This window comes from Reyranella sp. (assembly GCF_004297265.1).
GTDB lineage: Bacteria > Pseudomonadota > Alphaproteobacteria > Reyranellales > Reyranellaceae > Reyranella.
In genome coordinates this window covers 55,168-111,433 of record NZ_SCUT01000027.1, presented here as the reverse complement: position 1 = coordinate 111,433, position 56,266 = coordinate 55,168, and the positions used below count along the sequence as shown (strand labels likewise).

Below are 56,266 nucleotides of genomic sequence, written 5' to 3'. Positions count from 1 at the left end.
CACGATGATGGCGATGGCCGAGACGCTCGGCATGTCGCTGCCCGGCGCCTCGTCGATCCCAGCCGCCGACGCCAACCACATCCGCATGGCCTCGGAATGCGGCCGTCGCATCGTCGGCATGGTCTGGGAGGACATGACCCCCAACAAGATCCTGACGCACGAGGCGTTCCTCAACGCCATCACCGTGGCGATGGCGATGGGCTGCTCGACCAATGCCATCATCCACCTGATCGCGCTGGCGCGGCGCGCCGGCCAGAAGATCGGCCTCGACGATTTCGAGCGCGCCAGCCGCAAGGTGCCGGTGATCGCCAACATCCGGCCTAGCGGCGACAAATACCTGATGGAAGATTTCTTCTATGCCGGCGGCCTGCCGGGCCTGATCGAACAGATCCGCGACCACCTGCATCTCGACGCGCTGACTGTCACCGGCCGGACCCTCGGCGAGAACGTGAAGGGCGCGGAGATCTACAACGACGACGTGATCCGTTCCGTCGCCAATCCGATCTACAAGGAAGGCGCGCTGGCCGTGCTCAAGGGCAACCTCGCGCCCGACGGCTGCGTCATCAAGCCGAGCGCCTGTGCACCGAAGTTCCTGAAGCACACCGGCCCGGCCCTGGTGTTCGACGATTATCCCTCGATGAAGGCGGCGATCGACCGCGAGGATCTCGACGTCACCGAGGACACGGTGCTGATCCTGCGCAACGCCGGGCCGCAGGGCGGGCCGGGCATGCCGGAATGGGGGATGCTGCCGATCCCGACCAAGCTGGTGAAGCAGGGCGTGCGCGACATGGTGCGGATCTCCGACAGCCGCATGAGCGGCACCAGCTACGGCGCCTGCATCCTGCACGTCTCGCCGGAATCCCATATCGGCGGGCCGCTCGCCCTGGTGAAGACCGGCGACATGATCTCGCTCGATGTCGACAAGCGCACGATCGACATGAATGTCTCCGACGAGGAGCTGGCGAAGCGCAAGGCGTCGTGGAAGCGACCCGAACCGCGCTACGAGCGCGGCTATGGCTGGATGTTCACCAGGCACATCAAGCAGGCCAACGAGGGCTGCGATTTCGACTTCCTCGAAACCGGGTTCGGCAAGCCCGTCGCGGAGCCCTCGATCTACTGACCCGCTGACTCGCATTCACGAAACCGAAAGCCTACCGTCTTAGAACGACCCCGACGGGTAGGGCGGGGGCGCCGTACCTCCGAGGTTTTTCGGGAACATGCAGATGCTCGCATCCAAACCTGACCAGGGTCGCCAGGTCATCAAGCCGCTCGGCGTCGGAGGTGGCGCCTTCCGGCCCAATCTCTACGATGCGGTCATCTTCCTGCTGGTCGTCGGCGTCTTCGTGCTGGTGGCCCACGGCTTCCGCGAGATGAACGCGCCGGCCATCCGGCTCTCGACCGAGCCCGTCACGCTCGATGTCGCGCGCCTCCCGGAATATGCGTTGCGGACGACCCTGCGCATGTTCGCCGCGATCATCTGCTCGCTCGTCTTCACCTTCGTGGTGGCGACCCTGGCGGCGCGCAGCCGCAAGGCCGAGCTGGTCATCATACCGGCGCTCGACATCCTGCAGTCGGTACCGGTGCTGGGCTTCCTCACCTTCACCGTGACGTTCTTCCTGCGGCTCTTCCCCGGCAGCGTGCTGGGCGCGGAGTGTGCGGCGATCTTCGCCATCTTCACCGCCCAGGCCTGGAACATGGCCTTCAGCTTCTACCAGTCGCTGCGCACGGTGCCGCGCGACCTCGACGAGGTGGCGCGGCACTACCGGTTTTCGCCGTGGCTGCGCTTCTGGCGGCTCGACGTGCCGTTCGCCGCGCCCGGCCTCATCTGGAACACGATGATGTCGATGTCGGGTGGCTGGTTCTTCGTCGTCGCCTCCGAGGCGATCACGGTCGGCGACACCACGGTGATGCTGCCGGGCATCGGCTCGTGGCTGGCGCTGGCGATCCAGGCGCGCGACCTCCAGGCGGTGCTGCTGGCCATTGCCATGATGGCCGCCGTCATCCTGGCCTATGACCAGCTTGTCTTCCGCCCCATCGTCGCCTGGGCCGACAAGTTCCGGTTCGAGCAACAGGCGGCCGATTCGCAGCCGCATTCATGGCTCTACGATTTCTGGCGCCGCAGCCGCGTGCGCCCCCATGTCATCCGCGCCGCCGGCTCGGTGGCGGACCGCATCTCGCTGCTGCCGACGCCGCTCACCAGCCCGCCGGTCAGGCCGAAGTTCGGGACCCCGTCGCGCACCGGCGAGAGGATCTGGATCGCGGTGCTGCTGGTGCTGGCAGGCTATGCCCTGTGGCACATCGTGCTGTATACCCGCACGACCCTGGGCGTGGCCGACCTGCGCATTGCCCTGTTCGACGGGGTTCTGACGCTGATCCGGGTGCTGGTGCTGATCGCCCTCGCCAGCCTCATCTGGGTTCCGATCGGCGTGTGGATCGGGCTGCGCCCGCGTCTCGCGACGAGCCTGCAGCCGGTCGCGCAGTTCCTGGCGGCCTTCCCGGCGAACGTCGTGTTTCCGGTCGCCGTGGTGGCGATCGTGAGCCTGCGGCTCGATCCGAACATCTGGCTGAGCCCGCTCATGATCCTGGGTACCCAATGGTACATCCTGTTCAACGTCATTGCGGGCGCGAGCGCGATCCCGACCGACCTGCGCGACGCCGCGGCGCTCTTTCGCATCCGCTCCTGGTCGTGGTGGCGCAAGGTCGGCATTCCGGCGATTCTCCCCTACTACGTGACCGGCGCGCTGACGGCGGCCGGCGGGTCGTGGAACGCCAGCATCGTCGCCGAGGTGGTGAGCTGGGGTGACACCCACCTGCGCGCCGAGGGCCTCGGCGCCTATATCGCCGACGCCACGACCGCCGGCGACTTTCCGCGCGTCGTGCTGGGCATCGTGGTCATGGCGACGATGGTGACGGCGTGCAACCGCATCCTCTGGCGGCCGCTGTACCGCCTCGCCGAGAACCGCTTCAGGCTCGAGTAGGAGAGACCGAATGGACACGATGATTTCCGTGGCCGACCGCACGCTGGTCAGCGTCGACCACCTGCGCAAGGTCTATCCCAAGGGGAGCGGCGAGGATCTGCTGGTCCTCGACGATGTCTGCCTGACGCTGGGCAAGAACGAGATCGTCTCGTTCCTCGGCCGCTCAGGCTGCGGGAAGACGACCTTGCTGCGCATCCTCGCCGGGCTGATGCCGGCGACCGGTGGCGAGGTGAGGATCGCGGGCAAGGGCGTGGTCGGGCCGTCGCCCGAGGTCGCGATGGTGTTTCAGTCCTTCGCGCTCTTCCCCTGGCTCACCGTACTGCAGAACGTCGAGATCGGCCTCGAGGCGCAGGGCGTCGGCCCGGCCGAGCGCCACCGCCGCGCGCTTGCCGCCATCGACCTGATCGGCCTCGACGGCTACGAGAGCGCCTATCCGAAGGAACTGTCGGGCGGCATGCGCCAGAGGGTCGGCATCGCGCGGGCGATCGTGGTCCAGCCCACCGTGCTGCTGATGGACGAGGCTTTCTCGGCCCTCGACGTGCTGACCGCGGAGACGCTGCGCACCGACCTCCTGGACTTGTGGATCGAGGGCCGCCTGCCGATCTCCGCGATCGCCGTCGTAACGCACAATATCGAGGAGGCGGTGCTGCTGTCGGACCGTGTGCTGGTCTTCGCGTCCAATCCCGGCCGCGTCGCGGCCGAGATCAAGATCGACCTGCCGCATCCGCGCAACCGGCTCGACCCTGCCTTCCGGGCGCTCGTCGAGAGCCTCTATGCCACGATGACGGCGCGGCCCGAGGGCAAGGCGAGCCAGGGCCACTTCTTCGGCACCGGCATCGCCATGCTGCTGCCGCGCGTGTCCCCCAACATGATCGCAGGCCTGATGGAGGCGGTGGCCGCCGCACCGCATGATGGGCATGCCGGTCTCCCTGAACTCGCCGGGGATCTGCACATGGAGGTCGACGACCTGTTTCCGGTCGCCGAGGTCCTGCAGCTCCTGCGCTTTGCCGAGCTGGGGGAGGGCGACATCAAGCTTACCGAACCGGGACGGCTGTTCGTCGGCTTCGAGCCCGATGCTCGCAAGAAACTCTTCGGCCAGCATCTCCTGAACTACGTTCCGCTGGCGGCCCATGTCCGCCGCGTTCTCGACGAGCGTCCCACGCATCGTGCGCCGGCGAGCCGCTTCCGCGACGAGCTCGAGGACCACATGTCCGCCAGCTTCGCCGAACAGACGATGCGGACGGCGACCTCATGGGCGCGCTTCGGCGAGATCTTTGCCTATGACGAAGTGAGCGGGATCTTCAGCCTCGACAATCCGGGCTGACGCCGCGCGAGAAGGACGAGCGATGCATTTCGACCTGCTGGAACTCGGCGAGACCGCCCTGCGTCTCGGCGTGGCGCTGCTGCTGGGCTCAGCCATCGGCTTCGAGCGCCAGTGGAACCAGAAGATGGCGGGCCTGCGCACCAACGCTCTGGTCGCGCTGGGTGCCGCGGGCTTCGTCACCTTCTCGGGGCTGGTGGGCGCCGGCGATCCGACACGCGTGGCCGCACAGGTCGTGACCGGCATCGGCTTCCTGGGTGCGGGCGTCATCCTGCGCGAGGGCGTGAACGTGCACGGTCTCAACACGGCGGCGACGCTGTGGTGCTCGGCCATGGTGGGCACGATGGCGGGGGCGGGCCATGGCGGTCCGGCGCTGCTGGCGGCCGGCATGGTGATCGCCACCAACCTCATCCTGCGGCCCCTGATCCGGCGCGTGAACAGTCGCCTCGTGACCAGCAGCAACGCCGAAACGCATTACACCGTCGAAGTGGTCTGTCGTGGCGCCGAGGAGGCGCAGATGCGCTCGCTGCTGCTGAACGCACTAGCCCAGGCGGGTCTCGGCCTGCGACGACTCGACAGCGAAGACATCGCCGGCACGTCCAAGGTCACGGTGACGGCGCAGGCCGTCGCCGCCAAGCGCAACGACGCGGCGCTGGAGCAGATCGTGGGCCGCCTCAGCCTCGATCCCACCGTCTCCGGCGCCACCTGGCAGATCGACCGCACGATCCCGGAGTCGTGACCGTTGTGCTCGCCTTAGCCGAAAGCGCCCGCCGCTCTCAGCTTGTCGAGTTCGGCGTCGCCGTAGCCCAGTTCGCGCAGCACCTCGTCGGTGTGGGCGCCGTGGTCCGGGCCTGCACCGGGTATCGCAGGCTCGGGCGCGAACGACAGGCGGATCGGGGCGGAGATCGAACGCGGCATGTCGTCCTGGCGGGTCGGCACGACCGCGCCGTTGGCCACGGCCTGCTCGTCGTCGGGTACGTCGCGCAGGATGCCGAGCAGGCCGAAGGTGATCTCGTGCCGGCGCAGGCGCTCCTTCCATTCCGGCCAGGGGCGGCCCGCGAAGACGGGATCGAGGATCGCCGCCAGGTCGGTGGCGTGGGCGCGCCGTTTTTCGGTCGTCTCGAAGCGCGGATCGTCCATCAGGTCGGTGCGTTCGAGCGCCTGGCAGAGTTCGGGCCAGAGCTTGTCCTCGCGCACGATCGTGAGCTGGATCCAGCGGCCGTCGGAGGTGCGGTACTGGTTGGCCAGCGCGCTGCGCGGCTTGGTGCGCGGCGGGCGCGGCGCCACGAACGAGCCCAGCAGCGCGCCCTGGGCCAGGATGGCGTTCGACCACAGGCCGCTCGCATGCAGCGACGTGCCGACCTCGCTGCCTTCGCCCGTGCGCTCGCGATGGAGCAGCGCCATGGCGATGGCGGCGAACAGGTTCATGCCGGCCATCTGGTCGCCCTGGGCTGGCAGCGAGAAGGCCGGCGGCCCGCCCTCGTAGGTCAAGGCGTCGAGCAGGCCGGAGCGGGCGAAGAAGGCCGTCGAGTCGAAGCCCGGCTGCTCGGCGTCCGGACCCTGCTCGCCGTAGCCGGTCATGGAGGCGTAGATCAGGCGCGGGTTGGCGGGCTTCACGTCGGCGTAACGCATGCGTAGCCGCTCGCGGACCCTGAGCGGGAAGTTCACCACCATCACGTCGGCCGTCGCGACGAGCTTGTCGAACGCCTCGCGACCCAGCGGGTTCTTGAGGTCGAGCACCACCGAGCGCTTGTTGCGGTTGGTCATGTGCCAGCAGAAGTTGACCGGATGCTGCGGGATAGAATGGGCCTGGCCGAGCTTGCGCTGCGGATCGCCCTCGCCGGGCGGTTCGATCTTGATGACCTCGGCGCCGTAGTCTCCCATCACCGTCGTGGCGACGGGGGCGGCGATGAAGCTGGCCAGGTCGAGGACCCGCAGGCCCTGCAGGGGCAATGGTCCGCTCATTGAGTTTTTCCTTTCGAACGCCTACACCCAGCCTATCCGGGGAGAAGGCTTTCAGGTCAATGGCCGGCAGGTTTCGCAATTTCTGGCTGGTGGGCGCCTTCCTGCTCGTGATCCTGGCGGTCGGGCTCGTCCTGCGGTCGGCTCTGTGGGCCTGCGTCGCCGCCGCCCTGCTCGGCGTCGTGGGTGTCGTCACCCTGCGGGGCAATCGCTGGCGCTCGGGCGCTCTGCTCGCCACGGCGCTGGCCCTCAGTCTTGTGGCGCTCGATGTTTTTGCAGGCTTCCTGTCGCCCAAGGCCGTGAACATGGGAGTCGTGACGCGGACGATCCCGAAATGGTGGCCGCCGCCCGATCCGATCCTGGGTTTCCGGCCCGCGCCCGACAGCGAAGTCATCGCCACCGCCACCTGGGGCGCCGAAACCGTCTATCGTCAGATCTATCATTTCGATGCCGAGACGGCCCGCGTGACACCACCGGCGCCGGCGGCGGTGGAGACCTATCTCTTCATCGGCGACTCTTTCATCTTCGGGCAGGGTTTGCCCGACGACGAGACGATGCCGTCGCAATTCGCGAAACAGAACGCGCCACAGGCTCGCAGCATCAATCTCGGCGTTCCCGGCTACGGGCCCAATCATCTCGTCCGTGCTTTCGAGGCGGGCCTTTACGATCGCTACAAGGACAAGAACGTGAAGGCCGTGGTGACCTGGATCATCCCGGCTCATCTCCAGCGCGTGACCGGCGACGGCTCGTGGCTCGGCTCCTCGCCGCGCTTCGTCCTGGACGAGGGCGTGCTGCGCTACACCGGCTCGTTCAACGAACATCGCTGGCGCGATCCGCTCGCCGGTCTCCATTACCTGTTCGGCGAGCAGTTCGCTTTCATCGAGGCGATCGGCCAGCGGCAGCGTCAGGAAGAACAGATCGAGCTTTTCCTCGCCATGATGGCGAAGCTGCAGGTCTATGCTCGCGAGAAGTTCGGGGCTCCGCTCGTCATCGTCTATTCCTGGCCCGACGAGCAGACGAAGCACCGCTATGGGGATTCGAAGATTGCCCAGCCGATGCTCGTCGACACGCTTGTGCGCCTGCGCAAGCTCGGCGCACCGATGGTGGGCGAGTCCGCCACGACCTGGGGGAGGGATTCCACGAAACTGATGATTCCGCACGACGGACATCCCTCGGCCCTTACCACCGAGCTGATCGCCGCCGCCGTGAAGAAGCTGTTGAACGGTCCCTGAAAGGGCAGCGGAGCGTCGCCCGCTTACGTTGCCCGTTTTCGTTGACAGTCCGCCTGCAATCCCGGCAGCTTGTCGGCAACAGGATCGCCCGCATGAACGGGCGGCCGAGGAAACGTCTTTGCGGGAGGGGACAGGGTGAGCCTTTTCACACCCATGCACGCGGTTGATGTGCCCGCGCCGGTTGTTTCCGGCGGGCAGCGCTGATGCAGGCCTACATCGTGCGCCGCGTTCTGGCGCTCATTCCCACGCTCTTCTTCGCCAGTCTCATCGTCTTCGTGACGGTGCGCATGATCCCGGGCGACGTCATCGACCTGATGCTGAGCCAGAACGACATCGGGGCCTCGAAGATGGGCCGCGAGCAGCTCGAGAAGGCGCTGGGCCTCGACCAGCCGATGTGGGTCCAGTACGGCCGCTGGATGGGCGCCATCCTGTTCCATGGCGATTTCGGCCGCTCGCTGTGGCAGAGCACGCCGGTCAGCGAACAACTTCTGCAGCGCCTGCCCGTCACCTTCGAACTCGGCCTGATGGCGCTGATCGTGGGCCTGTCGGTCGCCATTCCCATCGGCGTCTATTCGGCGATCCGCCAGGACACGCCCGGTGACTACGTCGCGCGTTCCTTCTCCATCCTCATGCTGGCGGTGCCGAGCTTCTGGCTGGGCACCATGGTGATGGTGTTCCCGTCGATCTGGTGGGGATGGTCGCCGCCCATCCAGTTCGTGCCCTTCGCCAAGGATCCATGGGGCAATCTCAGCCAGATGATCATCCCGTCGATCATCCTGGGATGCGCCCTGTCTGCCATCACCATGCGCCTGACGCGGACCATGATGCTCGAGGTGTTGCGCCAGGACTTCATCCGCACCGCCTGGGCCAAGGGCCTCGGCGAGAGGCTCGTGGTGGCGCGCCATGCGCTGCGCAACGCGCTGATCCCGGTGGTGACCCTGATCGGCCTGCAGGCCCCGCTGCTGATCGGCGGCGCGGTGATCATGGAACAGATCTTCGTCATTCCCGGCATGGGCCTGCTGCTGCTCGATGCGGTCAGCCAGCGCGACTATCCGGTCATCACCGGCGTGTTCCTGATCGTGGGCGTCGCGGTGATGGTCATCAACCTGATCGTCGATCTCAGTTACGGTCTGCTCGATCCCAAGGTGAGGTACCGCTGATGGCGTCCGTCGCGGAAACCACCGTCGCCGTCCCGCCGCGCCGCAAGCGCGGCCCGGTACTGCACTTTCTTGGCCGTCTCTTTCGCGAGAAGCCGCTGGGTGCCGCCGGCGCCGTCGTGTTCATGCTGTTCCTGTTCTGCGGGATCTTTGCCGATGCGCTCGCGCCCTACGGCATGAACCAGATCGCACCGCTCAACCGGCTGAAGCCGCCGTCCTGGGCGTTTCCGTTCGGCACGGACAATCTCGGCCGCGACATGCTTTCGCGCTGCCTCTACGGTGCCCAGCTCTCGGTCATCATCGGCTTCTGCGCCGCCGGCATCGCCACGGTCATCTCGGTCTTCCTCGGCATCGTCTCGGGCTATCTCGGCGGCAAGTTCGACCTGGTGCTGCAGCGCTTCGTCGACGCCTGGATGAGCTTCCCCGATCTCATCATCCTGATCGTGGTCGTGTCGGTGGTCGGTCCCGGCATGCCGCAGATCATCGTGACGCTCGGCCTGCTGCTGGGTATCGCCGGCTCGCGCATCATCCGCGGCGCCGTCGTCTCGGTGCGCGAGAACATGTATGTCCATGCCGCGCAGTCGACCGGCGCCTCGACCTTCCGCATCCTCTGGCGCCACATCCTGCCCAACGTCATGGCACCGGTGATCGTGCTGTTCACCACCCGCGTCGGCACGGTGATCCTGGCCGAATCGGGCCTGTCCTTCCTCGGCCTCGGCGTGCCGCCGCCGGCGCCGACCTGGGGCGGCCTGCTGTCGGGCAGCGGGCGCACCTTCATGCTGCAGGGGCCGTGGCTGGCGCTGGCGCCCGGCCTCTGCCTCACGATCGTGGTCTACGCCACCAACATGTTCGGCGACGCCCTGCGCGATCTTCTCGATCCGCGTATGCGGGGCTCACGCTGACAAGCAACAAGACAGAAAAGAAACATGAGGAGGAAACGATGAAGATGAAGAGGTGGGCGAAGGGACTCCTGTCCGGCGCGCTGGGACTGGCGCTCGCGGGAACCGCTCAGGCGCAGGCGGAGAAGCCGCAGTACGGCGGCACGCTGGAAGTCGGCACGGTGTACGTGACCTTGTCGGCACTGTCCTTCGATCCGGCGGACTGGAACTGGAAGCTGAACCACGATACCGGCCAGTTCTACGAGCAGCTCTTCGCCGCCGACCTCTCCAAGAGCAAGCGCAACGGCGGCAAGTATCCCTTCTATGCCGATGCCTGGCTGCCCTCTGACGCAATCCGCGGCGAGCTCGCCGAGAAGTGGGTGTGGAGCGACAATCCGCTCAGGCTCACGATCGAGCTGCGCAAGGGCGTGATGTTCCCCGAGAAGCCCGGCGTCATGAAGGAGCGCGAACTGACCGCCGAGGACGTGGCCTTCGCCTTCAATCGGCTGGCCAACAGCCCCAAGAAGATCGCGGGCTACTTCGACCATGTCGAGAAGGTCGAGGCGACCGGCAAGTATACGGTGGTCTTCACCTTCAAGTACTTCAACGCCGAATGGGATTACCGCTTCGGCTGGGGCTACTACTCGACCATCACGCCGAAGGAAGTGGCCGACGCCGGCGCCACCAACTGGAAGAACGTGAATGGCACCGGCCCGTTCACCCTGAGCGACTTCGTCCAGGGCAGCTCCAACACCTACTCCAAGAACCCGATCTACTGGGACAAGGAGAAGATCGACGGTGTCGAGTACAAGTTGCCGTTCCTCGACAAGGTCGTCTATCGCACGATCAAGGACGAGGCGACCTACCTGACGGCGCTGCGGACGGCCAAGCTCGACCTGCTGGAGAACATCCGCTGGAGCGCCGCCGACGATCTCAAGAAGACGACGCCGCAGCTAAAATGGTCGCGCTGGCTCGGCATGAGCGGCCAGTTCCTGGCGATGAGGGTCGACACCAAGCCGTTCGACGACATCCGGGTTCGCCGCGCACTGAACATGGCGGTGAACAAGCAGGAGATCGTGAAGGCCTATTACGGCGGCAACGCCGAGCTGTTCGCCTATCCGCAGCATCCCGACTATCTCGGTTACTACGAGCCGCTGGAGGCGATGCCGGAATCGGTGCGGGAGCTCTACACCTTCAACCCCGACAAGGCGAAGAAGCTGCTGGCCGAGGCGGGCTATCCCAAGGGCTTCAGCTTCAAGGTCCAGGTCTGCTCCTGCAACCCCGACCACATGGACCTGCTGCCGCTGGTCGCCGCCTATCTCGAGGCGGTCGGCGTCAAGCTCGAGATCCAGCCGATGGAATATGCGGCCTTCCTCTCGGCGATGACGACCAAGACCAACGCCCCCGGCTACTTCATGAACAACGGCCACACCAACCCGACGACGACGATCCGCAAGAGCTTCGTCACCAAGGAAGTGTGGAACCCGTCGCAATATTCGGACCCGGCCTTCGACAAGAAGGTGGCCGACATGTACCTCGAGCGGGACGAGGCCAAGCGCCAGGTCATGATCAAGGAACTCACGAAGGAGATCCTCGAGAAGACGCCCTACATCTGGCTGCCGACGCCCTACATCTATACGGCGTGGTGGCCGTGGGTGAAGGGCTACAACGGCGAGCTGCGCGCCGGCGCGGTCCGTCCCGGCCCGATCTACGCCCGCATGTGGGTGGACCAGGATCTCAAGAAGAAGATGGGCAAGTGATGCTCAAGGGAGCGCGCCACTCCAGTGGCGCTCATGAGAAGATGCGCCACTGGAGTGGCGCGCTCCCATGAGTCCGCTTCTCAGCGTCCGTAACCTGTCGACGCGCTTCCGCACCGAACGCGGCACGGTGCGGGCGGTCGACGGCGTGTCGTTCGACGTCGCCGCCGGCGAGACGTTGGCGATCGTGGGGGAATCGGGCTCGGGCAAGAGCGTGACCGCGCTCTCGATCCTGCGCCTGATCCCCGATCCGCCCGGCCGCATTGAGGAGGGCGAGATCCTCTTCGAGGGCAAGGATCTCCTGAAGCTCGACGATGCCGGCATCCGCGCGATCCGCGGCGACCGCATCGCCATGATCTTCCAGGAGCCGATGAGCTCGCTCAATCCGGCTCTGACGGTCGGCATGCAGGTCGGCGAGCCGATCAACCTGCACCGCAAGACGGTGTGGGCCAAGGCGCTGGATAAGGCCGCCGAGCTTCTGGGCAAGGTGCGCATCCCCGACGGGCGCAGCCGGCTCTCGTCCTATCCGCACCAGTATTCCGGCGGCATGCGCCAGCGGGTCATGATCGCCATGGCGCTGGCCTGCCAGCCGCAGCTCATCATCGCCGACGAGCCGACGACGGCGCTCGACGTCACGGTGCAGGCGCAGATCCTGGCGCTGCTCAAGGAACTGACGCGCGAGGCCAACTCCGCGATGATCCTGATCACCCACGATCTCGGCGTCGTGGCACGCTATGCCGACCGGGTCGTGGTGATGTATGGCGGCCGCATCGTCGAAACGGCGCCGGCGCGCCTTCTCTACAAGACACCGCGCCATCCCTATACGCGCGGCCTCATGGCGTCGGTGCCACGGCTCGACGGTGACACCGACCGGCCGCTGGTGCCGATCGAGGGCCAGCCGCCCGATCTTGCGACCCTGCCGCCGGGCTGCGCCTTCGCGCCGCGCTGCAAGGAGGCGACCGATCGCTGCCGCAGCGAACGGCCGCCGCTGGTCGAGAGCGCCCCCCATCATTTCTCAGCGTGCTTCTTCCATGACCGCCTCGCCGCCTGACTCGGCCCCTAGCGACACCGTCCTCAAGGTAGAGGGCCTGAAGATCCACTTTCCGATCACGGCGGGCGCGATCCTGCGCAAGCAGGTCGGCACGGTGAAGGCCGTCGATGGCGTGAGCTTCAGCGTGGCGCGCGGCGAGACGCTGGGCCTGGTGGGCGAGTCGGGCTGCGGCAAGTCCACCACTGGCCTCGCCATCCTGCGCATGCTCGACGTGACCGAGGGGAAGATCGAGTTCGAGGGCGAGGACATCACGCGCCACGACCGCAAGCGCATGCGCCCGATCCGGCGGCGCATGCAGATGGTCTATCAGGATCCCTACGGCTCGCTGAACCCGCGCATGAAGGTGGCCGACATCGTGGGCGAGCCGCTGGTCGTCCATGGGCTGGCATCCGACCAGGACAAGTATCGCGCCCGCGTCGCCGATCTTCTGCGGATGGTCGGCCTGCTGCCCGACATGGCGGAGCGCTATCCGCACGAATTCTCCGGCGGCCAGCGCCAGCGCATCGGCATTGCCCGCGCGCTTGCCCTGGAGCCCACCTTGCTGATTTGCGACGAGCCCGTCTCCGCACTCGACGTGTCGATCCAGGCGCAGGTCGTGAACCTGTTCATGGAGCTGCAGGAGCGGCTGGGCCTCACCTACATCTTCATCGCCCACGATCTCAGCGTGGTCCGCCACATCAGCGACCGAATCGCCGTCATGTATCTCGGCCGCGTCGCCGAGATCGCCACGCGCGAGCAGCTCTACAAGGACCCGCTGCATCCCTATACGCAGGCGCTGCTCGCCGCCGTGCCGATCGCCGATCCCGAACTGGAGGCGGCGCGCGGCGCCGACATCATCGCCGGCGAAATCCCCAGCGCCATGCGCCCGCCTCCCGGCTGCCGCTTCCACACGCGTTGTCCCAAGGCGATGGACGTCTGCAGGGCCGTCGATCCGCCGCTCAAAGAGATGGACGACGGACGCGCTGTGGCGTGTCATCTGCACGCCTAGCGCAAGTCACGTCATGTCGGCGGTTGAAACCTCCCGAGCAAGAATGTATAAACGTGTATACAGTCTGCATCGTGGAGGTTTCCATGAGCATCACGACTCTGACCAGTAGAGAATTCAACCAGGACACCAGCCGGGCCAAGAAGGCCGCTGATGCTGGCCCCGTTTTCATCACCGACAGAGGCCGTCCGGCTCACGTGTTGCTGTCGATCGAAGAGTATCGCCGGCTTGCCGGCAGCGGCCGGAGCATCGTCGACGCGCTGGCCATGGATGAGGATGTGGAATTCGACCCGCCGCGAAGCAGCATCGCGCTCACGCCTCCTGACTTCGACTGATGTTCTTGCTCGATACCAACGTCGTATCGGAGCTTAGAAAAGTTCGCGCGGGCAGGGCCGACGCCAATGTCTCGCGGTGGGCCGCCTCCATTGAACCTTCCACGGCCTACATCTCTGTCATCACCGCGATGGAACTTGAGCTCGGCGTGCTGATGGCCGAGCGCCGCGACCCATCACAGGGAGCAATCCTGCGACGGTGGCTGCAGGGTCAGGTCCTAGCCGAGTTCGAAGGCCGAGTCCTGCCGATCGATCTTCCAGTCGCCCAGCAATGCGCTCGCTTGCACATACCGAATCCAAAGAGCGAGAGGGATGCTTTGATCGCTGCAACCGGCCTGATCCATGGTCTGACGGTGGTGTCGCGTAATGTCCGCGACTTCGCCGCGACGGGCGTCGGCCTGATTGATCCTTGGGGAAGTATCTTACCGTGAGCGCTGCAGTGCCGCGCACTGTTCGAGGACCCAGGCCTTCCGTTCCTCGAACACCGCGGACGGGCGATTGACTTCCGGGCGCTGGTGGAACCAGCCGATCGTGGCCATCCAGCGGATCAGGCGGAACTGCGGGATCAGGCTCAGCGTTTCGTCGGGGACGAGGCGGTTGGCGCGATAGCCGGTCAGGAAGGCGCGCTCGATCTCGTCGGCGTTGGGCTTGGTCTGCCAGTGCGTAAGCGCCGTGGCGATATCGTACTGATGCCAGCCGTAGCCCGCATCGTCGAAATCGATGACGGTCAGCCGGTCGCCATCGACCACGATGTTTCCCGGGTGCATGTCGGCGTGGATCACGCTGTAGGCGGATGGGTCTTGGCTCAGGCGGCTCAGCAGGGCGTGCATGCGCTGCCGGGTATCGAGCAACAGGCGGCGTTCGCTGGCCGAGAGTGAGCGATGTTCCCAGAACTCGCCCCAGTGAGGCGCCATGCCCATCAGCCCGTCGCTGTCGAGCGCGTGCCGCTTGAAGCCCGGCGGCGGCCGCCAGGCGCTGGCCTGGTTGTGCATGGCCGCTGTGATGGCGCCGAGCTGCTTGAAGGAGTCTTCGATCCGCCTCTGGTCGGCCGTTTCCGCGAGTACGTCGGAGAGCAGGCGGCCTTCGGTCCAGCTCGCCAGGCCGGCGTATCGTTGCTCGCCGGTGGCGGGGATGGTCACCGGGACATAGTCCCGGCCGTCGCGCGTCATCACGGCCTCGGGCACGTCGATGCCGGCCGCGGCGAGCGCCCGGATCCAGGCGCGCTCGGAGACCAGCTCCTCGAGCGTGTGATAGCCCGGCCGGTGCAGGCGAAAGACGTAAGCCCTGCCGTCGCGGCCGTCGGTCACCCGGAAGGTGACGTTCTCGGAGAGCGACACCAGGGTCAGGTCCTGCGCATCGATGGGAAAGGCCGCGAGCGCCGCGCGCGCGGCCGGTCCGTAGGTTCGATCGACGGTCTCGTCGTCCATCGAGGGGTCAGCCGTCGATTTCCGCCATCGTCGCGTCGAAGGCTGTCAGGAATTCCTCGGCGTGACTCTTCTGGAAGACCAGCGGCGGCCGGATCTTCACGACGTTCTTGTAGGCGCCGGCATTGCTCGTGAGGAAGCCGCGATCCTTGAGGCGATTGATGATGTCGACCGCCTTGTCCATGTCGGGCTCGCGCTCCGCGTCGGTCGTCGCGATTTCGACGCCGATGAACAGGCCATGGCCGCGTACGTCGATGATCGAAGCGAAGCGACCCTTGCGCTCGGCCAGCGCCGACTTCAGGAAGGCGCCCACGGCGGCGACGTTCGCGGCGAGGCCCTCGCGTTCGATGACGTCGATCACCGCCATGCCGACCGCGGCCTGCAGCGGGCTCGACGCGAAGGTGTTGAAGTAGCGCGTCGCGCTCCGGAAGGTCTCGACCAGCTTGCGGCTCGCCGCGGTGGCGGCCAGCGGCAGGCCGTTGCCCATCGGCTTGCCGGTGACGACGATGTCGGGCTTGAAGCCCAGAACGTCGTAGCCCCACCAGCGGCCGCTGCGGCAGTAGCCGGCCTGGACCTCGTCGGCGATCACCAGGCCGCCCGCCTCGTGCACGATCTCGGTGGCGCGTGCCATGAAACCGCGCGGCACGTCGGGCAGGCCCTCGTTGGCGAAGATCGAGCACACGATCAGCCCCGCGAAGCCCGTGCCGTCCTCCTCGAAGCTGCGGATGACCTGGCGCAGCCGGTCGAGATAGGCCTCGCAGAGTTCGTCCTCGCTGGCGCCGGGCACCAGCGGGCGCAGCATCTCGGGAAACGGGATCGCACGCACGTCGCCGGCCGTGTTCTGGCCGCTGCCGATGCGCGTCATCTTCCCGACCGCCTCGCTGTTGCCGTGATAGGTCGCGTTGGTGCAGACGATCCCGGCCTTGCCCGTGGCCATCCGCGCCATGCGCAGTGCCACCTCGTTGGCCTCCGTGCCGGAGCAGGAGAAGATCACGCTCTCGATCTCGGGTCCGTGCAGCGCCGCCAGCCGCTCGGCGAAGACCACGATGCCCTCGTGCAGGTAGCGGCTGTGGACGTTGAGCGTCGACTGCTGCCGCGCCATCGCCTCGGCGACATGGCTGTTGGCGTGACCGACGCACGGCACGTTGTTGTACATGTCGACGTAGCGCCGCCCCTCGGGGTCGAACAGCTCCACGCCCTGGCCCCGCACGATGTGCAGCGGCGTGCTGTAGAAGAGCGGCGCACCGGCGCCCAGGGCTTGGTCTCGGCGGGCCGCCAGTGTCGCAGCGTTCATGATCTCCGTCCTACATCTTCCCCGAAACGATCCGTGCGCCCAGCGCCCAGCGATGAACCTCGGACGGGCCATCGTAGATGCGGAAGGCGCGCGAGTCGCGGAAGAAGCGCTCGACCACCGTGTCGCGCGTGATGCCGAGCCCGCCCAGGATCTGCATGCAGCGGTCGGCGACGCGGAAATAGGCTTCCGAGCAGATCACCTTGGACATCGAGCTCTCGTTCGAGGCGCGCTCGCCCTGGTCGAGCAGCCACGCGGTGTGCCAGATCGACAGCCGCGCCTGGTTCATGTCCATCAGATTGTCGGCCAGCATGAACGACACGCCCTGATGCTCACCCAACGTCTTGCCGAAAGCCATGCGATGACGGGCATAGTCCGTCGCGATGTCCTGCGCGCGCATCGCCGCGCCCAGCCAGCGCATGCAGTGGCTGAGGCGGGCCGGGGCGAGGCGGACCTGGGCGTAGCGGAAACCTTTGCCGATCTCGCCCAGCACGGCGTCGGCCGGCAGGCGCAGGTTCTTGATCTCGATCACGCCGTGGCCGCCGGTGAAGGAGGAATCCATCGTGTCGAGCGTGCGCTCGAGGCGGATGGCGGGGTCGGGCAGGTCGGCCAGGAACATGGTGGCGTGGCCGTCCATCGGCCCGCCCTCGTTCTTGGCCATGATGATCGCGCAGCCCGCGCCCTCGGCGCCGGTGATCAGCCACTTGCGGCCGTTGATCACCCACTCGTTGCCTTCCAGCCTGGCCGTCGTCGTCATCAGGCTGGGGTCGGAGCCGGCGCCGCCAGGCTCGGTCATGCAAAAGATCGAGCGGATCTGGCCCGTCGCCATGCGCTTCAGGAAGTGCTCGCGCTGGTCGGGCCGGGCCACCACGTCGAGCAGGTGGATGTTGCCCTCGTCGGGCGAGGCGCAATGGATCGCTGTCGGCCCCAGGATCGAATAGCCCGCCGCCTCGAAGACATGGGCGCGGCCGACCTGGCTCAGCGCCTGGCCGCCATATTCCTTCGGCACCTGCGGCGCGAACACGCCGGCCGCCTTCGCCAGCTCGTTCATCTCGATCCGCAATTCGTCGGTCGGACCATGAGACGTCCAGCGCGGATCGGTCTCGTATGGGATGATCTTGTCCTTGATGAACTCCTTCACCTTGGCGGCCAGGTCGGTGATCGCCGCCGGCGGCGTGAAGTTGAGGTCGTCGATCTTCTGCTTGGCCGTCACGAAACTCTCCCGCGTTTGCGGGCGGCAACCTAGCACGGGTGGCGGCCAACCGGGTGCTTGAGGGTCGCAGTGCAATATGCAACTATGGCGTGCTTTACTATTGGCCTGCTCGTTCTTTAATTGTTCCCAGGACGGAACGGGAGCGGGACATGCAGGCGACGGTTCGGACGGTGGCGTTCCAGGGCATCGATGTCCTGCCGGTCGACGTTCAGGTGCTGGTGGCGCCGGGGACCATCGCCTTCGCGGTGGTCGGGCTGGCGGACAAGGCGGTGGGCGAGAGCCGGGAGCGGGTGCGGGCCTGCTTCCGAGCGCTGGGGCTGGCGCTGCCGCCGCAGCGCATCACCGTCAACCTGTCGCCGGCCGACCTGGCCAAGGAGGGCAGCCACTACGACCTGCCGATCGCGCTGGGCCTGCTGGCGGCGCTGGGCGTGCTGCCGCGCGAGAGCGTCGAGGGCTTCGTGGTGCTTGGGGAACTGGCCCTCGACGGCTCGCTCTGCCGCGTGCCGGGCGTCCTGCCGGCGGCGATCGCCGCCCAGGCGGCGGGGCGCGGCGTGATCTGCCCGGCGGTGTGCGGGGGCGAGGCCGCGTGGGGTGGCTTCGATTCCCTGCCCGACACCGACCGGCCACCGATCATCGCCGCGCCTTCGCTGCTGGCGCTGATCAACCATCTGCGCGGCCAGCAGACCCTGCCGGCGCCCGAGGCGCTGATGGCGGATGACCGCGCGACTTATCCCGACCTCAGCGAGATCAAGGGCCAGGAGAGCGCCAAGCGGGTGCTCGAGATCGCGGCCGCCGGCGGCCATAACCTGCTGATGATCGGCCCGCCGGGCTCGGGAAAGTCGATGCTGGCGGCGCGCCTTCCCGGGTTGCTGCCGCCGCTCGATGCCGAGGAGGCGCTGGAAGCCTCGATGGTGCGCTCGCTGGCCGGCGACCTGGGCGAGGGCCGGCTCAGCCGCCGCCGCACCTTCCGCGACCCGCATCATTCCGCAACGCTGCAGGCGCTGGTCGGCGGCGGGGCGCGGCCCAAGCCGGGCGAGGTCTCGCTCGCCCACCATGGCGTGCTGTTCCTCGACGAGCTGCCGGAGTTCAACCGCGCGACGCTCGAAGCCCTGCGCCAGCCGCTGGAGAGCGGCCGGGTGACGGTGGCGCGCGCCAACGCGCATGTCACCTATCCGGCGCGCTTCCAGCTCGTCGCCGCCATGAACCCGTGCCGCTGCGGCCATCTGATGGACCCGACGCGCGCCTGTGCTCGCGGCCCGCGCTGCGGCGCCGACTACCAGGCCAAGCTCTCCGGCCCGCTGCTCGACCGCATCGACCTCACCATCGACGTCCCCGCCGTCGCCGCTGCCGATCTCGCTCTGCCGCCGCCGGCCGAAAACTCGGCCGACATCGCCGCCCGCGTCGCCGCGGCCCGCACCGTCCAGCGCGAGCGGCTGGCCGAACTCGACGCCAGGGGCAAGCTGTCCGCCGTCGAAGCCGACCCGGCCGCGGGGCTCCTGGCCGACCGCGCCCGCAACTGGTCGAAGCCGCGCTGCAACGCCGATACCGACGGCGCGCTGCTGACTGCCATCGCCGAACCCGATGCCGAGGGCCGCGCGCTGCTCGCCCGCGCCGCCGAACGCCTCGGCCTCTCCGCCCGCGCCTGGCACCGCACGCTCAGGGTCGCCCGCACACTCGCCGATCTCGACGGCTCGGACGCGGTGCGCCGCCTGCACATCGCCGAAGCGCTGAGCTACCGCCGCCCGCAAACGCGCTCGATGCTGGCCGCGTGATCGCTACCGGTCCCGGTTCTCCATCAGGACGATCGCCCGTCGAAGCGGATCGGCATCCACGGCGGTCTGGCCCTTGAAGGGCTGGTCCATGATGAACACGAAGCCGATGAAGGCGCCCATCACCGCCATCTGGGCGGAGAGCACGTAGGCGCGGAAGGTGCTGCGCTGCATCGTGCTGGTGATGAACAGCAGCATGAGGACCGCGAACAGGACGACCTGCCAGTAGGGTTTGGGCAGCGCGAGCGTCACGGCGTTGAGCCTTGCGTCGCGCGACTCGACGATCGAGTCGAACGACCTCAGGATTTCGGCATAGATCGTCGTCTCGCGGCCGGGCCGGGGTTCGATGGCGAAGATCCCCCGGGACAGGGGCCCAAGGGTGGCGCGTATCTTGCTGCTCCGCTCGTCGCGCAGCATCGCCGGCCATTCGTCGTCGACGATCGCCTTCGCGTAGGCCAGCAGGTGCTGCCGGAGCTCCGCCGTTGAATCATCGCCGTAGCGGCTGAGCAGCCGGTCGAGCCGGTTGATCTGCGAGGCCTCGGTCGCGATCAGCGAATCGACCTTGCGGAAGTTGCTTTCCGCCTCGACCAGGGTGAAGGCCAGCACCAGGCTCGTCATGGTGAAGAGTGTGGCCTGCATGCGCAGCACGAAGTCGTTGTTCTCGTTGCTCGTGCGCAGGTAGGGCAGCCGATGGACCAGCGAGGGCAGGGCGAGAATCGCGCCGGCCATGATGACGGCGCCCATCACCAGGACGAGGGTTTCGGGGAGTGAGTACAGCCAGTCGATCATGGTCCGGTGCCGGCGTTCGAGGACGTTCGTTTCAGTGCGACCGCAGTATCAGAGATTGCTCCCGAAGGAACCGGTCGACTAGGGTTCTATCGTCACGGTCGATACCTGGCCGGAGATCTCTGCAAAGGCCAGCCCATGATTCGTACGCTTATGCTTGTCCTGACGTCGCGATACACGATCGGAATCGTCTCGCTCCTGATCTGCATCCCGATGTTCATCACCCTGATCGAGGTCTCGAAGGTACTCTGGGTCAAGCCGGACATGAAGGAGGAGATGGATATCGTCACCGGCATCGGCATCATCATGATCGGCTGGGGCGTTCTCCTGGAAGAACGGCGGACCCTGCGCGAGATCTTCGGCCTGCTGGACGGACCCGACGAGGCATGGCAGGCGGCGATCGACCATGCCTGTCACAATTACGGCGTCGGCCAGCTCTCCATCGGCCTGATGGCCGAGATCTGCATCGAGCTGATCAAGATTCCCAACACCATCATCTACACCGGCGAGGTCGACGACTATCTCGTCGCCGCCGGCCTCTTCTTCGTGGGCGTGGGGGCGCTCCTGCTCATCCGTCACGTCCTCGTCATGCTGTTCTTCCTGCCGCGATCGGTTCCAGCCACCCACTGACACCGATCCGTCACGGATCGATCAGTACGCCGGGATTCATCATCCCCTTCGGGTCCAGCTCGCGCTTGGCGCCGCGCAGGGCGCGGGCGAAGAGCTCGGGCCGTTGTTTGTCGTAGAACGGCCGGTGGAAGCGGCCCACCGCGTGGTGATGCGTGGTCGTGCCGCCATGCTCGACGGTCGCCGCGGTGCAGGTGGAGAGGATCTCCATGAACTGCTGAAGCGCGTCCTTCCTGGGGTCGAACAGGCCGCCGAAGGTGAAGTAGAGGCAGGGCCCGTCGGGATAGACGTGGGTGAAGCGGCAGGTGACCGTACCTTCGCGGCCCGTCACCGCCTTGATCGTGTCCTTGGTGATCCTGGTGATCTTCGCGTGGAAGTCGCGCGTGCGCTCCCAGGTCATCGAGGTCTCGAAGGTCGAGGAGAGAATGCCGCGCGCCACCGCGTGCTCGCCATAATGCGGCGCGCGGATGAACTTGTTGCGCCAGGCGCCGGCGGCGCCGGAGCGGTGCGCGTTCTCGTCGTCGTCGCTGCGGTCGGCTGTGCCGCCGCGGGCCGCACAGATCTCCAGCGCGCGCTTCATCCAGGCGTCGAGCGGATGGTCGGGCGATTCGAAGGCCAGCACCAGCACGGCCTCCTCGTTGTCCCACGGGATACCGGGCAGTGCCTCGCGCGCCTCGAGCAGGCGGCAGTTGGCGGGATAGAGCCCCGCCTGGGTGATGTCGCGCACCGCATCGGCGCCGGCGTAAAAGTCGCGGAAGCGCACGCTGGCGGAGGCGCGGAAGGTCGGCTTCTTGCGCAACCGTACCCAGGCCTCGGTGATGATGCCCAATATGCCCTCGGAGCCGATGAACATCCGGTCCGGGCTGGGACCGGCGCCGGAGCCCGGCAGCCGGCGCGTTTCCAGGGTGCCGGCCGGCGTGACAACCCGCGTGCTCTCGACGAAATCGTCGATGTGCGTATAGAGCGTGGCGTAATGCCCGCCCGAGCGCGTGGCGATCCAGCCGCCCAGGGTCGAGCAGCGATAGGCCTGCATGTAGTGGCGCATCGTGAAGGGCGTGTCGCGCAGCGCGTCCTCGATCGCGGGTCCGTAGATACCGCCCTGGATGCGCGCGGCCTGGCTCACCGCGTCGACCTCCAGCACCTTGTCCATGTGGCGCGTCGAGATGGTCACGACCTTGTCGAAGGCGGCCGAGGGCTCGATGCCCTTCACCACCGACGAGCCGCCGCCATAGGGGATCGCCTTGGCGCCGATGCGGTCGCACCAGTCGAGGACCTTCACGATGTCCTCTTCGTTTTCAGGGAACGCCACCGCGTCGGGCGGATTGGGCACGGACCGCATGAACATGCGCAGCGTGTCGAAGCCCGCCTTGCCGTAGCTGTGCTCGAGCCGCGTCAGGTGATCGGTGCGGACCATCGCCTGCAGCGCAGCGGGGACATCGACCCGGCTCTTGCGCAAGGTGATCTCGTCGGCTTTGGGCGGCGGCTTCACGTCGAAACCGGAGAGGCCGTAACGCTGGGCGATCTCGGTCTCCCACGGCCGAATCTCGTCTTGGGTCAGGTCCTCGTCGGCGTAACCCCAGGCATAGAACTTCTTCTGCCGCCGCATGTTTCCTCCAGCTTCTTTTTCATTTTGTCAGGCCGCGAAGGCGATCGGCTTCGTCGTCCCCTTGATCTGCGTGCGATGCATGATGCGACGCGCCGATTTGTCGAACGGATCGCGGCGATGCATGGTCGAGCGATTGTCCCACATCACGAGATCGCCCACCTTCCAGGCATGCTGGTAGATGAAGCGCGGCTGCGTGACGTGCGCCCACAGCTCTTCCAGCAGCGCGTCGGATTCGGCCTTCGTGTAGCCCTCGACGTAGGAGTTGCGCCGGCGCCCGAGATAGAGCGTGGCGCGGCCGTTGACCGGGTGGCGCAGGATCGCCGGATGCCAGGCGCCCGGCGCGACCATCGGATCGTCGGTCGGCGTGACGCCTTTTCGCAGGAAGCCGCCGGAATTATAGGTGCCGTCGTGCTTCACCCTGCGGCCTTCGATCTTTGCGCGCAAGGCAGCGGGCAGGGCGTCGCACGCCGCCTGCATGCTGGTGAACCAGGTGTTGCCGCCGGTCGGCGGAATCTCCAGCGAGTAGAGCATCGAGGCGTCGGGCGGCACGTCGAGATAGCTCATGTCGGTGTGCCAGACCGCCTCGCCATCGCCCAGCGCGCCGATCGGGTCGCCCTTGGTGTCGAGCACGTTCGACACGACATAGATGTCGGGATAGCCCGGCGGGCTGATGCGGCCGCGCTCCTGGTTGGGCGGCGGGTCGAGTTCGCCGAAGCGGCGGCTGAAGGCCAGGAGGTCGTCGTCGCTGAGCTGCTGGCCGCGCAGCAGGATCATCGAATGCGCGTACCAGGCGCGCTCGATCGCGGCGAATTCCTCGTCGCTGAACTTGTGAAGGTCGACGCCGAGAATCTCCGCTCCGACGGCATCGGTCACCGGGCGCACTGTTACGGCCATGTTGCTCTCCATCCTTGCCGCAATGATCGGCCGGTCGCGGAATGCGATCAAGCACCCAGCGCCGGCACCAGCCACTTCAGCAGGGCCGCAGCGACCGCGGGCGAGAGCGGCCCGGCGAATCCCGGATCGAGCGGACCGGTCACGGCCTTCAGATTGTGACTGACCTGCGGAATCACCACGGCCTCGCCGGAGACGCCGCGCGTCCGCAGGGCGTCGATCAGCGGCTGGACATCTTCCATCGGGACGACCTGCCGGTCGGCGCCGCCCTGCACGAGCAGGCAGGGCATGCGGCTTTCGGCGAGCACGGCAGCGGGATCGAAGGACAGAAGCTTCTGCAGGAACGGGCCGGCATAGAGCGGAAACAGCAGTTGCAGCTCGGGCGGCAGGTTGCCCGGCACGCGGCCGGTTTCGAGGATGGCGGCGATCGCGCGGTCGGTCGGCAGGCGCAACGCCGGCGGCGCGTCGCGCGCGATCTGCGCGCGCAGGATCGCGTCGAGCCGGCGGCCCGGCGTGGCGGCCAGCACCAGCGCGTGCAGCTTCTTCGCGGCCAGGGCCCTGCTCGCAGCCAGCGCCAGCAATCCGCCCTCGCTGTGGCCCAGCAATGCGGTCGCGTAGGGCTTGATTTCGTCGTGGCGCAGCAGCTCGGCATGCGCGGCCTCGACGTCGCCGACGAAATTGTCCCAGGCGAAGAAGGCTTCCTGCTCTTCCAGCGAGCCGCGCGGCCGCGGCGTCGACTGGCCGATGCCGCGCTTGTCGTAGCGCAGCGAGGCGATGCCGTTGCGCGCCAGCAGCTCGGCGATGTCCTTCAGCAGGTCGATGCGATCCGGGGCCAGCGGATTGTTGCCGTTGCGATCGGTCGGGCCGCTGCCGGCGACCAGCACCATGCCCGGCACGTACTGGATCTCGCTGAACAGCGGCAACAGCAGGGTGCCGGCCAGGGTGACGCCGCCCTTGCCCGCGAAGCGCACCGGCTGTTCCTTGGTCTTGCCCCTGGCGTACCAGCCGCCGTCCGCCGGAGACCGCTGCGGCGGCTTCTGCGCCCAGGCCGCGCCGGGCGTGAGAATGCCGCCGGCCAGCAGGGCGCGGCGCCGGATCAACCGGCGTCGTCCGGCTTGGGCATGCTGCCCATCGCATGGCTCATCGTGCGGCCGCCGAAGATATGGACGTGGAAGTGAAAGACGAGCTGGCCGCCATTGGGTCCGTGGTTGGCGACGATGCGGTAGCCTTCGGGATCGAGGCCGAGATCGTGCGCCACCCTCGACACGGCGCGCCAGAAGCCGACCATCATCTCGGGCGGCGCCTTGGCGCCGAAATCGGCCTGGCTGATGTATTCGCCTTTCGGGATCACCAGCACATGCACCGGCGCCAGCGGCGCGATGTCGTGGAAGGCCAGCGAGAACTCGTCCTCGTGGACTTTCTTGCACGGCAACTCGCCGCGCAGGATGCGGGCGAAGACGTTGCTGCGGTCGTAGGCGGCGGTCATGGGGGTGGACGCGGACATGGCATGCTCCGGGAGAGGCGGTGGCCCTCTATATAGGCAAGCTTTGCGGACAGGCGGAATTCGAATGGCATGCCGGCCCGCGCGCCGGGACTCAACCCTTCAGTAGCCTGGGCCGGCCCGGCGCTTCAGCGGTGGCAGGCCGGGCTCGGGAGCGCAGGGCGCCGACGAGCACATCGCGCGCTTCGTCGATCTTGGCCGCGAGATAGGGAGAGCCGCCGGCATCGGGGTCGGCGCCGCGCATCAGGCGACGATGCGCGGTGTGGACGCTGGCGAGATCGGCCCCTTCGGTAAGACCGAGCACGTCCAGTGCCTCCTTGATCGTCATGCTCTCGTCTTCGCCTGCATCCGACGCGGCAGGTATGTGCCGTTGTGCTGAAGCAATCGGCGCCGTGCGCCGGAGATAGGCTTCGAGAAGTGCGGCCGCGTGTTGCAGGGCGCGCGGATCGGGGGGTATCGGGTCCTGCCACATGGGCGGCATTTCAAAAGGCGCGGGCTTCGGTCGAAGCTGCGCGAACGCGGCACGCAGCGGGACCAGGATCGCCCGCCACTTCAGGAACGTCGGTATGAGAATCATCGCCGCTCCCAGCAGCATCGCGCCCGCGTACTGCTCGCGCATGATCATCATCACGAGAAGAGGAATCGCCACGATCACGAGCAGCAGCGCCATCCAGCGCAGCGTGCGCACCATCGTCTTGGGATCGGAATGGAGAAACCAGTCGAGGAACTTCGCCGCCGTGGCGAGCACGGAAAGGCCGAGCACGATGGCGCTGATGATGACGGCATAGTCCATCAACGAACTCCTTCTCCGCGAGCCTACTCGCAACGCCCGTTGAAATCAGCGACCTCGACTGCAAATTTACCAATGCGTTTTGCAAGGAGTCGTGCTTAGACTCCGCGCATCAAAAAAAGGGGAGTGCAGCCGATGACTGAGCCCACCCGAGAAACACCGACCACTACGGTGCCGCAAGACGCAAGCGTCCCGCCTCTCATCACCCCGCTCGAACAAGGTGCGGAATCGAACCTTCCGACGGCGAAGAATCCGATCGACGAATTCCTGAAGCGCAACGAAGAGGTCCTCGCGAAGGACCGCGAGGAGTTCCAGGCCTATCTCGTCGCCAAGCACGAGCAGGCGACTCGCAAGGCGCGCGAAGAGGCGGCCAAACCCAAGGTCAAGACGAAGGTGAGCCGGCGCACGATGCTGAACGTCGCCGTCGGTACCGCGGCTGCCGCCGAGGTCGCCGTGCTGGGTTACAACGCGATGAACGGCGGTTCCTCGCCGGACAACGGCATCATCCGGGCCGTCGGCAACGGTGCGCAGCAATCGCCGATCACCCGCGAAGTCGTCGACTCGCGCGCCGACATCAGGGGCCAGAGCCTCGGCAACTGGGTGGCGCTGCTGCCGACCAAGATGGGCGGCGGCACCTACGCGATCGATCTCAACTCCAACCGCGTGCTGGCCTCGATCTGGTACTGGAACTACGGTGACTACAATCCGATCAGCCATCATCTCTGCGCCTTCCCGAGCTCCGATCCCACGCACGGATTCGAGTTCGTGAACTCGACGCAGGGCGGCATGAACTCACTGATCTACGGCATCAACACCAATGTGACGGCGGAGACTGTGCCGGCCGGCACCAACATCTACCGCGTGCGCTACGACGGCACGCAGATGCAGATGATCGAGAACGTGTCGGAGACGACCGGGCTCGGGCTCGGGGTGCACGTCACCGTCAACCCGAAGGACGCGCAGTCCTATTTCGTGACCGACGGGCAGAAGGACATCGCCGCCTGCTTCGATCGTACCACCTCGAAGGTGAAGGCCGCGCTTCGCTTCGACTGGACGCCGAACGTGCCCGAGCTGCGTGAAGCCTGGATCAAGGGCGGCACGCTCACCATCAAGAAGATCTATCCGGACGAGAAAACCGGCCTCTACGATTATCGCGGCACAAAGGGCAACAAGATCGACTGGGAAATGATCCCAATGGGCGAGCTGTTCGTTGAGGAGGGCTCGACCTCTGGCGAAGCGCCACTGACCTTGACCGGCGCCGACGGCACGATCTGGCATCCGGAAGGCCGCTGGGCCGCCACCGTCGTTCGCTTGTGCGGCGGCATCTGCATCCTCGATCCCGAGAAGAATTTCGAGCCGGCCGCCTTCCTGCAGTTCAACAAGGATTCGCAGGACCAGTACAAGGTCGAGCAGCTCGACAAGGACACGTGGCAGGTCGTCTTCGACAAGATCCATTCGCCGGGCCATGAGATCGGCTTCTCGCCCGACGGCAGGTTCCTCGTCATGATGAACAACCTGCGGGAAAACAACTGCTCGATCTTTTCCTGCAGCGATCCCGATCCGACCCAGTGGCGCAAGGTGGCGCATGTCGAGGATCCGCTGTGGCGCGGCAAGTATCCCAATCCGTTCCACATGGTCTTCTCGCTGGACAGCTCGAAGCTCTATCTTTCGATCCTGCATCCGTCGCCCGCCTATAGCGGCATCATGGTGATCGACACCAGGACTTGGACCATCCAGAAGGAAATCCAGGGCATCGGGCCCGACCTGCAGACGCCCGCCATCACCTACGACGGCAAATACGTGCTGACGCCGTTCAGCGGCTTCCAGCGCCAGTCGACCGGCATCGCGGTCATCGACACCGCCACCGATACGCTGATTGGCATCCTGCCGAGCAACGGCGGACATCATGACTGCGTGATCATCCCGACCAAGCTGGAGCACATGAAGCACACGCGCTCCTGCACGCTCTGAGTGGGCACGCTTTGAGGCTGCTCGCCAGCCTGGCGCTGCAGAATCTCGGACGCCGCAAGGCGCGCAGCCTCCTGCTGATCATGGCCGTCGCCGTGGCCAGCGGGGTCGTGTTCACCGGCGCGACCCTGATGCGCAGCATCGACAGCAGCATGGCGGTGGGCTTCACGCGGCTGGGCGCCGACATGATGGCGGTGCCCGAAGGCGCGCTCACCAACATCACCGCAGCGCTGCTCACCGTGGAGCCGACCGATCTGGTGCTCGACCAGGACCTGTTCGCCAGGGCGGGCATCGCCAGCGTGAGCCGCGCCGCGCCGCAGAAGATCGCGCGGGTCGAGCATTCGGGCATCGGCAGCCATCACGATTCGGTCGATCTCATCGGCTTCGATCCCGCCATCGACTTCACGGTGCGGCCGTGGCTGGTGGAGAAGCTCAATCGGGACATGCGCGCAGGCGATGTCATCCTGGGCGCTGCCCGCGATACGGTGCTGGGTTCGGAGCTGCTGATCTTCGGCAAGCCGCATACGGTCTACGGACGGTTGGGCAAGACCGGCGTGGGCACGCACGAGCGCGGCGTCTTCATGACGTTCGACACGCTCGAAGCGCTGGCCGGCTCGGTCCACGGACCCAGCGGTCCACCCGCGGTTCTCCAGAAGGGCAAGGTGAGCGGCTTCCTCGTCGAACTGGCGCCGGGCGCCACGCCGCTGCAGGCGCGCTTCGCCATCCTCTCGACCCTGAAGGGGGTCAAGGTCGTGACCGGCGATTCGACGATGAGCGGCATCCGCCAGGGGCTGGCCGCGCTGCTGAACGGCATCCTCGCCCTGATGGTGCTGATGTTCGCCAGCACCGCCCTCATGGTGAGCGTCCTGTTCTCGGCGATCGTCACGGAGCGGCGCGGCGAGCTCGGGCTGCTGAAGGCGATCGGTGCGCGGCGCGGCCAGATCGTGGGCATGATGGTCACCGAGGCGGTCATCGCCACCGGCGCGGGCGGCCTGCTCGGCGTGGCGCTGGGCGTCCTGGTGATGCGCCTCTACGAGCGCTCGCTGGTCTACTACCTCGAGAATATCGGCGTGCCCTTCGTCTGGCTCGACGGGCCGCGCATCGTGGTCGTCGCAGCGGCGGCGGTCGTGATGGCTTCGATCATCGGAGCCCTCGGTTCGCTCTATCCCGCCTGGCGCGCCAGCCGGCGCGATCCCTACGATCTCGTGCGCGGCGAGGGCTAGGCGATGCTCAGCTGCCGTGGCCTGCGCAAGGACTATGTCACCGAACGCGGCGCGGTGGCGGCGGTCGCGGGCATCGACCTCGAGATCGCGGCCGGCCGCTACGCCGCGATCATCGGGCGGTCGGGCTCGGGCAAGTCGTCCCTGATGGCGATGATCGGCGGTCTCAGCCGGCCCTCGCAGGGCCAGGTGACCGTCGACGGCACCGACATCTGGAGCCTGTCCGAGAACGCGCTGGCGGCGTTCCGCAACAAGCGCATCGGCTACGTCTTCCAGTTCGCCAGCCTGCTGCCGACCCTGCGACTGGTCGACAATGTCGCCCTGCCAGCGATGCTGGGCGGCGGCGGCAGATCGTCCGCGACCTATGCCCGGGCGACAGCGCTGCTCGGCCAGATGGGGCTGGGCGAGCATCTCGACGCCTATCCGTCGGAGGTCTCGGCCGGCGAGCAGCGTCGGGCAGTGATCGCCCGCGCCCTGATCAACGAGCCGGCGCTGATCCTGGCCGACGAGCCGACCTCGGACCTCGACGAGCAGACCGAGATCGAGATCATGGACGAGCTGCTGGCGGTCAACCGCGAGCGCGGCACGACCCTGGTCCTGGTCACGCACAATCTGGCGCTGGCCGAACAGGCCGAGCAGATCGTGCACATCGCCCACGGCATGATCGTGCCATGAGCGATCAAGCGCCCCCGCAGGACAAGGATGCACTGATCGCCGACCTGCGCCGTCAGCTCGGTGCCGCGCAGTCCGAAGTGCGCGTGCTGCGCCGGCGTCTGGGCGCGGCGACCCCGGTCGAGACTCCGCAGGCACAGGGCGGCCTGCTGAACGAGCTGCGCGAGGCCGCGCCGCGCAAGGTCGAGGCGCCGGCCAATATCGCCGTGAAGCTCGGGCGCCGCTTCGATCTCTGGCGCTCGCCGGTGCTGGTCGGGCTGGTCATGCTGCTGCTGACGGGCTTCGCGATCGATGCCGGCGTCGGCCTGTACCAGGCGCGTGCGTTGCGCGAGGCACGCCAGGCGCGGCTGCTGCTCGAGAACACCGCGACGCGCTCGCTCTATGTCGAGCTGAAGGGGATTTCCTACGAACCCGACGGCAAATCCTACCGCATGACGCTCTTCCTGCAGAACGTCAGCCCGAAGGGCCCGCTCTACGTCATGCTGAACGCCGTCGTGGTCTACGTACAGGCCGGCATGGTCTGGCAGCAGGTGCCGTCACGGCCGGCCGAGGGCGTGAGCTGGGGGGTCGTGAAGCTGGTGGACGGCTACACCTTCGACGTCATCTTCACGCCCGACGTCCAGAACTGGGCCGAGCTGATCCCCGGCTACATGCACGTGCGCATCCAGTCGGACCTGCTGGTCAGCGAGAAGGCCCAGCCGGGCAACGACGTCGTGGAGCGCCGCACGCCCTACTATGTGTACCTGAAGCCGCACGGCGCCAACGACGAGGACATCAAGGCGCGCAGCAAGTCGACCCGCACGCCGCCCATCTTCATCCCGATGCCGCCTCATTGAGCGGGAAACAGTGGAATTACCGCCTCTTGTCATCGCGAGCGGGGTAACCGCCCGCTCTGGAGCGAAGCGAAGGATCTAACGCCAGCTACGGAGTACTTCGGTCGTTCCGCCAGGTCCTTCGCTTCGCTCAGGACGACAGATTGCGACCAACTCAACCCAACTTTGGCCGTTGCTACCGCTTGCGTGACGCCTTCTCGGCGATGCCGGACAGGCCTTCGCGGCGGGCGAGTTCGTCCCACACCGACTTGGGCTTCACGCCGACGGCGGCCCACAGGGTGAGCAGGTGGTAGAGCATGTCGGCGCTCTCGGCGACCAACTTGGGCTTGTCGCCCTGGATGCCCTCGATCAGCGCCTCGACCGCTTCCTCGCCCAGCTTCTTGGCGATCTGCTGGCGACCGCGGCTGAACAGGCGGGCGGTGTAGGAGGTTTCCGGGTCGGCGCCCTTGCGGCTGTCGATCACGAGATACAGGCGATCCAGCACGTGCTCGTCGATCGTGACGATGCTCGGCCTCTGTGCCTTCTTGGCTTTTTTCTTCTTCGCCATCCGAGGGGAACTCCGCCGCCGCCCTTCGGGCGGGCGATCGAAAACTTCACTACGCCTCTTGGACGGGCGCCGTGATGATTCTACGCCAAAATCATGCCGCGCGCGAGATTTGTCGTACCGGAACGCCGGCGCGCGCGAGATGTTCCTTCGCCTGCGCGATGGTGAATTCGCCGAAGTGGAAGATCGAGGCGGCGAGCACCGCCGAAGCGCCGCCCTTCGTGACGCCATCGACCAGGTGATCGAGCGTGCCGACGCCGCCCGACGCCACGACCGGTACCGGCACGGCATCCGACACCGCGCGAGTCAGTTCGAGATCGAAGCCCGACTTCGTGCCATCGCGATCCATCGAGGTGAGCAGGATCTCGCCCGCGCCCGACTCCGTCATGCGGCGCGCCCAGTCGATGGCGTCGAGGCCGGTGCCCTTGCGGCCGCCATGGGTGAAGACTTCCCATTTGCCGGGACCGCTGCTGCGCGCGTCGATCGCGACGACGATGCACTGGTCGCCGTATTTCTCCGCCGCCTCGCGCACGAATTCCGGCCGCGCCACGGCGGCCGAGTTGATCGAGACCTTGTCGGCGCCGGCCAGCAGCAGGCGGCGGATATCCTCGATCTGGCGCACGCCGCCGCCCACGGTGAGCGGCATGAAGCATTGCTCCGCCGTGCGGCCGACGACGTCCAGGATGGTGTCGCGGTTCTCGTGGCTGGCCGTGATGTCGAGGAAGGTGAGCTCGTCGGCGCCAGCGGCATCGTAGATGCGCGCCTGCTCGACCGGGTCGCCGGCGTCGCGCAGGCCGACGAACTGTACGCCCTTCACGACCCTTCCGTCCTTCACGTCGAGGCAGGGGATGATGCGAACCTTCAGCATGGTGCCGCTACTCGCCTTTCAGGATGCGGATCGCGTCCGGCACCGTCACGCGACCGTCATAAAGCGCGCGGCCGACGATGGCGCCGACGATGCCGAATTCCTCGGTGGGCTTGAGCTCGCGCAGATCGTCGAGCGAACTGACGCCGCCCGACGCGATGACCGGGGTCGTGAGATGCTGGGCGAGGGTGACCGTGGCGTCGACATTGACGCCGCCCATGGCGCCGTCGCGGTCGATGTCGGTGTAGATGATGGCCGAGACGCCGGCATCCTCGAACCGCAGCGCGAGGTCGAGCGCGCGCACAGTGCTCTGCTTCGTCCAGCCGTCGACCGCGACGATGCCGTCGCGGGCATCGATGCCGACGGCGATCCGCCCCGGCCACTGCTTGCAGGCGGCCTTCACCAGACCCGGCTCCTTGACGGCGATGGTGCCCAGGATGATCCGCTGCACGCCGGCGTCGAACCACTGCGAGATGCTCTCGATGGTGCGGATGCCGCCGCCCAGCTGGGTCGGCACCTCGACATCCTTCAGGATGCTCTCGACCGCCGCGCGGTTGACCGGATGGCCCTCGACGGCGCCGTTGAGGTCGACCAGATGCAGCCATTCGCAGCCGGCATTGGCGAAGGCCTTGGCCTGGGCGGCCGGACTGTCGTTGAACACGGTGGCACGCTGCATGTCGCCGCGGAGAAGGCGCACGCACTTGCCGTCCTTGAGGTCGATCGCGGGGAAAAGGATCATGGCGGCCGGGGTTTAGCGCGAGGCGCCTAGGGACGCCACCCCTTCCGGCGGAGCCCTCAGCCCCTGCCGATGCCCAGGATCCCGCCGATCAGGCGTCCGATATGAAACTTCGTCCATATATCCGCAGCGGAAAAGCCGGGACGTGCCTGCATGGCGCGCCAGTAGCGCGCAAGCGCCGGGCGCCGCGGAATCTCGTCGCCGAGACCGGCGAATTCCATGCGCCCGAGGAACACGGTCCAGACGACATCCGCAACGCCGTAGGCGGGCGGGACAAGCACCGGGCGGCCGTCGCGCAGCGTTTGCTCGAGCCGGTCCATGAACCCGATGGCCTCAGTGCGGCGCCGCTTCGAAAGCGCGACGACGGCGTCCGGTTCGAAAGCCTTTATCCGGCCGGCAAAGACCGCGGCACGGGCTTCGTAGACGGAAGCGAGATCGGGATTGTGGGCGGCATGCGCCAGCAGCTGGCGGCGGGCCGCTTCCAGCCGCTTCGGGATCATGATCCGGGCGAGGGGATTGCGGGCGAGAATCCCGCCGAAAGTCAGTTCCTCGATCGGATACCCATAGTGAAGGTCGACCCAGTCCTTCGTCTCTGGGTCGCTTGCGGCGCCGAGCGCATATTCGGCGATGTCACGGCTCTGGACGAGAACGCGATCGGCCAGCACCAGCGTCGGCACGGTCATGCCCGGATTGATCCGCACATAGTCCGGCTGCTGCTGGCTCAGCCGGTAATGGATGTCGACGAAGACGCGCTCGTAGGCGATGCCGCCTTCGGCGAGCGCGAGGCGCGCGATCATCGAATAGTAGGAGGACGGCGTCTGATAGAGGCGGGGTCTTGCGCCGGCGGACTCTGTCATGACCGTTCACCCAGGATGAAGGAGCAGCAAACTTTGCAGGACGACGGGCGTCGGGCAACCGGCGTCGCGTTTCCTTTTACGACTGCCGACGCTAGTCTCCGCTCATGACCCGTTACACACCCGAACTTCTCGCCGACGATCTGGCCGATCTCACCGCCATCCGTCGTGACATCCACCGCCATCCCGAAACCGCCTTCGAGGAGGAGCGGACCGCCCAGATCGTGGCCGACAAGCTCACCTCGTGGGGCATCAAGGTGCATCGCGGCCTCGCCACGACCGGCGTCGTCGGCACCCTGAAGGGCAACCGGCCGGGCCAGAAGACGATCGGGCTGCGCGCCGACATGGATGCGTTGCACCTGCAGGAGAAGAACGACTTCGACCACGCCTCGACAATCCCGAACAAGATGCATGCCTGCGGCCATGACGGACACACGACGATGCTGCTGGGCGCGGCCCAGCGGCTCGCGGCGGCGCCGGACTTCGCCGGTACGGTGCACTTCATCTTCCAGCCCGCCGAGGAAGGTCTCGGCGGCGCGCGCGTGATGATCGAGGAAGGCCTGTTCGAGAAGTTCCCCTGCGACGTGGTCTACGGCATGCACAACATGCCGGGCTTCCCGGTCGGCCACTTCGCCATCCGGACCGGCGCCATGCTGGCTTCGTCCGACAGCTGGGAAGTCGTGTTCAAGGGCACCGGCGGCCACGGCGCCATGCCCGATCGCGGCACCGACCCGACCTTCGTGGCGGCGCAATTCATCGTCGCGGTTCAGGGCATCGTCGGCCGCAACGTGCCGTCGAGCCAGGCCGCGGTGCTGAGCGTCGGCCACATCGCGGCCGGCACGCCGGGCTCGCCCAACGTCATTCCGTCGGAAGTGCTGATCCGCGGCACCGCCCGCAGCTTCTCGGCCGACGTGCGCAACCTGCTGGAACGGCGGCTGGCCGAAGTCGCGTCGGGCATCGCGCAGGCCGGCGGCTGCGAGGCGATCAGTAAATATCACCGGCGCTATCCGGCGCTGGTCAATGCCGCCGAGCAAACGTCGGTCGCGGTGGAGGCTGCGGCGCTGACGGTCGGGCGCGAGCATGTCGAGGCGAACACCTCACCGCTCGCCGGCGCCGAGGATTTCGCCTTCATGCTGGAGAAGAAGCCGGGCGCCTACATCATGATCGGCAACGGCGGCGCCGGCGAGGGCGGCTGCCAGAACGTGCATTCGCCGCTCTACGACTTCAACGACCAGATCCTGACGACCGGCGCGGCCTACTGGATGAACCTCGTCCAGCTCGAGCTGGGCGACGCGGCGTAGCCTGTATCAGCCGGCGTGGTCGAACGACCACCCGGCATCCGCCTGGTCCCAGGTGATGCCGTCCTGAACGTGCATGACGACGTGGGCATCGGCGCCGAAATCATAGACGGCGGCACTCTCGTGCATTGCGAAGGGCTCTTCGCTCGCAGGCAGCATCAAGCCGTCGGACAGATTGCTGAGGGCGACCAGGGCATCTTCGCCGACCGAAGGCAGGACGTCGGCAGCAGCACCCGCGACACCGTCGACGAATACTTGGCCAGGTTCGCCGTACAGGCGGTCGAGCGGTGCGCCATAGGAAACGGCATCGACGCCGGCTTCGGCCCAGTGCGAAGCAGGGGTGGCATAGATCGGCAGGTCGCGGCGGTCGAATTCGACGAGGTCGGCGCCGACGAGGAAAAGCGGGTCGGCCGAGCTGTCGGAAGGATCCGAATGGCTCATGGAAAAGTCTTTCGTACTAAAGAATTCAAATAATGGTTCACATATAGCAAATAAGCCGTTGAGAATGAAGAGAGAACGTTCATTCCGCGGAATTATTCGGGCATTCCGGAGCCTTGGGTTAACGGCGCGAGTGGCCTAGGGTGCCGCCGATTCTGAATCATTCGCGTTTGGGGAAGTCGATGAACGGAGCTGAAAGTCTGGTCCGCACCTTGGTCAAGGGCGGCGTCGAGGTCTGTTTTGCCAACCCCGGCACCTCGGAAATGCATTTCGTGGGCGCGCTCGACCGGGTCGAGGGCATGCGCTGTGTGCTCGGCCTGTTCGAAGGCGTCTGCAGCGGCGCGGCCGACGGCTATTACCGCATGACCGACAAGCCGGCCTCGACCCTGCTGCACCTCGGCCCCGGCCTCGCCAACGCGGCGGCCAACCTGCACAACGCCAAGAAGGCAGGCTCCGGTGTCGTCAACATCGTGGGCGAGCACGCGCTCTATCACATCAAGTACGACACGCCGCTCACCGCCGACATCGAGGGCATCGCCCGTCCGTTCTCCCATTGGGTGAAGACCTCGCCGACGTCCAAGACGGTGGCGGGCGACGGCGCGCTGGCCATCCAGGCCGCCAACGTGGCGCCCGGGCAGATCGCGACCCTGATTTTGCCGGCCGACACCGCCTGGGGCGAAGCCGATGGCCCGGCCGAGACTCCGGCCGCGCCGGCGCCGGCCAGGCCCTCCAACGAGACGGTGGTGGCCGCCGCCAAGGCGCTCAAGATGCCGGGCGCCATGCTGTTCATCGGCGGCCGGGCGCTGCGCGCCCGCGGCCTCGAGCTGGCCGGCAAGATCGCCGCCAAGACGGGCTGCAAGGTGCAGGGAGCCGGCGGCACGGCGCGCATCGAGCGCGGCGCCGGCCGCATCCCGGTACTGCGCCTGCACTTCGTGGTCGAGAACGCGCTGGCCCAGCTCAAGGGCACCAAGCAGATGGTGCTGTGCGGCGCCAAGGCGCCCTTCGCCTTCTTCGCCTATCCCGGCAAGCCGTCGGTCCTGTCGCCGGACGATTGCGAGATCTCGACGCTCTGCCCGGTCGAAGGCGATCCGATCGGCTCGCTCGAGGCGCTGGCGATGGAACTCGACGCGATGAACGTGAAGCCCGAAGGCGTCGCGCAGCCGAGCCGGCCGGAACGTCCGACAGGCAAGTTCACGCTCGACGGGCTTGGCCAGGCGCTGGGCGCGACGATGCCGGAAGGCGCCATCGTGGTCGACGAGTCGGTCACCACGGGCCGCGGTTTCTTCCCGTTCAGCGCCGGCGCCCCGCCGCACGACTGGCTGAACAACATGGGCGGCTCGATCGGCTTCGGCGGTCCCGTCGCCGTCGGTGCGGCCGTGGCGTGCCCCGACCGCAAGGTCATCTGCATGATCGGCGACGGCTCGGCGATGTACACGATCCAGTCGCTGTGGACGATGGCGCGCGAGAATCTCGACGTCTGCGTGATGATCTTCTCGAACCGCTCCTACAACATCCTCTACAGCCAGCTCGCCGATGTCGGCGCCGCCAACCCCGGCCCGCGCGCCATCGACATGCTGACCCTGGACCGGCCGACCCTGCAGTTCACCGACCTGGCGAAGGGCATGGGCGTGGCGAGCGGCAAGGCGACGAACCTGGATGAGCTCACCAAGCAGCTCACCTACGCCATGGCGCACAAGGGCCCGTACCTCATCGACGTGATCATGTAGGGATCTCCCCGGAAGCATCATGGAAGAAGCCCGCCGACGCACGCTGCATGGCCGTCGACGGGGCAAGAAACTGCGGGCCGGGCAGCAGTCGCTGCTCGACACGCTGCTGCCTCGCCTCGAAGTCGCCCTGCCGGCCGAACCCATCGTCACGCCCGACAACGAGGTTGCCGAGAGCGCCGCGAAGATCGACCTCGCGCGCCTTTTCGGCGGCACGTTGCCGCCGGACGGCGTCTGGCTGGAGGTCGGCTTTGGCGCCGGCGAGCATCTCGTCTGGCAGGCCGAGCAGCACCCGAAGGTCGGGCTGATCGGCTGCGAGCCCTACATCAACGGCGTCGCCAAGTGCCTGGCGCATATCGAGCGGACCGGCGTGTCGAACATTCGCCTGTTCACCGACGACGCCCGCTTCGTGATGCAGGCCCTGCCGCCGCGGTCGCTGTCGCGCGCCTTCGTGCTGTTCCCCGACCCCTGGCCCAAGACGCGCCATCACAAGCGCCGCTTCGTGCAGCGCGCCAACCTCGACGTGCTGGCGCGGCTGATGAAACCCGGCGCCGAACTGCGTCTGGCCACCGACGATCCGAGCTACCTGCCCTGGATGGTCGAACATGCCTGCCGCCATGCCGACTTCGAATGGCTGGCCGAAAGCCCCGCCGACTGGCGCACCCGCCCCGCCGACTGGCCCGGCACGCGCTACGAACAGAAGATGCTCGCCGGCCACGAGCCGGTCTTCCTGCGGCTGCAGCGTCGCTGACCCCTCCGTCGGCGTATGACGCCGCCACGTCCCCATCGGAATGGGGGAGGAATACGAGAGTCGCCAAAGCCTTCCTCCCCATTCAAATGGGGAGGTGCCCCGGAGGGGCGGAGGGGTCAGAGAGGGGTTGCCACTTTGGGTAGCGTAGCCAGCCATACTTTCTCCCAAAATGGCCGCCTGATTACCCGGATGCGCCGATACGCCAGAAGCCTGCGGAAAAGCCAGACTGATGCCGAACGCCTGCTCTGGAGCCGGCTGCGCCGGCGCCAGCTCGCCGGCTTCAAGTTCCGGCGGCAGCATCAGGTGGGACTCTATATTTGCGATTTCGCCTGTGTGGAGGCGCTGGTCGTCGTCGAACTCGACGGCAGTCAGCACGCGGAGAACCTGGATTACGACCTGCGCCGGGACCGGTTCCTGAGATCGGCGGGCTTTCGGGTGCTGCGTTTCTGGAACAACGAGGTGATGGGCCGCACCGAAGAGGTGCTCGACACGATCCATGCAGCACTGAATAGGAAGCCTGACCCCTCCGCCCCTTCGGGGCACCTCCCCATTTGAATGGGGAGGCTTAAGAGTATCTCCACCATATATAGAGTGCAGCTCAGGTCCCCCCATAGAGGGTGCTGGAATCCCTTGCCAGTTGGCAGGGAGGAGCCTATATGCGCGGCATCCTCATCGGGTTCACGGGATGAACCAAAGAAAAAGAGTGGGCCGCAAACCCGCTCTTTTCATTTGGCCCCATTCCAATTCGCCCAAACTGCCGAGAAGTGCCAACCGCGTGACCGATCTGCTGCGTCGAATCGAAGACATCGTTGCCCCGACGATTGTCGGCATGGGCTTCGAGTTGGTTCGCGTCGCCATGAGCAAGGGCGGGACCCTGCAGCTCATGATCGAGCCCGCCGACGGAAGGCCGCTGGACGTCGAGGATTGCGCGACCGTGTCGCGCGCGGTGTCGGCCGTGCTGGATGTCGAGGATCCGATCCCCGAGGCCTACACGCTGGAAGTGAGCTCGCCCGGCATCGACCGTCCGCTCACCCGGCCCAAGGATTATGCCCGCTGGGCGGGTCACATCGCCCGCCTCGAGACCGCGCTTCCGGTCGAGGGACGGCGGCGTTTCAAGGGAACGCTGCTCGGCCTGGAGGACGGGCTGGTGCGGCTGCGCCTCGACGACGGCAAGGAAGCAGCGGTGCCGCTCGAGGCGGTGACGCGCGCCAAGCTCGAACTGACCGACCGCCTGATCGAAGAACACCGCCTGACCGCCGAGGGGGCGGCCGGGCAGACCCACTGAACGGACTGGCTAAAGCTTAAGGAAGAGGGAAGAGACATGGCGACGACAGCCGATATCCCGCGCCTCGAAATGCTGCAGGTGGCCGACATGGTCGCCCGCGAAAAGGGCATCGAGCGCGAGGAAGTGCTCGAGGCGATGGAGCAGGCCATCCAGAAGTCCGGCCGCGCCAAGTACGGGCTGGAGCACGACATCCGCGCCGAGATCGATCGCAAGACCGGCGAGATCAAGCTGCTGCGCTACATGCAGGTCTCGGACGTGATCGAGAACGAGAACACGCAGGTGTCGGTGGCCGACGCCCAGCGCCGCAATCCCGAGGCCCAGGTCGGGGACTTCCTGACCGACGAGCTGCCGCCGATCGACTTCGGCCGCGTCGCCGCCCAGACCGCCAAGCAGGTGATCACGCAGCGCATGCGTGAGAGCGAGCGCAAGCGCCAGTACGAGGAATTCAAGGATCGCGTCGGCGAGATCGTGTCGGGCGTCGTCAAGCGCGTCGACTACGGCAACATCACCGTCGACCTGCAGCGCGCCGAGGGCGTGATCCGCCGCGACGAGACGATCCCGCGCGAATCCCTGCGCGTGAACGACCGGGTGCGCGCCTACATCTTCGACGTGCGCGAGGAGCCGCGCGGCCCGCAGATCTTCCTGTCGCGCAGCCATCCGCAGTTCATGGCCAAGCTGTTCACGCAGGAAGTGCCCGAGATCTACGACAACATCATCGAAATCAAGGCGGTCGCCCGCGATCCCGGCAGCCGCGCCAAGATCGCGGTGCTGAGCCACGACAGCTCGATCGACCCGATCGGCGCCTGCGTCGGCATGCGCGGCAGCCGAGTCCAGGCCGTCGTGCAGGAGCTGCAGGGCGAGAAGGTCGACATCATCCCGTGGTCGAGCGACACGGCCAACTTCATCGTCAACGCGCTGGCGCCCGCCGAGGTCAGCAAGGTGCTGATGGACGAGGAGAAGAACAAGACCGAGGTCGTCGTTCCCGACGACCAGCTGAGCCTGGCGATCGGCCGCCGCGGCCAGAACGTCAAGCTCGCCTCCCAGCTCACCGGCTGGGAAATCGACATCATGACCGAGACCGAGGAGAGCGAGCGCCGCCAGAAGGACACGCGCGAGCGCACCGAGCTCTTCAAGGCCACGCTCGATGTCGACGACGTGATCGCACACCTGCTGGTCGCCGAGGGCTACGCCACGGTCGAGGACGTTTCCGAGGCCGCGGTCGAGGACCTGGCCGGCGTCGAGGGTTTCGACGAGGAGATCGCCACCGAGCTGCAGCGCCGCGGCCGCGAATATCTCGAGAAGCGCGACGCCGAGCTGGCCGAGCGTCTGGCGTCGCTGGGCGTCGCCGAGGACGTGGTCAATGCCGAGGGCCTGACCCTGCCGATGGTGGTGGCGCTGGGCGAGGCGGGCGTGAAGACGCTCGACGACCTGGCCGACCTGGCGTCCGACGAGCTGCGCGAGATCGTGGGCGAGAGCACCATCGATAACGACGCCGCCAACGCCATCATCATGAAGGCGCGCGAGCACTGGTTCGCCGACGAGGCCGCTCCGGCCGACGAAGCGGCGAAGTCCTGACGGGAGAACCGCCCCCTTGATCGCATCCTCCGCTCTTGCCTTCGACATGACGGAACCCCATCTCACGGCTCCCCTTCCCGGCCCGGTGCGCACCTGCATCGCGACGGGCGAGGCGGGTGCGCCGGAGAAGATGATCCGGTTCGTCGTCGGTCCGGAGGGTGAGGTCGTGCCCGATCTGGCGCGGCAGCTGCCGGGGCGCGGCATGTGGGTGCGAGCCGAGCGCGCGGCGCTCGAACGGGCGGTCGAGAAGAAGCTGTTCTCCAGGGCTGCGCGTGGGCCGGTGAAGGCGTCGGCGGAACTCGTGGACCGGGTCGAGCGGCTGCTGCTGGAAAGAGCCCTGGCCGATCTCGGCCGGGCGCGCCGCGCGGGGCGTGCGGTTGCGGGCTTCGTGAAGGTCGAGCAGATGATCGGCCGCGGACAGGCAGGGCTTCTCGTCGTTGCAGACGAGGCCGAAGGCGATGGGCTGCAGAAGCTGCGGGCGACCGGCCTGCCGCTCGAGCGGCTGGGCGATGCGGCCGCGCTGGGCGGAATCTTCGGCCGCGAACAGGCAGTCTACGTGGCGATCGCGCGCGATGATGCGGGCGGGGCCTTCATTGAACGAATTTCTGTCGGAGCGGCGCGCTGGCGCAGCTTCCGGCTGAACGGCGCCGGTTGACGGGCCGGGGCGGACCAAGGACAACAGCCGACATGACGGAACAGAACGAACAGAACAAGACGACCAAGCCGCTGACCCTCTCGACCACGCGCACGGGCGCGGCGTCGAAGGCAGACGCGACGCAGGTGCGCCAGAAGTTTTCGCACGGGCGTACGCGCGCGGTAACGGTCGAGGTCAAGAAGCCGGTGAAGCGCGCCGGGACGGCTCCCGCGGCAGCGGCGACGCCTGCCCCCGTGGCGCCCACGCCGGCTCCCGAGCCGCCGAAGCCTGCTGCCGCTCCGTCGGCACCTGCCGGCCGCACCCTGAACCTGCGAAGCGGCGGAAGCGGCGCGCCCGCTTCGGCTCCCAGCCGGAGTTCGGGACCGGCTCCCGGCCGTTCCTCGGGGCCTGTTCGCCCCGGCACCTCCGGCGGTCGCGGCATCGTGCTGCGCACCCTGACCGAGGAAGAGAAGGAAGCGCGCGCCCGGGCCTTGGTCGACGCCAACCGCGACGCGGAGATCGCGCGCAAGCGCGCCGCTGAGGAAGCGAGCCGTCGCGCCATCGAGGAAGAGGCTCGCGCCAAGGCCGACGAAGAGCACCGCAAGCGCCTGGCCGAGGAAGAAGCGCGCAAGAAGGCCGAGGAAGAGGCCAAGCGCAAGGCCGACGCGCTCGTCCAGAAGCGCCTCGACCAGGCCTCGACGGCTGCGCCGGAAACGCCGATCGCCCGTCAGACGCAGGAAATCGGCGCCCGCCCGGCACCGCCGCCCGCGGCTCCCGCCCCGGCGGCCCCGGCCGCGCCGATTCGCCGTCCGGCCCCGCCCCCCGCAAACCGGCCGCCGCCGCGGATGCCCGTGGTCATCAAGCGTCCCGCACAGCCGACGGGTGCTCGTCGCGAGGCGCCGAAGCGCCGCAACGACAAGGTCGACGTCGGCCGCGCGGTCGCCGGCGAGAACGATTTCCGCAGCCGGTCGGTGGCGCAGCAGCGCCGCCGCCTGGAGCGCGAGCGTCGCCAGCAATTCGGAAGCGAGCCACAGCAGAAGGTCTATCGCGAAGTCACGATTCCCGAGACGATCACCGTCCAGGATCTCGCGGCGCGCATGTCCGAGCGCGGCGCGGACGTCATCAAGACGCTGATGCGCATGGGTGTGATGGCCACCATCAACCAGGCGATCGATGCCGATACGGCCGAGCTGGTCGTGACGGAGATGGGCCACCGCTCCAAGCGCGTCACCGAAGGCGACGTCGAGACCGGACTTGCCGATGTTCCCGATGCCGACGAGACGCTGGTTCCGCGTCCGCCGGTGGTCACGATCATGGGCCATGTCGATCACGGCAAGACCTCGCTGCTCGACGCGCTGCGCGCCACCGACGTGGCGGCGCACGAGGCCGGCGGCATCACCCAGCATATCGGCGCCTATCAGGTGACGTTGCCCTCGGGGCAGAAGATCACCTTCCTCGACACGCCGGGCCACGAGGCGTTCACTGCCATGCGCGCCCGCGGCGCCAAGGTGACGGACATCGTCGTGCTGGTGGTGGCCGGCGACGACGGCGTCATGCCGCAGACCAAGGAAGCGATCGCCCACGCCAAGGCGGCGGGCGTGCCGATCATCGTGGCCGTCAACAAGATGGACAAGCCGGGCGCCGACGCGAGCCGCGTGCACAACGAGCTGCTGCGCGAGGAGATCCAGGTCGAGGCGCTGGGTGGCGACATCCAGTCGATCGAGGTCTCGGCGACCAAGCGGATGAACCTCGACAAGCTCGAGGAAGCCATCCTGCTGCAGGCCGAGGTTCTCGAACTCAAGGCCAATCCGGAGCGCGCCGCCGATGGCGTCGTGATCGAAGCCAAGCTTGATCCGGGCCGTGGCTCGGTTGCCACGGTGCTGGTGCAGCGCGGCACTCTGAAGGTCGGCGACATCCTGGTGGCTGGCTCCGTCTGGGGCCGCGTGCGCCGTCTCGTCGACGATCACGGCCAGGCCGTGGAGCATGCGGGTCCGGCCTTCCCGGTCGAGGTCCTGGGTCTTGCCGGCACGCCGCAGGCGGGCGACGAATTCCACGTCGTCGAGAGCGAAGCCCGTGCGCGCGAGATCTCCGACTTCCGCGCCCGTCGCGATCGGCAGCTCGAGCTGGCGCGTGCCGCGGGCGGCCGCGGCACCCTCGAGGAGATGATCAAGGGCATCCGCGAAGGCACGGCCAAGGAACTGCCGGTGCTGATCAAGGCGGACGTGCAGGGCTCGGCGGAAGCGCTGGCCGGTGCGCTGGGGCGCCTCGGCACGGAGAAGGTCATCACCCGTGTCGTCTACAGCGGCGTCGGCGGCATCAGCGAAGCCGACATGACGCTGGCCAAGGCGTCGGGTGCGCTGATCATCGGCTTCAACGTGCGTGCGAACCCGCAGGCGCGCGAGATCGCCAAGCGCGACAAGGTCGACATCCGCTACTACTCGATCATCTACAAGGTGACCGAGGACATGCAGGCCCTGATGGTCGGCCTCCTCGACCCGACCTACAAGGAGACGCTGGTCGGCAACGCGCAGATCCGCGAAGTTTTCAAGGTCACCAAGGCCGGCAACGTCGCGGGCTGCATGGTCACCGATGGCAAGGTCACGCGAGGCAACAAGGTTCGCCTGCTGCGCGACAATATCGTGATCCACGAGGGCACACTGAAGAGCCTGCGCCGCTTCAAGGACGAGGTGAAGGAGGTGCAGCATGGCTTCGAATGCGGCATGGCCTTCGAGAACTACGAAGACATGAAGGTCGGCGACATCGTCGAATGCTTCGACGTCGAGCAGGTCCAGCCGACGTTGTAATGGAGTTCCCTCCCCCGCCGCCGGGGGGGGGGCGCCGTCTCGCGGCTTGTAACCAAGCCGCTGAGGCGACGGAGGGATCTTGGTCCCGCCGTCGCATTTGACCCCTCCGTCGGCGCAGACGCCGACACCTCCCCATTTGAATGGGGAGGAGTAGTTAAAGAGGTAACGCCATGTCGCGGCGTCGCTCGTCCGACAAAGAACATCGCGCCCCCGGCCAGCGTCAGCTCCGGGTCGGCGAGGAGATTCGCCATCTGCTGGCCGAGCTGCTGGAGCGCGGCAACATGCGCGATCCGGACCTGCGCGACGCCTCGATCACCGTGACGTCGGTCGACATCAGCCCCGATCTGCGCAACGCCACGGCCTACGTCATGCCGCTGGGCGGCGCGGACAAGGAACGGCTGCTGGCCGCGCTGCGCCGGGCGGCGCCGTGGTTCCGTGGCCGGGTCAGCGAGAAGGCGGGCCTGCGCAGCGCGCCCGAAATCCGCTTCGACATCGATCGCACCTTCGACGAGGCCGACAAGATCGGCGCGTTGCTGCGCCGGCCCGACGTCGCGCGCGACATCAAGGACGACGATTGAGGTAATACTCGTCGCGCGGAAAGAAATCGGTGTTGGGCGAGTCCGTCGGCACCGTCTTGCCGTCGTTCAGCACCTCGATCGTCTTGTCCTCGAACCACTTCGCTAGCTCGGCCTTGTCGATCCGCGCCGCCGTGAGATGCGTGGCCACGTCGGGCTGCGCCAGCAGGGCGGCGATCTTCTCGCGGCTGTAGGGAATCGGCCGGTCGCTGCCCAGCATCGCCGGATGAACCATGGTGACGTAGGGAAAGACCGAGCGGAAGGTCGCCACCGAGCGCTCGGTCGGCGCCCATTGCACGTAGATGCCACCGGGCGCCAGCTTTGCCCGCACCTGCTCGAAGAACTCGCGGCTGTTCAGCAGGCCCGACAGCGCGGTCTTGGGCAAGATCGCATCGGCCTCGATCACGTCGTAGCGCACCGGGTCGAGCGCCAGCGAATGGCGGCCGTCGGCCACCGTCACGTCGAAGCGCTTGCTCGACAAGAGCTCGACGACACCCGACTTGCCGCCGGCAGCGGTGTAGGTCTTCAGCGTCTCGATCACCGGCGCCACGATCTCGATCACCTTCACCTTGTCGGTCGCGGGATTGAGTCCCGCGGCATAGGGCGTGCCGCCGGTGCCGGAGCCGATCACCAGCACGCGCCGGGGTGCCTCGTGGGTCAGCGGGCCGATGGCGCCGAGATAGGCATGGACGGTGTCGAAGGGCAGGCGGCTCTGCGAATGGCCCTGGATGTACAGGCGGCCGTCATCGTTGCCCGACATCTTGAGCAGGCTGAGGCCGGTCTTGTCCTCGGCCACGATCGCCTTCTCGGTGGTCAGCCCGTGCAGGCGACGCCAGAAGGCCTCGCCCCCCGGAAAGAACAGCAACCCCGCCACCAGCACTCCGGCCGGCAGCCAGGCCCAGCGTGTGGCGCGGGGTCCCGCGAACTGCAGCACCGCGAAGGCGAGGCCGATGGCGACCAGCAGCTTCAGCGTGCCGGCCGTGCCCGCGAGGTCGAGCAGCAGCAGGCCGGCCACCAGGCTGCCCATGCTGTTGCCGACGATGTTGGCGAGCTGCACCAGGCCCACCCGGCTGCCCAGCCGGTCGAGGTCGCGCTGCACGGCTTTCTGCACCACCGGGAACGAGAAACCCATGATGAACGAGGCCGGCAGCACGACGATGGCGAGCAGCAGCACGATCAACGCCGGGTCGGCCGTGTTCGGCCCCATGATGTCGCGGTCGACGAAGGTGGCGGGCAGGAGTCCCGCGCCGATGCCGAGATAGACGAACCAGGCGCCGGCCAGCGCCAGCGCCGTCGCGATGCCCTGCATCAGGAAGAAGAAGCGCCTTGGGTCGGCGATGCGGTCGATGACGCGCGCGCCGACCATCAACCCCGCCGCATCGCCCAGCAGGAACACCGTCAGCACCAGCGGGAAGCTGTAACCGTTGGATTGCAGCAGCACGCCGATCAGCCGGTACCAGACGATCTGCAGCGCGACGATCAGGAAGCCGCTGATGAAGACCAGCACCGACCAGCGCCACACGATTCCGTCCGCCGTCTCGGGCGTCGCCGTCTTCTTCGTCGGTCCTGGAGCTTCCAGGTCGAGGCCGCGCGCCAGCAGGAGGCCGCCCCCCGCCACGACGAGATTGATCAGGGCGCCGAGGTAGACCGCCTTGTCGAAGCCCACCGTTCCGATCAGGTACCAGCCGCCGAAGAAGGCGCCGACGCCCGCGCCCAGCGTGTTGAGACCGTAGAGCCAGCCGATGAGCTGCGCCGAGCCCGAGATCTGGCTGACGATCGCCTTGGAGAGGAACGGCAGCGAGCAGCCCATCAGGAAGGTCGGCCACAGCAACCCCGCGAAGACGATGGCGAAGATCACGCCACGCGATTCCGCGAGCGGCAGCAACTCGCGATAGATCACGTCGTAGTAGAGCCACGGGCTGAGCACGGCGAAGACCGCGATGCCGACTTCACAGATCGCAAAGGCGATCAGGGCGGCCCGGCGCGACAGGCGGTCGGCATAGAAGCCGGCGGCGAGGCTGCCGATGCCGAGACCCAGCAGGAAAGCCCCGACGACCAGCGCGGCCGCGATCGTATCGGCGCCGGCAAACAAGCCGAGGAGCCGGTGCCAGGCGGTCTGGTAGATGAGGGCGGCGGCTCCCGAGAGGAAGAACAGTCCGAAAAGTATCGTCTGCCGGATCCGATCCGACTGCAGCCCAAGTGTCATGTTTGCAGCCTGCCTGAAGCGACGGCTGGCGCGCAACGTCTTGTCGGCTTAAACGGGCGCGATGGAATTCAAGAATCAGAGGAGCGCGCCACTCCAGTGGCGCTCGGAGGGGCCGTCGAAGAAGCGCCACTGGAGTGGCGCGCTCCAATGAGCCGTCGGAAGAAAGGCGAGAAGGTCGACGGGTGGATCGTGCTCGACAAGCCGGTCGGGCTGGGCTCGACGCCGGCCGTGAGCCGCGTGCGCCGGCTGTTCGGTGCGCAGAAGGCGGGGCACGGCGGCACGCTCGATCCGCTGGCCAGCGGAATCCTGCCGATCGCGCTCGGCGAGGCGACCAAGACCGTGCCCTTCATCATGGATGCCCGGAAGGAGTACCGGTTCACCCTGCGGTTCGGCGAAGCCCGCTCGACCGAGGATGCCGAGGGCGACGTGACGGCGACCAGCGACGTCCGGCCGACGGATGTCGCCATCCAGACCGCGCTCCCGGCGTTCCTGGGTGAGATCGAGCAGCGGCCGCCGGCCTTCTCGGCGCTGAAAATCGACGGCCAGCGGGCCTATGATCTCGCCCGAGCCGGGGAATCAGTCGAACTGAAGTCGCGCCGGGTCCTGATCGAGCGGCTGGAGATGGTCGGTCGACCGGATGTGGACCACGCGGATTTCGTGGTCCAGTGCGGCAAAGGCACCTATATCCGGTCCCTCGGGCGCGATCTGGCGCTGGCGCTCGGGACCGTCGGACACCTGTCGGCATTGCGCCGGACGGTTGTGGGACCCTTCCGCGAAGAAGGGTCCATTTCGCTTCCCAAACTGGAGGCCCTCGGGCATATTCCCGCGCTCTTCGGGGCCCTGGCTCCCGTTGCGACCGCGCTGGACGACATCCCGGCGCTGGCCCTGACGGAAGCCCAAGCGGACCGGTTGCGCCATGGCCAGCCGGTGCTCTTGACCCGGGACGCACCGCCGTCCGGCGCTCTTGTTCGCGCCGAAGTCGGCAGCAGGCTCGTGGCGCTGGTCCGTTCGGACGGCGCCGCTCTCCAGCCGGTGCGCGTGTTCAACCTTTAGTTTTCAGGAGATGACCGATGTCGATTACAGCCGACCGTAAGGCGGAGCTGATCAAGTCGTATGCCCAGGCCGAAGGCGACACGGGTTCGCCGGAAGTCCAGGTCGCGATCCTCAGCGAGCGTATTTCCAACCTCACCGAGCACTTCAAGGGCCACGCGAAGGACCATCATTCGCGCCGTGGTCTGCTGAAGCTCGTCGGCCAGCGCCGCCGGCTGCTCGACTACCTCAAGTCGCGTGACAGCAAGCGTTACGAGACCTTGATCGAGCGTCTGGGTCTGCGTCGCTGATCCAACGGCCCCGTCCCCTCATCAAAAAAAGTGAGGGACGGGGCCTTTTCGCGTCGCGTCGTCGGTCCCCGTGAGTTCGGCCGTCTGACGCGACATCGCAGTAACCGGGAAGGCAGGGGCGAGAGCAAACGCCTGGCCCGGTCCTGTCGGCGCAAGGGCGCCGATGGGCGGTCGCAGCCAAACGGGGGCAGGCGACCGTGACGGAAAGGATGAATGAGATGTTTGAAGTCTTTCGCAAGGAAGTCGAGTGGGCCGGGCGCAAGCTCGTGCTCGAGACCGGCAAGATCGCGCGCCAGGCCGACGGCGCCGTAATGGCGACCTACGGCGGCACCACCGTGCTCGCCGCCGTCGTGTTCGAGAAGAAGCCGAAGCCCGGCCTCGACTTCTTCCCGCTGACCGTGAACTACCAGGAGAAGGCCTTTGCCGCGGGCAAGATCCCCGGCGGCTTCTTCAAGCGTGAGGGCCGTCCGAGCGAGAAGGAGATCCTGACCTCGCGCCTGATCGATCGCCCGATCCGCCCGCTGTTCCATGAGAGCTATCGCAACGAGACGCTGGTCGTCGTCACGACGCTGGCCCACGATCTCGAGAACGATCCCGACATCCTGGCGATGGTCGCCACGTCGGCGGCACTCACGATCTCGGGGGTGCCCTTCATGGGCCCGATCGGCGCGGCGCGCGTCGGCTATGCCGACGGCAACTACATCGTGAACCCGACCCGGGCGCAGATGGAGACCAGCGTGCTCGATCTCGTCGTCGCCGGCACCAAGGAAGGCGTGCTGATGGTCGAATCGGAAGCCAAGGAGCTTTCCGAGGACGTCATGCTGGGCGCCGTCATGGAGGCCCATCGCTCGTTCCAGCCGGTGATCGACGCGATCATCCAGCTCGCCGAGCACTGCGCCAAGGAGCCGCTGCCGCTCACCGATCCGTCGGAAGCGTCGAAGACCGTGGCGGACAAGCTCAAGGCCGACATGCGCGGCAAGCTGGTCGAGGCGTTCGCCGAGACCCAGAAGCAGGCCCGCCAGGCCAAGATCGGCGAGGTGAAGTCCGAGGCGAAGAAGCTGTTCGAAGGCGACGAGGCCGCCCTGGCCGCGTTCGGCGAGCAGTTCGGCAACCTCGAGGCCGACGTCGTGCGCAACGCCATCCTCGACACCGGCAAGCGCATCGATGGCCGCGACACCAAGACCGTCCGTCCGATCGTGGCCGAAGTCGGCATCCTGCCGCGCGCCCACGGCTCCTCGCTGTTCACCCGCGGCGAGACCCAGGCGCTGGTCGTGACCACGCTGGGCACCGGCCAGGACGAGCAGATCATCGATGCGCTCGAGGGTGAATACCGCGAGCACTTCATGCTGCACTACAACTTCCCTCCCTACTCGGTGGGTGAAGTGCGCCGCATGGGCTCGCCCGGCCGCCGCGAGATCGGCCACGGCAAGCTCGCCTGGCGCGCGCTGCGCCCGATGCTGCCGTCGAAGGACAAGTTCCCGTACACGATCCGGATCGTGTCGGAGATCACCGAGTCGAACGGCTCCTCCTCGATGGCCTCGGTCTGCGGCGGTTCGCTGGCGCTGATGGACGCCGGCGTGCCGATGGAGCGTCCGGTGGCGGGCATCGCCATGGGCCTGATCAAGGAAGGCGACCGCTACGCCGTCCTGTCGGACATCCTGGGCGACGAGGATCATCTCGGCGACATGGACTTCAAGGTGGCCGGCACGGAGCGCGGCATCACCTCGCTGCAGATGGACATCAAGATCACTTCGATCACCGAGGAGATCATGAAGGTCGCTCTAGGCCAGGCGAAGGACGGCCGCATCCACATCCTGGGCGAGATGGCCAAGGGTCTGGGCGGCGCGCGTGAGGGCGTTGCATCGACCGCGCCGCGCATCACGCAGTTCACGATCCCCAAGGACAAGATCCGCGAAGTGATCGGCACGGGCGGCAAGGTGATCCGCGAGATCACCGAGCAGACCGGCACCAAGATCGACATCGAGGACGACGGCACGATCAAGGTCGCGGCGGTGGATGCCAAGGCCGGCCAGCGCGCCATCGACTGGATCAAGGGCATCGTGGCCGAGCCGGAAGTCGGCGTGATCTACACCGGCAAGGTCGTGAAGACCGTCGAGTTCGGCGCCTTCGTGAACTTCCTCGGTGCGCGCGACGGCCTCGTGCACATCTCGGAGCTGGCGCCGCGCCGCGTCGCCAAGGTGACGGACGTCATCAAGGAAGGCGATCAGGTCAAGGTCAAGGTCCTGGGCGTCGACGACCGCGGAAAGGTCCGCCTCTCCATGAAGGTGGTCGACCAGGAGACCGGCGAGGACATCTCGAACAAGCAGGTTGAAGCCTCTCCCGCCGGCGGCGAGTAGGACTTCCACCGATCGGTAACGGAAACGGCGGCCCACGGGCCGCCGTTTTTGTTGATATTGGAGCAAGGCCAAAATCGAAGTTCGTCGTCTCTCCACTTCGCCTCGCTGCGCAAAGCCGGTGGGGATCCTGTTCTGCTAGCATGCGGTCCGACTATTGCTTGGGGTGAAGCATGAAGATCACGCGGCGTTTCCTGACGAACCTCCTGGGCGCGGCCCCTCTCGCGGCTGCGGTCCAGGCCCAGGCCCAGTCTCCGACCCAGTCCCAGAATGACTGGCCGACGCGGCCGGTGCGCTTCCTCGTGCCCTGGCCGGCCGGCGGGCTGAACGACGTGATCGCGCGGGCGTTCAACGACAAGGTCTCGGCGGCGCTCGGCCAGACCGTGATCACCGATTTCAAGGCCGGCGCCGCCGGCCGCATCGGCGTGACCGAGATCGCCAAGGCGAAGCCCGACGGCTACACGATCGGCATGGGCAACCTCGGCCCGCTCACCATCTTCCCGTCGCTGTACAAGCAGATGCCCTACAGCGTGAAGGACGACCTGATCCCGATCACCATGTTCGCCGCCTCGCCGCTGGTGTTGGTGGTCGCGGGCAACTCAGCCATCAAGACGGCGCAGGAGCTGATCGACGCCGCCAAGGCCAGGCCCGGCGTGATGAACTTCGCGTCGGTCGGTCCGGGCAGCCCGGCCCATCTCACCTTCGAGCTGCTGAAGAAGCGCACCGGCATCGACGTCGTGCATGTGCCGTTCAAGGGCACCAACGAATCGCTGCCGGCCCTGTTCGCGGGCGACATCCAGACGACCTTCGACACGCTGCCGAGCCTGCTGCCGCACATCCAGGCGGGAAAGTTGCGGGCGCTGGCGGTGACGACGCTGCAACGCGTGCCGCAGCTGCCCGACGTGCCGTCGCTCAAGGAACTGTCGCTGGCCGATTCCGAGGTGGTTTCGTGGTACGCGCTGATCGCGCCGGCCGGGACGCCGCAGCCGATCGTCGACCGGCTCTACAAGGAATATACCGCGGCGGCGCAGACGCCCGCCGTGCAGAAGCTTCTGTCGGACCAGGGCCTCATCTACCTGCCCAACACGACGGCGCAGTTCCAGGCGCGCATCGCCGAGGAGACCGCACGCTGGGCCCAGCTCATCAAGGAGAACAATCTCCAGCTCGATCAATGATGCCGTGCTTCACAACAACTACCTCATCCTGAGGAGGCGCGAAGCGCCGTCTCGAAGGATGGGCAACAGACGCAGTGCTCGTTCCCACCCTTCGGGACGCGCTCCGGCGGAGCGCTCCTCAGGGTGAGGGAGTGTGGTTCGACGAAAGGCGGAACGACGTGGCGGCGGCCTTCGGGCCGCCGTTTTTGTTTGCGTATTTCCTCGCATGACGAAGCTTCCGAATCTTTCCCGCCGCACCATGCTGGTCGGCGCCGGCCTCGCGCTGGCGCCAGCCCTGCCGTCCTTTGCCGCCGGCCTCGTGCCGACGCCGGCGCAGACCGAGGGGCCGTTCTATCCGGCGGGCATTCCGGCCGACATCGACAACGACCTCGTGCAGGTGCGCGGACAGGCGGCGCAGGCGATGGGCCAGGTGCTGCACCTGCAGGGGAGGGTGATCGACCTGAGCGGCGGCGCGCGCAACGGTGCGATGATCGAGATCTGGCAGTGCGATGCGCAGGGCCTCTACGATCATCCGCGCCAGCCCGGCCGCGACCGGCGCGATGCGGCGTTCCAGGGCTATGGCCGCATGCTGGTCGATGCCGGGGGCCGCTACAGCTTCCGCACCCTGAAGCCGGTCGCCTATCCCGGCCGCACGCCGCACATCCATCTCAAGGTGGCGACCGGCGACGGCCGGACGCTGACCAGCCAGTTCTACCTCGCGGGCGATCCCCAGAACGAGCGCGACGGCGTGTTCAGGCGTGCGATCGGCACACCCGGCCAGCGCGAGCGGATCGAGATGAAGCTGGAGCCGGCATCGGGCCTGGAGCCCGGCGCGCTGGCTGCTGCGATGGATATCGTGATCGCCTGACGCCAGGCTTTGTGATTGCGAACGGTTCGCAGCTGGAATAGCGTGCCACCGCCCGTGCACCACCGCCGGGCAGGTGGGAGTTCCGGACAGGCCCGTGGCGTCGGACACGACAGCGCTCTTCGTCGAGCATCGCGGCTCGCTGGTGAATTATGCCACCAGCCTCGTGGGCTCGCGGGCCCATGCCGAGGATCTCGTGCAGGAGGCTTGGCTGAGGCTCGAGCGGGCGGTGGAGCAGCACAGCGTCCGCGAGCCGCTCAACTATCTCTACCGGATCGTCCGCAACCTCGCGCTCGACCGCAAGCGCGCGGCGTCGCGCGAGAAGCAATGGCATGCCGATGGCGGGGCCAGCGTCGCATCGGTGCTGGCCCAGCGCGAGCCGGCGACGCCCGAGGCCGAGGCACTGCACCGGGACGAGCTGCGGCTGCTCGCTGCCGCGCTGGAGGAGCTACCCGAACGCACGCGCATCGCCTTCGGCATGCACCGTATTGGTGGCTACAAGCTGCGCGAGATCGCCGCCCATCTCGGCATATCCCTGCCGCTTGCCCAGACCCTGGTGGCCGAAGGCCTGGAGCACTGTAAGGAGCGGTTGGGCTTGGCTTGAGCGAAGCAGCCGAAAATTTCTAGAAAATCAGAACGCGAAAGCGTCATTCACAGGGCACGTGTCGCCACAGGCCGGCGGTACTGCGAGGAGAGGGATGGAAGGCGAGCCGATTTCGGCGAGGAAGCGTGCAAGCCGGGAAGCGACGGAATGGTCGATCCTGCTGCATGACGATTCCGACAACGCCGACCTGCGCCGTCGCTTCGATACGTGGCGCGCGGCGAATCCGCTCCATGCCGAGGCCTGGAGCGCGACCGAGCGTGCCTCGGGCCTTGCCGCCGAGGCGTTACCGGCCTTCGCCCACGAATGGCCGGCGCAGGCTGAGCGCTTGCCCGATACCTTGCCGGCCAAGCGCTCCGCGCGACGGCCGGCCTGGTTCGTTCCTGCGGTATCGTTCGCGCTCGCTGCGGCAGCGGCTTTCGTAGCGGCGCCGGTCGTGCTCCTGCGCCTGCAGGCTGATCATATTGCCGACACGGCCGAGGTTCGCACCATTCCGCTCGAGGATGGCAGCGAGGTTACCCTTGGACCGGCCAGCGCCATCGCGGTCGCCTACCAGGCGGCAGAGCGTCGCGTGAAGCTGCTGGAGGGTGAGGCTTTCTTCGCCGTGAAGCCCGACCCTCTGCGTCCGTTCCGGGTCGAGGCACGCGCTGTCGAGGCGTCGGTGCTCGGCACGAGCTTCGACGTGCGTCTCGACGAGGGCGCCGTCACGGTCGCCGTCGCGGAGGGCAAAGTGCGCGTCACCGGCGCGGCGACGCCCGAACTGCTCGGAGCCGGCCAGACGGTCAGGGTGGATCGAGCAGGCCTCGGCACACGCGGCAGCGAGCCGCCTGAAATGGTATCGGCCTGGCGCCACGGCCAGCTCTATCTCCAGAACCGCGCACTCGGCGAGGCGGTCGACGACCTGCGCCGCTACTTCCCCGGATCGATCGTCATCGCCGATCTCGGACTCGCCGGCAGGCCGACCACCGGCGTCTTCAACCTTGGCGATCCCGAGGAAGCACTGCGCGGCATGGCGCAAGCGCACGGCGCCACGGTGCGACGCGTCACGCCGTGGCTGCTTATCGTCTCGCGCCTATGATCCGCCGCCGAACAATTTCTAGAAAAATCCCCGAGGTCGTCGTCGCTCCTGCGGGAGAGAGCGATTGAGAGGCGATTGCAGCAACTGAAGCTGCCGGCCGGCCGATTGCTCTGATTTCGATTGGAGTTTCGGCGTGGTCTCTGTCTCTGGTGGTTCGGTACTTCGTCGGGCTCTTCTAGGGCCTGTCGCCGCCTTCGCAATCTCCGGCGCTCCGGCCGTGATTGCGCAGAGCGACGTCCTTCAACTCGGTCAGGCTGCTCCGCAGCGCGCCTTCAACATTCCCGCTCAATCGCTCGAGCGCGCGCTGATCCTGTTCGGCCAGCAGTCCGGTCGACAAATAGCGGCTGACGGAACGATGCTGCGTGGCGTCTCGACGTCGGGCGTACAAGGTACGATGTCGGTAGAGGAGGCGTTGCGGCGACTGTTGGCCGGCACGGGCCTTACCTACAGCGGCATCGATGGCGGCACGATTACGCTCCAGCGCGTTGCCCAGATAGGCGGCCAGAACGTTGTGCAACTCGACCCTGTGCAGGTGCAGGGATTTCCGGTGCCGTTGCAAGCGATGATCGACAACATCCCGCCGCCTTATGCCGGTGGCCAGGTCGCCACCGGCAGCCAGCTTGGATTGCTGGGCAATCGCGGTGTAATGGACACCCCGTTCAACCAGACGAGTTACACCGCGAAGAAGGTGCAGGATCAGCAGGCGAAGACCATCCAGGACGCCTTGATCGACGATCCGTCGGTGAGGACCGGTCGATCAGAGAACACCACCGGCAGCGATCTGCTGAAGATCCGCGGCTTCAACGTCGATATCGCGAGCGCCGCCTATGGCGGTCTCTACGGCATGCTGCCGCTTTCTTCGCCCAATGCCGAGCTTGCGGAGCGTGTCGAAGTGCTCAAGGGGCCGAGTGCGATGCTGAACGGCATGGCGCCGGGCGGCTTCATCGGTGGAACGGTCAACGTCGTCGCCAAACGCGCGCCCGACGAGCCGCTGAGCCAGGCCACCGCGAATTATCTGTCGGCCGGACAGTTCGGTGGCCACGTCGATGTCGCCCGCCGCTTCGGTGAAGAAAAGCAGTTCGGCATCCGCTTGAACACCGTCTTCCGCGCCGGCCAGACGGACCTGCAGTACAATTCAGATCAAAGATTCATGACTGTGCTCGGGCTGGATTATCGCGGTGAGCGTGTGCGCTTGTCCGCCGACCTGGGTTACCAGGATCAGTATCGCGTCGGCGTCACCCCCTTCCTGGCCTTGGCCGCGGGCGCGAATCTTCCCTGGGCGCCGCCTGCCCGCAACAACCCGACGGCGCAACCCTGGAGCAACTCCTATCGCAAGGATCTCTTCGGCGTGGTCAGGGGAGAGGTCGACCTGGCGGAGAATGTCACGGCCTATGCCGCGTTCGGCGCTCACGATTACCGCAACATGGGCAACTATTCCCTCGTCACGATCATCAACAACTTCAACGGCGCCTCGTCGTCGTTTGCTCCCCAGAGCGACAGTTTTTACCAGATCAATCTCACGGGCGAGGTCGGCGTGCGCGCCCTGGCCCAGACGGGGCCAGTCGGCCACGAACTGGCGCTCACCGCCACGGGCTTCTGGTCGACCCTCGGAAACGGCTCCGTCCAGGCCCCGGGCGGGACATTTGCGACCAGCATCTACAACCCGACCATCATCGCACAGCCGAACATTCCAACGCCGGCCTCGAACAAGACGTCGTCGCAGGGACTCACGAGCATCGGAATCGCCGACACGCTTTCGGCCGCGGACGGGCGCGTGCAGTTGACGGCTGGCGCGCGCCTGCAACAGGTCCAGGCGACCAATTTCAATGCCGTCAGCGGTGCGGCGACATCGAGCTACGACCAGAGCGCCATCAGCCCGTCGGTGGCGCTGGTGTTCAAACCCTGGGAGAAGGTGTCGCTCTACGGCAACTTCATCCAGGGCCTGCAGCAGGGATCCATCGTCGGTCCGGGCTTCACCAATGCCGGCACCATCTTCCCGCCCTTCAAGTCGACGCAGTTCGAGGCCGGCGTGAAGGTGGACTGGGGCAAGCTCACGACGACCGCGAGCATTTTCCAGATTTCGCAGCCCAGCATTCTCACCAACCTGGCGACCAACACGCAGTACCTGGGCGGTGAACAGGTGAACCAGGGCTTCGAGTTCAATTTTTTCGGTGAAGTGACGGAAGGCTTCCGCGTGCTCGGCGGATTCATGCTTCTCAATGCCGTCCTCACCAAAACCCAAGGGGGACTGACCGACGGCTGGATCGCACCCTTCTCACCCGGCGCGCAGTTCAATCTGGGTGCCGAATGGGACCTGCCATTCGTGCGCGGTCTGACCCTG

51 protein-coding genes (2 of these 51 running past the window's edge) are annotated in these 56,266 nt (G+C 67.0%); 35 read left to right on the top strand and 16 right to left on the bottom strand.

The features are described 5' to 3' along the window. The 4 genes from araD to EPO41_RS12735 all read left to right on the top strand — a co-directional run. Positions 1–1,120 carry the 3' portion of an L-arabinonate dehydratase gene (gene araD, locus EPO41_RS12750; protein WP_296325579.1) on the top strand. It extends 629 nt beyond the left edge of the window, so only the last 1,120 of its 1,749 coding nucleotides appear in the window; its start codon lies off the left edge, out of view; its stop codon occupies positions 1,118–1,120. A 103-nt stretch (positions 1,121–1,223) separates the two neighbouring features. Beyond that, on the top strand, positions 1,224–2,978 hold the full coding sequence (locus EPO41_RS12745; RefSeq protein WP_296325577.1) for an ABC transporter permease subunit: 1,755 nt from the start codon (positions 1,224–1,226) through the stop codon (positions 2,976–2,978). A 10-nt stretch (positions 2,979–2,988) separates the two neighbouring features. Next, a complete protein-coding gene (locus EPO41_RS12740) occupies positions 2,989–4,302 on the top strand; it encodes a nitrate/sulfonate/bicarbonate ABC transporter ATP-binding protein (protein WP_296325575.1) in 1,314 nt (437 codons plus the stop codon). 22 nt (positions 4,303–4,324) lie between these two features. Continuing rightward, entirely contained in the window at positions 4,325–5,038 is a 714-nt protein-coding gene (locus EPO41_RS12735; protein ID WP_296325573.1) for an MgtC/SapB family protein, read from the top strand. Positions 5,039–5,052: 14 nt separating this feature from the next. Here the strand turns inward: EPO41_RS12735 and EPO41_RS12730 are convergent, their stop codons facing one another. Continuing rightward, positions 5,053–6,264 (bottom strand): CoA transferase, encoded by a 1,212-nt coding sequence (locus tag EPO41_RS12730; RefSeq protein WP_296325569.1) that lies wholly within the window; start codon positions 6,262–6,264, stop codon positions 5,053–5,055. A 59-nt stretch (positions 6,265–6,323) separates the two neighbouring features. Between EPO41_RS12730 and EPO41_RS12725 the strand changes: the two genes are divergently transcribed. From EPO41_RS12725 to EPO41_RS12690, 8 genes are all read left to right on the top strand, one after another. Continuing rightward, positions 6,324–7,493, top strand: coding sequence for a hypothetical protein (locus tag EPO41_RS12725; RefSeq protein ID WP_296325567.1), 1,170 nt, complete (start codon positions 6,324–6,326; stop codon positions 7,491–7,493). Between the two features lie 203 nt (positions 7,494–7,696). Next, positions 7,697–8,653, top strand: coding sequence for an ABC transporter permease (locus tag EPO41_RS12720; RefSeq protein WP_296325564.1), 957 nt, complete (start codon positions 7,697–7,699; stop codon positions 8,651–8,653). Then, positions 8,653–9,552 (top strand): ABC transporter permease, encoded by a 900-nt coding sequence (locus tag EPO41_RS12715; RefSeq protein ID WP_296325561.1) that lies wholly within the window; start codon positions 8,653–8,655, stop codon positions 9,550–9,552. Before EPO41_RS12720 ends, EPO41_RS12715 begins: the two co-directional genes overlap by 1 nt. 38 nt (positions 9,553–9,590) lie before the next feature. Continuing rightward, positions 9,591–11,288 (top strand): ABC transporter substrate-binding protein, encoded by a 1,698-nt coding sequence (locus EPO41_RS12710; RefSeq protein ID WP_296325558.1) that lies wholly within the window; start codon positions 9,591–9,593, stop codon positions 11,286–11,288. Between the two features lie 67 nt (positions 11,289–11,355). After that, positions 11,356–12,336, top strand: a complete 981-nt coding sequence (locus tag EPO41_RS12705) for an ABC transporter ATP-binding protein (RefSeq protein WP_296325555.1) — start codon at positions 11,356–11,358, stop codon at positions 12,334–12,336. Then, complete coding sequence (locus EPO41_RS12700; protein WP_296325552.1) at positions 12,317–13,324, top strand: ABC transporter ATP-binding protein; 1,008 nt, start codon at positions 12,317–12,319, stop codon at positions 13,322–13,324. The genes EPO41_RS12705 and EPO41_RS12700 overlap by 20 nt, the downstream gene beginning before the upstream one ends. A gap of 83 nt (positions 13,325–13,407) precedes the next feature. Continuing rightward, a complete protein-coding gene (locus tag EPO41_RS12695; RefSeq protein WP_296325550.1) occupies positions 13,408–13,656 on the top strand; it encodes a type II toxin-antitoxin system Phd/YefM family antitoxin in 249 nt (82 codons plus the stop codon). Continuing rightward, on the top strand, positions 13,656–14,084 hold the full coding sequence (locus EPO41_RS12690; protein WP_296325547.1) for a type II toxin-antitoxin system VapC family toxin: 429 nt from the start codon (positions 13,656–13,658) through the stop codon (positions 14,082–14,084). Before EPO41_RS12695 ends, EPO41_RS12690 begins: the two co-directional genes overlap by 1 nt. Here EPO41_RS12690 and EPO41_RS12685 read toward each other — a convergent pair. From EPO41_RS12685 to EPO41_RS12675, 3 genes are read right to left on the bottom strand one after another with little or no spacing between them, the layout of a single operon-like run. Continuing rightward, complete coding sequence (locus EPO41_RS12685) at positions 14,076–15,080, bottom strand: phosphotransferase (protein WP_296325545.1); 1,005 nt, start codon at positions 15,078–15,080, stop codon at positions 14,076–14,078. The two genes, EPO41_RS12690 and EPO41_RS12685, sit on opposite strands and share 9 nt — an antisense overlap. 7 nt (positions 15,081–15,087) lie before the next feature. Next, a complete protein-coding gene (locus EPO41_RS12680; protein WP_296325543.1) occupies positions 15,088–16,371 on the bottom strand; it encodes an aminotransferase class III-fold pyridoxal phosphate-dependent enzyme in 1,284 nt (427 codons plus the stop codon). Positions 16,372–16,381: 10 nt separating this feature from the next. Further along, a complete protein-coding gene (locus EPO41_RS12675; protein ID WP_296325540.1) occupies positions 16,382–17,581 on the bottom strand; it encodes an acyl-CoA dehydrogenase family protein in 1,200 nt (399 codons plus the stop codon). Between the two features lie 149 nt (positions 17,582–17,730). Between EPO41_RS12675 and EPO41_RS12670 the strand changes: the two genes are divergently transcribed. Then, positions 17,731–19,353: a YifB family Mg chelatase-like AAA ATPase gene (locus EPO41_RS12670; RefSeq protein ID WP_296325537.1), complete on the top strand. Its 1,623-nt coding sequence runs from the start codon at positions 17,731–17,733 to the stop codon at positions 19,351–19,353. A gap of 3 nt (positions 19,354–19,356) precedes the next feature. On the opposite strand, the gene EPO41_RS12665 is transcribed toward EPO41_RS12670, so the two are convergent. Further along, the gene (locus EPO41_RS12665) at positions 19,357–20,139 is read right to left on the bottom strand and encodes a DUF4239 domain-containing protein (protein WP_296325534.1); all 783 of its coding nucleotides are present in this window, start codon (positions 20,137–20,139) and stop codon (positions 19,357–19,359) included. Between the two features lie 135 nt (positions 20,140–20,274). On the opposite strand from EPO41_RS12665, the gene EPO41_RS12660 reads away from it, so the two are divergent. Continuing rightward, positions 20,275–20,766, top strand: a complete 492-nt coding sequence (locus EPO41_RS12660) for a hypothetical protein (RefSeq protein WP_296325531.1) — start codon at positions 20,275–20,277, stop codon at positions 20,764–20,766. 10 nt (positions 20,767–20,776) lie between these two features. Here EPO41_RS12660 and EPO41_RS12655 read toward each other — a convergent pair whose 3' ends face one another. The 5 genes from EPO41_RS12655 to EPO41_RS12635 all read right to left on the bottom strand — a co-directional run bounded on the left by EPO41_RS12655 (position 20,777) and on the right by EPO41_RS12635 (position 25,554). Next, positions 20,777–22,369: an FAD-binding oxidoreductase gene (locus tag EPO41_RS12655; protein WP_296325529.1), complete on the bottom strand. Its 1,593-nt coding sequence runs from the start codon at positions 22,367–22,369 to the stop codon at positions 20,777–20,779. Positions 22,370–22,396: 27 nt separating this feature from the next. Beyond that, positions 22,397–23,263 (bottom strand): TauD/TfdA family dioxygenase, encoded by an 867-nt coding sequence (locus EPO41_RS12650; RefSeq protein WP_296325526.1) that lies wholly within the window; start codon positions 23,261–23,263, stop codon positions 22,397–22,399. Between the two features lie 47 nt (positions 23,264–23,310). Then, on the bottom strand, positions 23,311–24,360 hold the full coding sequence (locus EPO41_RS12645) for an alpha/beta fold hydrolase (protein ID WP_296325523.1): 1,050 nt from the start codon (positions 24,358–24,360) through the stop codon (positions 23,311–23,313). Then, positions 24,357–24,764 carry a histidine triad nucleotide-binding protein gene (locus tag EPO41_RS12640; protein ID WP_296325520.1) on the bottom strand — a complete coding sequence of 136 codons (408 nt, stop codon included), beginning with the start codon at positions 24,762–24,764 and terminating at the stop codon, positions 24,357–24,359. The genes EPO41_RS12645 and EPO41_RS12640 overlap by 4 nt, the downstream gene beginning before the upstream one ends. A 91-nt stretch (positions 24,765–24,855) precedes the next feature. Beyond that, positions 24,856–25,554 (bottom strand): hypothetical protein, encoded by a 699-nt coding sequence (locus tag EPO41_RS12635; protein ID WP_296325516.1) that lies wholly within the window; start codon positions 25,552–25,554, stop codon positions 24,856–24,858. A 132-nt stretch (positions 25,555–25,686) separates the two neighbouring features. Here EPO41_RS12635 and EPO41_RS12630 point away from each other — a divergent pair, with 132 nt between their 5' ends. The 4 genes from EPO41_RS12630 to EPO41_RS12615 are packed head-to-tail and all read left to right on the top strand — an operon-like array spanning position 25,687 to position 30,247. Further along, positions 25,687–27,522: a hypothetical protein gene (locus tag EPO41_RS12630; protein WP_296325513.1), complete on the top strand. Its 1,836-nt coding sequence runs from the start codon at positions 25,687–25,689 to the stop codon at positions 27,520–27,522. Between the two features lie 11 nt (positions 27,523–27,533). Further along, the gene (locus tag EPO41_RS12625; protein ID WP_296325511.1) at positions 27,534–28,742 is read left to right on the top strand and encodes an ABC transporter permease; all 1,209 of its coding nucleotides are present in this window, start codon (positions 27,534–27,536) and stop codon (positions 28,740–28,742) included. Between the two features lie 3 nt (positions 28,743–28,745). Next, positions 28,746–29,414 carry an ABC transporter ATP-binding protein gene (locus EPO41_RS12620; protein WP_296325508.1) on the top strand — a complete coding sequence of 223 codons (669 nt, stop codon included), beginning with the start codon at positions 28,746–28,748 and terminating at the stop codon, positions 29,412–29,414. Next, positions 29,411–30,247, top strand: coding sequence for a hypothetical protein (locus EPO41_RS12615; protein WP_296325506.1), 837 nt, complete (start codon positions 29,411–29,413; stop codon positions 30,245–30,247). The genes EPO41_RS12620 and EPO41_RS12615 overlap by 4 nt, the downstream gene beginning before the upstream one ends. A gap of 172 nt (positions 30,248–30,419) precedes the next feature. Here EPO41_RS12615 and EPO41_RS12610 read toward each other — a convergent pair whose 3' ends face one another. The 4 genes from EPO41_RS12610 to EPO41_RS12595 all read right to left on the bottom strand — a co-directional run bounded on the left by EPO41_RS12610 (position 30,420) and on the right by EPO41_RS12595 (position 33,246). Continuing rightward, the gene (locus EPO41_RS12610) at positions 30,420–30,791 is read right to left on the bottom strand and encodes a phosphoribosyl-ATP diphosphatase (protein ID WP_296325504.1); all 372 of its coding nucleotides are present in this window, start codon (positions 30,789–30,791) and stop codon (positions 30,420–30,422) included. Positions 30,792–30,882: 91 nt separating this feature from the next. Further along, positions 30,883–31,656, bottom strand: coding sequence for an imidazole glycerol phosphate synthase subunit HisF (gene hisF / locus EPO41_RS12605; RefSeq protein ID WP_296325502.1), 774 nt, complete (start codon positions 31,654–31,656; stop codon positions 30,883–30,885). 7 nt (positions 31,657–31,663) lie between these two features. Beyond that, complete coding sequence (gene hisA / locus EPO41_RS12600; protein WP_296325500.1) at positions 31,664–32,392, bottom strand: 1-(5-phosphoribosyl)-5-[(5-phosphoribosylamino)methylideneamino]imidazole-4-carboxamide isomerase; 729 nt, start codon at positions 32,390–32,392, stop codon at positions 31,664–31,666. Positions 32,393–32,448: 56 nt separating this feature from the next. Next, entirely contained in the window at positions 32,449–33,246 is a 798-nt protein-coding gene (locus tag EPO41_RS12595; RefSeq protein ID WP_296325498.1) for a glutathione S-transferase family protein, read from the bottom strand. 104 nt (positions 33,247–33,350) lie between these two features. Here EPO41_RS12595 and EPO41_RS12590 point away from each other — a divergent pair, with 104 nt between their 5' ends. Next, complete coding sequence (locus EPO41_RS12590) at positions 33,351–34,544, top strand: M20 aminoacylase family protein (protein WP_296325495.1); 1,194 nt, start codon at positions 33,351–33,353, stop codon at positions 34,542–34,544. Between the two features lie 6 nt (positions 34,545–34,550). Here EPO41_RS12590 and EPO41_RS12585 read toward each other — a convergent pair whose 3' ends face one another. Continuing rightward, the gene (locus EPO41_RS12585) at positions 34,551–34,982 is read right to left on the bottom strand and encodes a hypothetical protein (protein ID WP_296325492.1); all 432 of its coding nucleotides are present in this window, start codon (positions 34,980–34,982) and stop codon (positions 34,551–34,553) included. Between the two features lie 179 nt (positions 34,983–35,161). Between EPO41_RS12585 and EPO41_RS12580 the strand changes: the two genes are divergently transcribed. From EPO41_RS12580 to rbfA, 8 genes are all read left to right on the top strand, one after another. After that, positions 35,162–36,706 carry an acetolactate synthase large subunit gene (locus tag EPO41_RS12580; protein ID WP_296325490.1) on the top strand — a complete coding sequence of 515 codons (1,545 nt, stop codon included), beginning with the start codon at positions 35,162–35,164 and terminating at the stop codon, positions 36,704–36,706. A 19-nt stretch (positions 36,707–36,725) separates the two neighbouring features. After that, the gene (gene trmB, locus EPO41_RS12575; protein WP_296325488.1) at positions 36,726–37,454 is read left to right on the top strand and encodes a tRNA (guanosine(46)-N7)-methyltransferase TrmB; all 729 of its coding nucleotides are present in this window, start codon (positions 36,726–36,728) and stop codon (positions 37,452–37,454) included. A 189-nt stretch (positions 37,455–37,643) separates the two neighbouring features. Then, the gene (locus EPO41_RS12570; RefSeq protein WP_296325485.1) at positions 37,644–38,009 is read left to right on the top strand and encodes a DUF559 domain-containing protein; all 366 of its coding nucleotides are present in this window, start codon (positions 37,644–37,646) and stop codon (positions 38,007–38,009) included. Positions 38,010–38,229: 220 nt separating this feature from the next. After that, positions 38,230–38,739, top strand: a complete 510-nt coding sequence (rimP, locus tag EPO41_RS12565) for a ribosome maturation factor RimP (RefSeq protein ID WP_296325482.1) — start codon at positions 38,230–38,232, stop codon at positions 38,737–38,739. A gap of 36 nt (positions 38,740–38,775) precedes the next feature. Next, entirely contained in the window at positions 38,776–40,314 is a 1,539-nt protein-coding gene (gene nusA / locus EPO41_RS12560) for a transcription termination factor NusA (protein WP_296325479.1), read from the top strand. 16 nt (positions 40,315–40,330) lie between these two features. After that, entirely contained in the window at positions 40,331–40,969 is a 639-nt protein-coding gene (locus EPO41_RS12555) for an RNA-binding protein (protein WP_296325476.1), read from the top strand. A 32-nt stretch (positions 40,970–41,001) separates the two neighbouring features. Beyond that, positions 41,002–43,752 (top strand): translation initiation factor IF-2, encoded by a 2,751-nt coding sequence (gene infB / locus EPO41_RS12550; protein WP_296325471.1) that lies wholly within the window; start codon positions 41,002–41,004, stop codon positions 43,750–43,752. 170 nt (positions 43,753–43,922) lie between these two features. Further along, positions 43,923–44,330: a 30S ribosome-binding factor RbfA gene (gene rbfA, locus EPO41_RS12545; protein ID WP_296325469.1), complete on the top strand. Its 408-nt coding sequence runs from the start codon at positions 43,923–43,925 to the stop codon at positions 44,328–44,330. Here the strand turns inward: rbfA and EPO41_RS12540 are convergent. Further along, a complete protein-coding gene (locus EPO41_RS12540; RefSeq protein WP_296325466.1) occupies positions 44,314–46,533 on the bottom strand; it encodes a hypothetical protein in 2,220 nt (739 codons plus the stop codon). The two genes, rbfA and EPO41_RS12540, sit on opposite strands and share 17 nt — an antisense overlap. Before the next feature lie 147 nt (positions 46,534–46,680). On the opposite strand from EPO41_RS12540, the gene truB reads away from it, so the two are divergent. From truB to EPO41_RS12500, 8 genes are all read left to right on the top strand, one after another. Next, positions 46,681–47,586 carry a tRNA pseudouridine(55) synthase TruB gene (truB, locus tag EPO41_RS12535; protein WP_296325463.1) on the top strand — a complete coding sequence of 302 codons (906 nt, stop codon included), beginning with the start codon at positions 46,681–46,683 and terminating at the stop codon, positions 47,584–47,586. 17 nt (positions 47,587–47,603) lie between these two features. Further along, a complete protein-coding gene (rpsO, locus tag EPO41_RS12530) occupies positions 47,604–47,873 on the top strand; it encodes a 30S ribosomal protein S15 (RefSeq protein WP_295144842.1) in 270 nt (89 codons plus the stop codon). 218 nt (positions 47,874–48,091) lie between these two features. Beyond that, on the top strand, positions 48,092–50,230 hold the full coding sequence (pnp, locus tag EPO41_RS12525; protein WP_296325460.1) for a polyribonucleotide nucleotidyltransferase: 2,139 nt from the start codon (positions 48,092–48,094) through the stop codon (positions 50,228–50,230). Positions 50,231–50,400: 170 nt separating this feature from the next. Beyond that, a complete protein-coding gene (locus tag EPO41_RS12520; protein ID WP_296325457.1) occupies positions 50,401–51,402 on the top strand; it encodes a tripartite tricarboxylate transporter substrate binding protein in 1,002 nt (333 codons plus the stop codon). A 205-nt stretch (positions 51,403–51,607) separates the two neighbouring features. Further along, positions 51,608–52,249 carry a protocatechuate 3,4-dioxygenase gene (locus EPO41_RS12515; RefSeq protein WP_296325454.1) on the top strand — a complete coding sequence of 214 codons (642 nt, stop codon included), beginning with the start codon at positions 51,608–51,610 and terminating at the stop codon, positions 52,247–52,249. 94 nt (positions 52,250–52,343) lie between these two features. Beyond that, positions 52,344–52,850 (top strand): sigma-70 family RNA polymerase sigma factor, encoded by a 507-nt coding sequence (locus EPO41_RS12510; RefSeq protein WP_296325453.1) that lies wholly within the window; start codon positions 52,344–52,346, stop codon positions 52,848–52,850. Between the two features lie 94 nt (positions 52,851–52,944). After that, a complete protein-coding gene (locus EPO41_RS12505) occupies positions 52,945–53,925 on the top strand; it encodes a FecR domain-containing protein (RefSeq protein WP_296325451.1) in 981 nt (326 codons plus the stop codon). A 217-nt stretch (positions 53,926–54,142) separates the two neighbouring features. After that, positions 54,143–56,266, top strand: the 5' portion of a protein-coding gene (locus tag EPO41_RS12500) for a TonB-dependent receptor (protein ID WP_296325450.1). The gene runs 255 nt beyond the window's last position; 2,124 of the gene's 2,379 nt are visible here — the first part of the coding sequence; its start codon is at positions 54,143–54,145; its stop codon lies beyond the right edge, outside the window.

What these genes read in the sequence shown, in the direction of transcription:
- EPO41_RS12540 (WP_296325466.1), bottom strand. Translation starts at nt 46,533, where the DNA reads ATGACACTTGGGCTGCAGTCGGATCGGATCCGGCAGACGATACTTTTC.
- nusA (WP_296325479.1), top strand. Translation starts at nt 38,776, where the DNA reads ATGGCGACGACAGCCGATATCCCGCGCCTCGAAATGCTGCAGGTGGCC.
- EPO41_RS12705 (WP_296325555.1), top strand. Translation starts at nt 11,356, where the DNA reads ATGAGTCCGCTTCTCAGCGTCCGTAACCTGTCGACGCGCTTCCGCACC.
- trmB (WP_296325488.1), top strand. Translation starts at nt 36,726, where the DNA reads ATGGAAGAAGCCCGCCGACGCACGCTGCATGGCCGTCGACGGGGCAAG.
- rbfA (WP_296325469.1), top strand. Translation starts at nt 43,923, where the DNA reads ATGTCGCGGCGTCGCTCGTCCGACAAAGAACATCGCGCCCCCGGCCAG.
- infB (WP_296325471.1), top strand. Translation starts at nt 41,002, where the DNA reads ATGACGGAACAGAACGAACAGAACAAGACGACCAAGCCGCTGACCCTC.
- EPO41_RS12745 (WP_296325577.1), top strand. Translation starts at nt 1,224, where the DNA reads ATGCTCGCATCCAAACCTGACCAGGGTCGCCAGGTCATCAAGCCGCTC.
- EPO41_RS12515 (WP_296325454.1), top strand. Translation starts at nt 51,608, where the DNA reads ATGACGAAGCTTCCGAATCTTTCCCGCCGCACCATGCTGGTCGGCGCC.
- EPO41_RS12635 (WP_296325516.1), bottom strand. Translation starts at nt 25,554, where the DNA reads ATGGACTATGCCGTCATCATCAGCGCCATCGTGCTCGGCCTTTCCGTG.
- EPO41_RS12570 (WP_296325485.1), top strand. Translation starts at nt 37,644, where the DNA reads ATGCGCCGATACGCCAGAAGCCTGCGGAAAAGCCAGACTGATGCCGAA.
- EPO41_RS12630 (WP_296325513.1), top strand. Translation starts at nt 25,687, where the DNA reads ATGACTGAGCCCACCCGAGAAACACCGACCACTACGGTGCCGCAAGAC.
- EPO41_RS12685 (WP_296325545.1), bottom strand. Translation starts at nt 15,080, where the DNA reads ATGGACGACGAGACCGTCGATCGAACCTACGGACCGGCCGCGCGCGCG.
- EPO41_RS12740 (WP_296325575.1), top strand. Translation starts at nt 2,989, where the DNA reads ATGGACACGATGATTTCCGTGGCCGACCGCACGCTGGTCAGCGTCGAC.
- EPO41_RS12655 (WP_296325529.1), bottom strand. Translation starts at nt 22,369, where the DNA reads ATGCGGCGGCAGAAGAAGTTCTATGCCTGGGGTTACGCCGACGAGGAC.
- EPO41_RS12695 (WP_296325550.1), top strand. Translation starts at nt 13,408, where the DNA reads ATGAGCATCACGACTCTGACCAGTAGAGAATTCAACCAGGACACCAGC.
- pnp (WP_296325460.1), top strand. Translation starts at nt 48,092, where the DNA reads ATGTTTGAAGTCTTTCGCAAGGAAGTCGAGTGGGCCGGGCGCAAGCTC.
- EPO41_RS12700 (WP_296325552.1), top strand. Translation starts at nt 12,317, where the DNA reads ATGACCGCCTCGCCGCCTGACTCGGCCCCTAGCGACACCGTCCTCAAG.
- EPO41_RS12590 (WP_296325495.1), top strand. Translation starts at nt 33,351, where the DNA reads ATGACCCGTTACACACCCGAACTTCTCGCCGACGATCTGGCCGATCTC.
- EPO41_RS12520 (WP_296325457.1), top strand. Translation starts at nt 50,401, where the DNA reads ATGAAGATCACGCGGCGTTTCCTGACGAACCTCCTGGGCGCGGCCCCT.
- hisA (WP_296325500.1), bottom strand. Translation starts at nt 32,392, where the DNA reads ATGATCCTTTTCCCCGCGATCGACCTCAAGGACGGCAAGTGCGTGCGC.
- EPO41_RS12660 (WP_296325531.1), top strand. Translation starts at nt 20,275, where the DNA reads ATGATTCGTACGCTTATGCTTGTCCTGACGTCGCGATACACGATCGGA.
- rpsO (WP_295144842.1), top strand. Translation starts at nt 47,604, where the DNA reads ATGTCGATTACAGCCGACCGTAAGGCGGAGCTGATCAAGTCGTATGCC.
- EPO41_RS12715 (WP_296325561.1), top strand. Translation starts at nt 8,653, where the DNA reads ATGGCGTCCGTCGCGGAAACCACCGTCGCCGTCCCGCCGCGCCGCAAG.
- EPO41_RS12710 (WP_296325558.1), top strand. Translation starts at nt 9,591, where the DNA reads ATGAAGATGAAGAGGTGGGCGAAGGGACTCCTGTCCGGCGCGCTGGGA.
- EPO41_RS12595 (WP_296325498.1), bottom strand. Translation starts at nt 33,246, where the DNA reads ATGACAGAGTCCGCCGGCGCAAGACCCCGCCTCTATCAGACGCCGTCC.
- truB (WP_296325463.1), top strand. Translation starts at nt 46,681, where the DNA reads ATGAGCCGTCGGAAGAAAGGCGAGAAGGTCGACGGGTGGATCGTGCTC.
- EPO41_RS12730 (WP_296325569.1), bottom strand. Translation starts at nt 6,264, where the DNA reads ATGAGCGGACCATTGCCCCTGCAGGGCCTGCGGGTCCTCGACCTGGCC.
- EPO41_RS12620 (WP_296325508.1), top strand. Translation starts at nt 28,746, where the DNA reads ATGCTCAGCTGCCGTGGCCTGCGCAAGGACTATGTCACCGAACGCGGC.
- EPO41_RS12640 (WP_296325520.1), bottom strand. Translation starts at nt 24,764, where the DNA reads ATGTCCGCGTCCACCCCCATGACCGCCGCCTACGACCGCAGCAACGTC.
- hisF (WP_296325502.1), bottom strand. Translation starts at nt 31,656, where the DNA reads ATGCTGAAGGTTCGCATCATCCCCTGCCTCGACGTGAAGGACGGAAGG.
- EPO41_RS12670 (WP_296325537.1), top strand. Translation starts at nt 17,731, where the DNA reads ATGCAGGCGACGGTTCGGACGGTGGCGTTCCAGGGCATCGATGTCCTG.
- EPO41_RS12680 (WP_296325543.1), bottom strand. Translation starts at nt 16,371, where the DNA reads ATGAACGCTGCGACACTGGCGGCCCGCCGAGACCAAGCCCTGGGCGCC.
- EPO41_RS12650 (WP_296325526.1), bottom strand. Translation starts at nt 23,263, where the DNA reads ATGGCCGTAACAGTGCGCCCGGTGACCGATGCCGTCGGAGCGGAGATT.
- EPO41_RS12585 (WP_296325492.1), bottom strand. Translation starts at nt 34,982, where the DNA reads ATGAGCCATTCGGATCCTTCCGACAGCTCGGCCGACCCGCTTTTCCTC.
- EPO41_RS12690 (WP_296325547.1), top strand. Translation starts at nt 13,656, where the DNA reads ATGTTCTTGCTCGATACCAACGTCGTATCGGAGCTTAGAAAAGTTCGC.
- EPO41_RS12720 (WP_296325564.1), top strand. Translation starts at nt 7,697, where the DNA reads ATGCAGGCCTACATCGTGCGCCGCGTTCTGGCGCTCATTCCCACGCTC.
- EPO41_RS12735 (WP_296325573.1), top strand. Translation starts at nt 4,325, where the DNA reads ATGCATTTCGACCTGCTGGAACTCGGCGAGACCGCCCTGCGTCTCGGC.
- EPO41_RS12725 (WP_296325567.1), top strand. Translation starts at nt 6,324, where the DNA reads ATGGCCGGCAGGTTTCGCAATTTCTGGCTGGTGGGCGCCTTCCTGCTC.
- EPO41_RS12505 (WP_296325451.1), top strand. Translation starts at nt 52,945, where the DNA reads ATGGAAGGCGAGCCGATTTCGGCGAGGAAGCGTGCAAGCCGGGAAGCG.
- EPO41_RS12610 (WP_296325504.1), bottom strand. Translation starts at nt 30,791, where the DNA reads ATGGCGAAGAAGAAAAAAGCCAAGAAGGCACAGAGGCCGAGCATCGTC.
- EPO41_RS12665 (WP_296325534.1), bottom strand. Translation starts at nt 20,139, where the DNA reads ATGATCGACTGGCTGTACTCACTCCCCGAAACCCTCGTCCTGGTGATG.
- EPO41_RS12580 (WP_296325490.1), top strand. Translation starts at nt 35,162, where the DNA reads ATGAACGGAGCTGAAAGTCTGGTCCGCACCTTGGTCAAGGGCGGCGTC.
- EPO41_RS12615 (WP_296325506.1), top strand. Translation starts at nt 29,411, where the DNA reads ATGAGCGATCAAGCGCCCCCGCAGGACAAGGATGCACTGATCGCCGAC.